A 54695-nucleotide genomic window follows, 5' to 3' on the forward strand; every position below is an offset into this window, starting at 1 on the left:
GCGATCACCGCGGACGGGGCCGAGATCCTGACGCGGCCGAGATCCTGACCCTGCCGAGATCCTGAAACTGCCGAAGGATCGCGCCGCATGACGCGCCGGGCTAGCTCAGTACGAGCCCGATCTCGAACGATCGCCGCCACGGCAGGGTCAGTTCCTGGATGCGCACGTCCTCCGCGGGGAGCGTCGACTCCAGCAGCGCCGTCAACTCCTCGCGGATGACCCGCTCCGCCGTCGCGACCCGGCCGTCGTCGGCCATCGGGTAGACGTCGGGGAACAGCGCGGGCCCGGAGTCGGTGCGCACGACCGCCTGGTACGCGAAGTCGTCGAGCAGTCGCGTGAGCAGGGCGATGCGGGCGGCGCGGGCATCGAACGTGTCCGTCGCCCGGCCGACCACTCCGGCTGCCGCGACCGCGACCACGCTGCCGAGCGTGTTGCCGGCCGTGTTCCACCCGCCGAACGCCTCGAGGCGCCCGAGCAGCCCCGCCTCGGCGAGCGCCCGCACGAGCGCCTCGTCGGCGCCGTTCGGGTAGCGGACGTCCGCGAGGGCCACGTGCTCGCCCGCGTCCAGCCGCTCCCGGATCAACGCGACCGTGCCGGCCACGGCATCCTCGTCCACCTGATCCGGCCGGCCGCGGAACATGTCGTGCCGGTCAGGATCGGGCGCGTGCAGCACCAGGGTCACGTCGCCGCCTTCGGAGACCTCCACGGCCCCGGCCGCGCGGATCTGCCGACTCGCGGATGCCGCGAGCGACATGTTCTCGTACGGCGGGATGCGGGTCATGCCCTCGGCATCGGCGCACGCGACCGAGAACGAGGCGGTCACGCCGGCGTTCGCGGCCAGCGCCCTGGCGACCAGCGCCGCGCCCACCTCGTCGGCACCCGGGTACATCAGCACATCGCGGCCCGACGGCAGCATCCGCATCCAGTGCCGCAGCCACACCTGTTCGGCGCTGCCCGCGGCGAACGGCGCGGTGTCATCGGCGGTGATCGCCAGGAAGTCGAGCGTCGCATCCTCGACGAGCGCGAGCGTCGACAGGTTCATGATGTGATTGCGCAGCCGCCGCGCCGAGTAGTCGGACACGATCTCGGCCGGCACCGGGGTCAGCTCCGACAGGGGAAGCACGTCGGCCTCGTCGAGCAGCCGGTGCGCGTCGCCGCCGAGCGCATGGATCTCCTTGCCGTGTTCCCGCCAGTACTCCGGCTCCTCGGCGGCCGAGTACGAGTTGCTCGCCCGCGTCACGAGCGAGACGGCCGAGATCGGCAGCTCCGGCCGACGGCGGCGCACCTCGCGCAGCACGTCGAGCCGCTCCAGCACCTCGCGCGTCGTGTCGGCGCTCGTGCGGCTGGCGATCAGCCCGCCGTAGAGCAGCATGTCGACCGACACCACCACATGAACCGTGGCCGGGTCGGCGACGCGGTCGAGCAGCCAGGCGCCGAGCGCGGTCGCGTCTCCGGCGACACGGTATGAGGGCAGGATCTCGGCCGGTGGCACGTCGAGGATCACTCCGGCCACCGCGGCGACGTCGCCGGGAAGCCGCACGTTCACCGGCCGGTCGTCGAGCGGGAGCAGAGCGATGCGCGGGCGCAGAGTCGTGTCGGACACGGGGGAGTGCCTTTCGTCAGGGGACTTCGGGGAGTTCGGGTGGCGATTCGGAAACGGGGGTCAGGGGCGCGAGATCGAGACCAGGTACGAGTAGCGGTCGCCCCGGTACACCGATTCGGCGTACTCGATCGGGCGGCTGCGCGCGTCGTAGGTGGTGCGCTTGACCAGGAAGGCGGGCGAGAACGGCGGCGTCTGCAGCGCGTCGGCCTGCTCCTCGTCGAGCACGACCGCATGGATCTCCTGGTCGGCGCGGACCGCGGAGATGCCGAACCGCGAGCGCAGATCCTCGTACAGCGAGTCTCCGACGATGCCGTCTTCGAGGCCCGGCACTGCGTCGGCGGCGATCGAGCAGACCTCGAGGCAGATCGGGATGTCGTCGGCGGTGCGCACCCGGCGGATGCGGACGACGGGTGACTGCGGGCTGAGGTTCAGCGCGTACCCGGCGGTCTGCCCCGCGGATGCGGTGCCGACGTCGACCGACAGCGAACCGGGACGCATGTTGCGCGTGTGCATGTCTTCCGAGAACGAGGTGAGCTCGAAGGTCTTGCTGATGCGGGAGGCGCTCACGAACGTGCCGGCCCCCTGCAGGCGGTAGACCAGGCCGTCGCGCTCCAGCTCGTCGAGGGCACGCCGCACGGTCTGCCGGTTCACCTCGAGCGACTCGGCGAGGTCGCGCTCGGTCGGCAGCTTCTCGTGCGGGGCGAGCCCCTGCTGGATGACCTCTTCCAGATGCCGTCGCACCCGCTCGTGCTTCGTCACGCCTTCGATCGACGACATGCCACCCCTCCGGTCTGCCCATTTGGACTAACCCAATCTTGACGATCACCCCTGGATGTGTCAATGTCTGTTCTCAGCGGTTCCGAATTGGTCTATTCCAATCCTTTTGTAAGGTCAATGATGAGCGGAGAACTCCCATGCACACGAAGCAGCACATGCGCCGGCGCGCCCTGATCGCCGGTGCCCTGACCACAGCCACGGTCGTCGCCCTCACCGGATGCGGTGCGGGAGGCGGCGACGCCGACGGCCCGACCGAGATCACGTTCTCGTACCTCTGGGGCGGTGAAGAGGCGAAGGCGCTCGAAGAGATCATCGCCGACTTCAACGGCAGCCAGGACGAGATCGTGGTCAAGGGCGTCTCCAGCCCCGACACCCAGAAGCAGTTGACCTCGATGTCGTCATCGAACGGATCGTTCGACATCTCCGACAACTTCGGCAACACGGTCGGCGCCTGGGCCTCGAAGGGCATCCTCGCCCCTCTGGACGACGCGATCGCGGCCGAGGGCATCGAGATCGACGACTTCATCCCCAGCGCCATGGAGCAGATGACCTACGACGGCAAGATCTACTCGCTGCCGATCGCCACCCACAGCTTCCAGCTGCTCTACAACACGCAGCTGCTGGAGGAAGCCGGCGTCACCCCGCCGACCACCATGGACGAGCTCGCGGCCGCGATCGAGAAGCTCACCGTGGTCGACGGATCCGGGAAGATCACGCAGCTCGGCCTCGGTTCGGCCAACGACAGCACGACCCTGACCACCCTCGGCTACGCGTTCGGCGGCAGCTGGGACGGCGAAGACGGCCCCACCCCCGCCGAAGACGGCAACCTCGAAGCCCTGCAGTGGTACCAGGACAACGTGATCGAGCCGGTCGGCGCCCAGGCCATGGCGACCTTCGTCTCGGGCCAGGGAGAGTACCTCTCGGCGCAGGACCCGTTCTTCAGCGGCAAGGTCGCGATGATCATCGACGGTGAATGGCGCTCGGCCTCCGCGGCCAAGATCGCCCCGGACTTCGAGTGGGGTGTCACGGCGATCCCGGCCGCCTCGCCCGAGCTCGAGAACAGCACGCAGGTGACCGCCAGCACGCTCTTCATCCCCGCGAACTCGAAGCACAAGGAGGAAGCGGCCACGTTCCTCGCCTACCTCGTCAGCGAGGAGCCGATGGAGAAGTTCGCCGTCGCACTCGGCAACCTGCCCGGACGTACGTCGCTCGCCGGCAGCTCCGCCTTCGACAGCCTGCAGGACTTCGGCGTGTGGGCCGATGCTGCATCCTCTCCGAACGCGAAGGCGCTCGCGAGCCTTCCGTACAGCGCCGAGTACGCCACCGACCTCGCCACCGCCTTCGATGAGGTCGTCCGTCTCACGGCGACCCCCGAAGAGGCGATCGCGACGGTCGAGGAGCGCATGGCCAACTACTCCACGAAGTGATCGAGGCTCCGTGACCACTGCAACAGCACGCCGGGTCCGGCAGGAGATTGCTCCTGCCGGGCCCGGCGGGCGTGCCCCGCGGCGGCGTCGCACCCGCCGGTCGACCCTGATCGGCCTCGCGTTCGCGTCGCCGTTCATCGTCGGGTTCCTGTTCCTCTTCGCCTACCCGATCGCCGCGTCCGCGTACTACAGCTTCACCGACTTCAACCTGTTCCAGTCCCCGGAGTGGGTGGGGTTGGCGAACTACGTGCAGATGTTCAACGACGGCGTCTTCTGGAAGTCGCTCGCGAACACCGCCGTCCTCACCGTCTTCGGCGTTCCGCTCGCGATCGGCATCGCCCTCGCGGGTGCGCACCTGCTGAACACCCCGGTGCGGGGCCAACCGCTCTACCGCGCACTCGTCTACCTGCCCTCGATCGTCCCCGTCGTCGTCGGCGGCTACCTGTGGCGCTGGCTGCTCAACGCCCAGTACGGCTTCGTGAACTACTTCCTGTCCTGGTTCGGCATCGAGGGACCGGCCTGGTTGCAGGAGCCCGAATGGACCAAGCCCGCCATCATCCTGATGTCGCTGTGGACCGTCGGCGGCACCATGATCATCTACCTCGCCGCCCTCCAGGAGGTCCCGAAGGAGCTGTACGAGGCGGCCGAACTGGATGGCGCGGGCATGTGGCGCCGCTTCACCAGTGTGACCTGGCCCACCGTCTCGCCGGTGACCCTGTTCCAGGTGATCGTGAGCATCATCGGATTCCTGCAGATCTTCACGCAGCCGTACATCCTCTCCCAGGAACGGCTGAACCAGGCCGGCTCCGGGCCGGGACAGTCGATGCTGTCGTACGCGATGTACCTGTATCAGAACGCGTTCGTGTTCCTGAAGATGGGCTACGCGTCGGCCATGGCCTGGACTTTGTTCATCATCACGCTGGTCGTGAGCCTGATCGTGCTCGCGACCTCGAGGAAGTGGGTGCACGATGGCACACGCTGACGTCGCCGTCATCCGCAAGCGTCCCCGGCGGGTACGCCGGACGATGCGCCGTGTCCGGCAGCAGGTCTCGGTCGCGCTGCTCGCGCTGCTGTTCCTTTTTCCGCTGCTCGTGATGCTGTCGACCGCGTTCAAGACGCCGGGCGACGTGTTCTCCTCGCCGCCGTCGCTGCTGCCGACCGACTGGACGATGGACAACTTCGCCGAGGCGTTCGAGCAGATCCCGGTGTGGCGCTATCTCGGGAACACCCTGTTCGTGTCGGGGATGAGCATCCTCGGCACGGTCATCTCGTGCCCGCTCGTGGCCTATGCGCTGGCCAAGGTGCGCTGGCGCGGCTCCCGCCCACTGCTCATCCTGGTGCTGGCCACCATGATGCTCCCGCCGCAGGTGACCCTCATCCCCCTGTTCCTGGTGTGGAACGGGCTCGAGGCGACCAACACGTATCTGCCGCTGATCGTCCCCGCGTTCCTCGGCACGCCGTTCTTCATCTTCATGATCCGGCAGTTCCTGCTCGCGGTGCCGGACGAGCTGATCGAGGCCGCCCGCCTGGACGGCGCCTCCGAGTTCCGCACCTACGCGACGATCGTGCTGCCGTTGGCGCGGCCCGCCATCGTGACGGCGGCGATCTTCCAGTTCGTGTGGGCGTGGACCGACTTCCTCAACCCGCTCATCTATCTGAACGACGAGTCCACCTATACGCTTTCGATCGGTCTGTACGCCTTCTTCGGTGAGAACGACGTGGCCTGGGGGCCGCTGATGGCCGCCTGCGTCATGTTCACCCTTCCGGCCGTGGTGATCTTCCTGATCGGTCAGAAGTTCTTCATCGGTGGCGCCAGCGCAGGAGCTCTCAAATGATCCACGACCCCCTCGAACTCCTCACCGGACGCCTGATCGCCTCGGTGCAGGCGCAGTCGGGAAGCCCGGTGCGCGACACGGAGGTGATCGCCGCGCTCGCCGAATCCGCGCTGCTCGGAGGCGCCAGCGGCCTGCGCCTGAACGGCCCCGACGACATCCGCCGGATGCGGGCGGCGACGGATGCTCCGATCATCGGCCTGCACAAGGTGCACAACGGGGTCCGGAACGTGATCACCCCCGACGTCGCGCTGGCGCTCGGCCTCGCGGAGGCGGGAGCCGACATCATCGCGGTGGATGCCACCGTGGAGCAGCTGGGCGACAGGTTCGACCTGCTGCGCGAGATCGCGGAGGCGACCGGGCGTCCGGTGATGGCCGACGTCTCCACCCTCGACGAGGGGATGCGCGCCCGGGAGGCCGGAGCGGCCGTGGTCGGTACGACCCTCTCGGGATACACGCCGCACTCGGCGCGGGGCGAGGGGCCGGATCTGCAGCTGGTCGCGGATCTCGTCGCCGCCGGCATCCCCACCATCGCCGAGGGGCGGTACCAGACGACCGAGCAGGTGCGCCAGGCGTTCGATGCCGGCGCACTCGCCGTGGTGGTCGGCGGGGCGATCACCGACCCGATCGCGATCACCCGGCGCTTCGTCGCGGTGACGCCGGCGGTGCGGAGCCCGGCATGATCATCGGCGTCGACATCGGCGGCACGAAGATCGCGGTCGCCGGGTTCGCGCGCGACGGCGATCGGCTCGAGAGGGCCACCGAGGTGCGCACCCTCGCGACACCGTCTCGCGCGGGTGGTCCGGCCATCGTGCAGGCGGTGGCGGATGCCGTGCGCGCGGTGCGCGGTGGCGATCCGGTGGAGGCGGTCGGAGTCGGCACCGCGGGTGTGGTCGGGCCGGACGGCACGATCACCTCGGCCACGGATGCGATCAGCGGCTGGGTCGGATTCCCGCTGCGGAGTGCCCTCGCAGATGCGGTCGGCGCCCCGGTCGCGGTGGTCAACGACGTGCATGCCGCCGCGGTGGCCGAGGCCGAACGGGGCGCCGGAGCGGGCGCGGACGCGATGCTGATGGTCGCGGTCGGCACCGGGATCGGGGGCGCCGTCGTTCTCGCGGACGGACTGCGTCGCGGCATCACCGGCACCGCGGGGTCGATCGGACACATGGAGATCTCGCTGGCCCCGAACCTCGCCGAGCGCCGCTGCCCCTGCGGTGGCTTCGGCCACGTGGAGGCCGTGGCCTCCGGCCCCGCTCTGGAGCAGACGTTCTTCGAGGAGACCGGGGCGCACCTCCCGCTGCGCGAGGTGCATGCGGCGGCTCTGCGCGGAGACGCCCGGGCGGAACGGGTGATCCGCGACGGTGCGCACCATCTCGGGCGCGCCCTCGCGAGCGCCAATGCGGCCCTCGACGTCGAGGTGATCGTCGTCGGCGGCGGGGTCGCCGAGATCGGTGAGACCTATCTGGCCGAGGTGCGGCGGGCCTATCGCGCGGCCGCGATGCCCGGACCCTCGGCGGCTCGCGTGGTCCCGGCGCAGCTCGGGATCGATGCGGCTCTCACCGGTGCCGCGCTCCTCGGCGCGCGCCTGGTCGAGCGCTCGGACTGAGATCGGGAGCGCCGCCCTCCCTCCTGAAACTCCCACCCCATCCTCAGGGTGAACGACATATCGTTGAGTATCGTTCACCCCATCAGGAGGTCATCATGAACAACGCATTCCCCTCCAACCCGTTCGGCGGCACCAGCGGCTCCGGGAACAACGGCGGCCCCGGCGGCCTCTTCGGCGGCGCCGGCTTCGGCACGGGCCCCGGCGGTCCGGCATCCGCGATCTTCGAGGCGATGGACCAGCTCCGCAAGTCGTTCGAGCCCCGCCCGTCCGGCGGCTCGCGCATGGCCCGCGGCGATGTCCGCACGGCCGTGCTCTCCCTGCTTGCCGAGAAGCCGATGCACGGCTACCAGATCATCAACGAGATCGCCGAGCGCAGCGGTGGCACCTGGAAGCCGAGTGCCGGCTCCGTGTACCCCACGCTGCAGCTGCTCGCCGATGAAGGACTCATCGAGGCCGAGGAGCAGAACGGCCGCAAGACCTACTCGCTCACCGAGGCCGGCCGCGCCGTCGCCGACGAGAGCTCCGAGACCCCGGCCCCGTGGGAGTCGTCCGGCAAGGACGGCCACCGTGACAGCGCCCGCTTCAGTGCGCTGCCCAAGGCGGGCGTCGACCTCGCCGCCGCCGCAGCGCAGGTCGGTCGCAGCGGTTCTCCCGAGCAGGTGCAGCAGACCATCGAGATCCTCGACGAAGCCCGCCGTAGGCTGTACTCGATCCTCGCGCAGGACTGACCGCGCAGTGCGGCATCGGGTGAGGGCCTGCGAGAGGACCACGCGATGACGGATGCCGCGGCACAGGGCGCCCACCGCGCCAGGTACCGCCGCATCGTGTCGTTCGCGGGCCGGGAGTTCCTGAAGATCTGGTGGTTCGAGCTGGTGCTCCCGCGGCTCGGCATGAGCCGGGTCGCCGAGCGCACGCGGGGCCAGCGGATGCAGACGTTCGCGCGTCGCTTCCATGTGCTCGCGGTCGAACTCGGCGGTCTCATGATCAAGGTCGGACAGTTCATGTCGTCGCGCCTCGACGTGCTGCCGCCCGAGATCACGAAAGAGCTCGAGGGGCTGCAGGACGAGGTTCCGGCGGTGCCCACCGCGGCCATTCGCGCGCTCGCCGAGGCCGAACTCGGCATCCCGCTCGAGCGGGCCTACGCGTGGTTCGACGACACTCCGGTCGCGGCGGCCTCCCTCGGTCAGGTGCACCGGGCCCGGCTCTCGGCACTCGACGCGGCCGACACCGGACTCGGCCACGTCGTCGTCAAGGTGCAGCGGCCGGGCATCGACGGAATCGTCGCGGTCGACCTCGCCGCGCTCCGCCGGGTCGCCCGCTGGCTGACCCGCGTGCGCCTCGTCGCCGACCGGGTCGATGCGCCCGCACTCGTCGAGGAGTTCGCCGCGACCAGCCTCGAGGAGATCGACTACCTGCACGAAGCCGCGAGCGCCGAGCGGTTCCGCGAGAACTTCGCCGACGACCCGCGCGTGGCCGCGCCCGAGATCGTGTGGGAGCGGTCGACCCGTCGGGTGCTCACCCTCTCCGATGTCACCGCGATCAAGATCAATGACACGGATGCGCTGCGCGCCGCCGGCATCGACCCCTCCGAGGTCGCCGCGGTGTTCGCCGAGGTCATGTTCGACCAGGTGTTCACGCACAGCTTCGTGCACGCCGACCCGCACCCCGGCAACATCTTCGTGACGCCGGTCCCCGCGGGCGCAGGCGAGTCGGGGCGGAACTTCCAGCTCACGTTCATCGACTTCGGGATGATGGCCGAGGTTCCCGACAGTCTCCGCGACGGGCTGCGCACGCTCCTGATCGCGGTCGCCGGGCGTGACAGCCGCGGCCTCGTCGCCGCCGCCCAGGAGATCGGCGTCCTGCTGCCGTCGGCCGACACCAACGAGCTCGAACGTGCTCTGAGCGCGCTGTTCGCCCGCTTCGGCGGCATGGGTTTCGCCGAACTCAGCAAGGTCGATCCCCGGGAGTTCCGCGACTTCGCGGAGGAGTTCGGCGACATGGTGCGCTCGCTCCCGCTGCAGCTGCCCGAGAACATGCTGCTGCTCATCCGCGCGGTCTCGCTGACCTCGGGCATGTGCAGCGGACTCGACCCGGCGTTCAACGTGTGGGATGCCGCCGAGCCCTACGCCGCACGCCTGCTGCGCGACGAGAGCGGCAACATCGTGCAGGCTTTCGCGGGCCAGGCGATGGACACGATGGCGACGACCTGGCAGCTGCCCGGCCGCATCGACCGGATCATCACCCGCATCGACGACGGCAACGTGTCGTTCGACACCTCGCGGCTCGAGCGTCGCCTCGATCGGCTCGAGGGCATCGCGCGTCGCATCGCCTCGGGAGTGCTGTTCGCGGCGCTGCTCGTGGGCGGTGCCCTGCTCGTCCCCTCGCTGCCTCCGCTGGGCATCACCCTGATCTGCGTCTCGGCCCTGCCGCTGCTGCACTCGGTGTTCGCCGGCGTCGGTCGCCGCGGCCCGCGGTAGCCGGAGCCCGCGGTAGCCGCGGCACGCCCGGGAAGCCCGGACCATCCGGTATCCGCGCGGCGCGTCGAGCCCCGACGCGCCGCGGATCGCACGGCTGGCCTGGGTTTTCGCATCCACGCATCGGCATATCGCGTGACAGGATGGTGTGCCATGGAGACCCCTGACGAGAAGCCGCCCGCACGCTCCGCAGGAAGCACCCCGCAGCGCCCCCGCACGGATGCCGTCAGCACGGGCGTGAACCGCCTCCCGGCCAAGGCCACCGAGGCCGCGAAGAAGATCGTCCGCGACATCGCGGCCGTCCCGCCGCGCAGCGTGCATCCGGCCCTCGTGCCCGGCGTCTCGGTCGAGGAGACCGGCCGCACCTACCGCACCGACGCACTCGTGTTCGGCGTCGCGGTGGCGCTCACGGTCGCCTTCATCGCGTGGGGCGTGTTCGCCGGTGACAACCTCTCCGGCACGACCTCGGCCGTGCTCGCCTGGGTGGTGGAGTACTTCGGGTTCTTCTTCACGACCATCGCCACGATCATCCTGGTGTTCATGCTGTTCGTCGGCTTCAGCCGCTACGGACGCATCCCGCTCGGCCGCGACGATGAAGAGCCCGAGTACTCGATGTTCTCGTGGATCTCGATGCTGTTCGCCGCCGGCATGGGCATCGGCCTGGTGTTCTGGGGCGCGGCCGAGCCGCTCACCTTCTTCGAGAGCCCGCCGCCCGGCACGGTCGAGGCGAGCACCCTCGACGCCATGCACACGGCACAGACGCAGGTGCTGTACCACTGGGGCCCGCAGGCGTGGGCGTTCTACGCGCTCGTCGGTGGTGCGATCGCCTACGGCGCCTACCGCCGCGGCCGCACCCCGCTGATCTCGTCGATCTTCGCCCCGCTGCTGGGCGAGGGCCGCACGGCCGGACCCCTCGGCCGCACGATCGACATCTTCTCGATCATCGTCACGCTCTTCGGAACCGCAGCATCCCTCGGCCTCGGCGCCCTGCAGATCGGGCACGGCGTCGAGATCGTCAGCGGCGCCGGCCCGCTCGGCAACGGCATCCTCATCGCGGTCATCGCCGTGCTCACCGCGTGCTTCATCGCCTCGGCAGTCTCGGGCGTCTCCAAGGGCATCCGGGCGCTGTCGAACATCAACGCCGTCGTCGCGCTGCTGCTGGCGTTCTTCGTGTTCTTCGTCGGACCGACGCTGCTCATCCTCAACGTGATCCCCTCGGTCGCCGTGCAGTTCATCGGCGACCTGCCGCAGATGATCGGCCGGTCGGCATCGCAGGGCGAGGCCGCGCAGACGTTCCTGTCGAGCTGGACCATCTTCTACTGGGCATGGTGGATCTCGTGGTCGCCGTTCGTCGGCATGTTCATCGCGAAGATCTCGCGCGGCCGGAGCCTGCGCCAGTTCGTGTCGGTCGTCATCGTGGTGCCCTCGGTCATCTCGCTCATCTGGTTCGCGATCTTCGGCACCACGGCCATCCAGCAGCAGATGGACGGCGCGAACCTCGCCGTCGATCCGCCGGAGGAAGTGCTGTTCGGCGTGCTCGAGAACCTGCCGTTCCCGCTGATCACGAGCATCGTGCTCATCCTGCTGATCGCGATCTTCTTCGTCACCGGCGCGGATTCCGCGTCGCTCGTCATGGGCACCCTCTCGCAGCAAGGCCGCCCCGAGCCGGCGCGCTGGGTCGCGGTCGTCTGGGGTGTCCTGGTCGGCGTGATCGCGGCCGTCCTGCTCGTCACCGGCGAGGAGGGGAGCGGGCTGAAGTCGCTGCAGAACGTGACGATCATCGCCGCCCTGCCGTTCGCGATCATCATGGCGTTCATGATGATCGCGTTCATGAAGGATCTGCGGCGCGATCCGCTGATCCTGCGCGAGCGCTACGCCCGTGCTGCCGTGCGGCACAGCGTCATGGCCGGGCTGGAGGAGTACGGCGACGACTTCGCGCTCGTCCCCGTCGAGTACGACCACTCGGAGGACGACCTCGCCTGGATCGACGAGTCGACCGTCGACGAGACGCTGGCCGAGGTCTACGAGGCAGCGACCGAGGCCATCGACATCATCCCGCCCGCCGAGGTGGATGCCGTGGTCGACGCCGCGCTCGACGATGCAGCGCCGGATGCGGCGGCGGATGCAGCGCCGGACGGGGAGCGACCGCGGGAGTCGTGATTCCCCGGCATCCCCGGCGTCAGGCGCTCTCGGCCGCAGCGGTGATCCGCGAGGCCATGCTGGCGAAGATCAGCCCGTGGAAGGGCAGCACCGCGAGCCAGTACAGGCGCCCACTGAGCCCGCGCGGGAAGAAGATCGCCCGCTGCTCGTAGCGGGCGCCGGCGGCGTCGGGGAGCGCACGCAGCTCGAGCCAGGCCTCGCCGGGCACCTTCATCTCGGCACGGAGCCGCAGCAGCCCACCGCTCGCCGCCGATGATTCGGTCGCCGCGCCTGGTTCCTCGACGGCTTCGACGCGCCAGAAGTCGATCGCGTCGCCCACGCGGGCGACCGTCTGACTACGGCGACCGCGGCGCAGGCCCACCCCGCCGACCACGCGGTCCATCAGCCCGCGCACCGCCCAGAGGAACCGCGAGGAGTACCAGCCGTTCGTTCCACCGATGCCCAGCACCACGGACCACAGCCGGTCGACGGATGCCGAGGTGACGAGCGTGCGCGCGTCGGTGAAGACCGTGCGGCCCGCCCAGTCCGGGTCGCTCGGCAGCGGGTCGCTGGGGGCGCCCGAGACCTCGGAATCCTGCCAGCTCGTCTCGATCGCGTCGGCGTCGACCCGCCCGAGCGCCAGGTCGACGGCTCGTCGATACGGTGTCAGGCCGCCCTCCGGCTGCGGGATCAGCTCGTCGACCGCGTGGTCCTTCATGATGCACTCGTTCTGCAGCGACGCCACGAGCGGGCGGGCGATCGAGCGGGGAACCGGCGTCACGAGGTTGACCCAGTGCGAGGCGAGACCGGGAGTCAGCACGGGCAGCGCGGCGATCGCACGCTGGGGCAGACCGGCCTCGACCGCGTAGCCGTTCATCATCTGTCCGTAGCGCAGCACGTCGGGTCCGCCGATGTCGACCGCGCGGTTCACGTCGGCGTCGACTCGGGCGGCGCCGAGCAGGTAGTGCAGCACGTCGCGCACGGCGATCGGCTGGATGCGGTTGCGCACCCACTTCGGCGCCGGCATGTACGGCAGCACGTCGGTGAGGTGACGGATCATCTCGAACGACGCCGACCCCGACCCGATCACGACCCCCGCCTGCAGCACGAGCGTCGGCACGCCGGACTGCAGGAAGATCTCGCCGACACGCACGCGGGAGCGCAGATGGGGTGACAGCTTCACGTCGTCCGGATGCAGTCCGCCGAGGTAGACGATGCGCCGCACACCCGCGTGGGCCGCGGCCTCGGCCACCGTCGTCGCCGCGCGCTCGTCGCTCTCCTCGAACCCCTTGCCGGCGGTCATCGAGTGGATCAGGTAGTACACGACGTCGACGTCGTCCATGGCTGCGGCGACAGCATCCGCGTCGTCGGCCGATCCTTCGACGATCTCGCAGTCGGGACCCCAGGGGAAGGATGCCGCGCGCGCGGCATCGCGTGCCAGCACCCGCACGCGATATCCGGCGTTGAGCAGCCGCGGGGTGAGTCGCCCACCGACGTATCCGGTCGCGCCGAGCACGAGCGCGCGCGGCGCCGATCCGTCGTCGCGGGGGAGGGCGCGCAGCGCCTCTTCGTCGCCGGTGGGCTGGGTGAGTGGGGCCATGGGTCGAGCGTACGACGGCCAGGGGGTGGCGGGTACGGGGTTGTGGCGACGAGTCTGTGCGGATAGGGAGTACGCGCCGGGCCGTTACGATCGTAGACATGGCTTCAATCGAATCGATTCGACGAACGGCTCCGGACCGAGCGTCCCGGCGCGCCCGCATCGCCGTCTCCGCCCTGTTCCTGACCAACGGGGCGCTGTTCGCGAACATCCTGCCGCGCTACCCGGAGATCAAGGCCGGACTCGGACTCGACAACCTCGGCTACGGCTTCGCGATCGCCGCGTTCCCTGCGGGTGCCATCGCCGCGGGGCTCCTGGCCGCGGTGCTGATCCGCCGGTTCGGCTCGGCGCGCATCGCCGTGATCGGCACCGTGCTCACCAGCATCGGCCTGCTCTCCGCCGCCCTCGCCCCTTCGGGGGTGCTGTTCGCCGTCGCGCTGTTCCTCGGCGGAGCATCCGACGCCATCACGGATGTCGCGCAGAACGCCCACGGCCTCCGCGTGCAGCGGCGCTACGGACGCTCGATCATCAACGGATTCCACGCGATCTGGTCGATCGGCGCCGTGATCGGTGGGGCGATGGCCGCCGTCGCGATCGCCCTGCAGCTGCCCCTGGGTGTGCACCTCGGCATCTCGACCGCCGTGTTCGCGACCGTCGCCCTCGTGGCCCTGCGGTTCTGCCTCCCCGGCCGTGACGACGAGACCGAGACGGATGCCGTCGCCGCCCCCGCCGAGGTGACGGGGGCACTGCGTCGCCACGTGACCCCGCGCACCGTGATCGCGATCATCGCGCTCACCCTCATCGCGATGGCCGGCGCCGTCGCCGAGGATGCCGGAAACTCCTGGGCGACCCTGTACCTCGCCGACTCGCTCGGGGCCGCGGCGGCGATCGCCCCGCTCGGCTTCATCGCCCTGGTCGGGGCGCAGTTCATCGGCCGGATGCTCGGCGACCCGCTCACCGACCGGTTCGGGCAGCGCTGGGTCGCGCGAGTGGGCGGCATCATCGCGGCGGTGGGCATGACGCTCGCGCTCGCCTTCCCGACCGTGCCGGGCACGATCCTCGGGTTCGCGGCCGTCGGCTTCGGCATCGCGACCCTCATCCCCGCGGCGATGCATGCCGCCGACGAGCTGCCGGGGCTGCGGGCGGGCGTCGGGCTCACGGTCGTGTCGTGGCTGCTGCGCCTCGGGTTCCTGCTGTCGCCCCCGTTCGTGGGGTACATCGCCGAGACCGAGAGCCTGCGCGCCGGGCTGCTCGTCGCCCCGGTCGCCGCCCTCGTCGCCGTGCTGCTCGCCGGGTTCCTGGAGAAGCGCCGCCCGCGGGGGTAGTGGGCATCCGTCCCCGGCATCCGGCATCCGCCCCGGCATCCGTCCCGTCCGTCCCCGACTCGCGTGCAGATGTCGGACGAATGCACGGATGCAGGACGGATCCGCGGTGTTTCGTCCTGCATCCGTGAATCGGTCCTGCAAGTGGCGCGGGACGGAGGTGGGTCGGAGCCCGGGTGCGGATGCCGTGACCCTGGAAACTGCAACTCGGGGGTTGCGCAACCGGAACCAGTGTGCAACTCTGAGGTTGCAGTTGGTCGACCGGCCAGCGCGAGACCCCGAAAGGATCCATCATGGTGAACATGACCCACAACGAGGCATCCGTCGTCGATGAGGAGACCTTCTCCGTCCGGCGCAGCATCCAGATCGCGGCCCCCGTCGAGAAGGTGTGGCGAGCCGTCGCCGAACCCGAGCACATCTCCCGCTGGTTCGGGCGCACCGTGCTCGACGGCACCGGCGTCGGCGCGACCGGCACGATGACGTTCCCCGACTACGACGTGATCCCGCTGCGGGTCGACGAGTACGACGAGCCGCGGCGCATCACGTACCGCTGGAACAACGACGACGCCCTCGGGAAGCTCCCCGACAGCATCGACGAGTCGACCTCGACCGTCTTCACCTTCACGCTCGAAGAGGCCGACGGCGGCACGCGCCTGACGGTCGTCGAGAGCGGCTTCGAGCGCACGTCCGACCCGCGCGGCAACCTCGAGTCGCACCGTACCGGCTGGGACCTGGAGCTCGACAAGATGGTCGCCCTGGTGGAAGGCGAAGCGTGACCACAGGAACCCTGCTGCCCATGTTCGCGGCGCTCGCGGACGAGACGCGCTGGAGCATCCTGACGGCTCTCGGCGAGGGGGATGCTTCGGCATCCGCCCTCGCCGGGCGCCTTCCGGTGTCTCGACAGGCGATCGCGAAGCACCTCGCCGTCCTGCAGGAGGTCGGCCTGGTCGAACCCGTGCGCGTCGGACGGGAAGTGCGCTTCCGCGTCGTCGGCGCCGAGCTCTCCGCCACCGCGGCGAAGCTCGACGTGATCGGCCGTGAGTGGGACCGTCGCCTCGCCGCGATCAAGGAGATCGCGGAAGGCCTGTAGCCGTCACTCCGCTTCGGGCCCCGCCTGGTCGCGGATCACGTCGCGCAGCTCCTCGTCGAGGTCGGATGCCTCTTCGATCGCAGCCGTCATCCCGGCGAGGAACCGGGTGACGACGGCCCGCTCCTGGTCGGAGAGCTCGTCGACGAGCGTGAGCATGCGGTGGTGCATCGCCCCCAGCGTGGCGCGCACCTCTTCATCGCTGCTGACGGTCGGGACGACGACCCCTGCCCGGCGGTCGGTGGGGTGCGCCTCACGGCGGACATGACCGCCCTTCTCGAGGCGGTCGATGAGCGTCGTGGTCGATGCGGTCGAGATGTTGAGCATCCGGGCGATGTCGATCGCGCGCACGATCCTGCCGGCCCGCTGCTCCCGCAGGAGGAATCGCAGGGCCATGAGGTCGGTCTCGTTCATGCCCATGGAGATGCGGGTGCGCTCACGCATCGCGGTCTCCGCTGCGCGGTAGCGGCGCAGCATGTTCAGCACGTCGATGGTGCTCGTGCTCTCGCCGTCGGGGTACCAGTATCCGGAGCGGGCGTGGTCCTGAGGTTCGGCCATCACGCCACCCCCTCTCCGTCGTCGAGGGTGCGTGCCGTGCTGAGTTCGAGCATCTCGATCGCGCCGGTCGCCACCTCGGCGGGGACGACGAGGAGGAAGCCGCCGGTGATGGCGTCGTTCTCGGCCTCGATGATGCGCGCGATGCGATCCCGGGCGACGGTGGGGAACTGCGCGTGGAGGTGATCGAGCAGGTCGGCGAAGCCGATGTACCGCTCGTCCGTGAGGTCTATGGGCTCGACCATGACGTCCCTTCTCGTCGTGATTCCATCCTCTCATCGTCGGAAGCCCCTGATGATCGACCGATTTCGCTAGACGAACCGGTAATCAGGCGATCGAGGTAACATGGGCCGCCAGGGGAAGGCGAGGGTGTGATGGGGGCGAAGCTGGAGATCGCGACGCGGGAACTCGCGCGCGAAGTCGAGGCTCTGCGCCGCGTCGACGCCAGGCTCGGACGCCGTCTCGCAGCCGAGCGTCAGCCCAATGAGACCGACCGTGCTGCCATGGGCTTCATCGCGGATGCGCCCCTTGACCGGCCGGTCACGCCCGGCGATCTCGCCCAGCATCTGGGGGTGAGCACCGCAGCGGTCACCGCCTTGATCCGCCGGCTCACCGCACGCGGGCACATCGTCGTCTCCGTGCACCCGGATGACGCACGGTCGAAGATCCTCCGCCCGTCGTTGCGCGACCTGCACTCGCCCGCAGACGAGATCTCCCGGCGGGTCGCCGACATCGAGAGCGAATTCACGCCGGAGCAGCTCTCCGTGATCTCCCGGTTCCTCCGTCGCCTCACGGAGGAGATCTCCGAGCTCGCAGAGTCGTCCCGGAGCTAGCTTCGGCTCCTCGCCCCGCGCCGCCTCCGTCGGTGACGGTCTGTGGCGATCGATGACGGTCGGAGAGGCCCCCGATACGTCGGTTACCATTTAGCTAGTTAAACTAGTAATCTAATTGATGAAGATATTTCTCGAGGGGGTGCCATGGGTCAGCTCAGCTACGCCGGTGATTCGCAGATCGTGGAGGTGGACGATCGGGTGCTCGCGCACCTGAGGCTCGTCACCGTCACCAAGCTGCGCCGCGGCGAGTCGTTTCCGCTCACGCTGCGCACGGCGGGTGCGGCCACCGAGACGCTGTGGATGCACGCGTCGATCCCGGTGCGCTTCACGCTCGATGAGGACGTCGAGCTCGAGCGGCCGATGCTGGTCAAGATGATGGCCGCGGCGAGCACGGCCGGGGGGCTGGACCTCACAGACATCGACTTCGCGCCGCTGTGGTCCGCGCTCCCGACCATGCACGCGGTCGCCTGACTGCAGACTCGCCTCCCTCGCCGGCGCATCCTGGGCAAAGCGGTGCGGCCCGCGGGCGGGAGGTGCACAGCGACGTTTCGGGGGGTACGTCGCTGTGGATGGCATCCGGTCACCGGGAATCGGGTCCCGGGACCGGATGCCATTCGATCAGAGGGCGGTGTATCCGCCGTCGACCAGGTGGTAGCTGCCGGTGACGAAGCTCGCGGCGTCGCTGGCGAGGAACACGATGAGGTTCGCGACCTCGTCGGCCTGGCCCAGGCGTCCGATCGGGTGCTTCGACACGAGGAAGTCCTTCGCCTCGTCACCCATGTTCGCCAGCAGCGGGGTGTCGATGAAGCCGGGGCCCACCGAGTTCACGCGCACGCCCTGCGCCGAGTACTCGAGCGCGGCCGACTTGGTCATGCCGACCACGCCGTGCTTGGCCGTGACGTAGGCGGGGGATCCGGCGAAGCCGACGCTGCCGAGGATCGAGGCGATGTTCACGACCGATCCGCCGCCGTTCGCGAGGATCGACGGGATCTGCGCCTTCATGTTGCGGAACACCGCGTTGAGGTTGATGGCGATGACCTTGTCCCAGGCCTCGTCCTCGTACTCCGCGGTGGGGGCGGATGCGCCGCCGATGCCGGCGTTGTTGACGCCGATGCGCAGCGGGGCGAGGGTGTTCGCGAGTTCGACCGAAGAGGCGATCCACGCCGCATCCGTCGCGTCACCGATCGAGGCCTCGGCGATGCCGCCGGCCGCGCGGATCTCTTCGACGACCGCGTTCGCGTGCTCGGCGTTCAGGTCGTTGACCACGACCGATGCGCCGTTCTTCGCCAGCAGGAGAGCGGTCGAGCGGCCGATTCCGCTGCCTGCTCCCGTCACGATCGCCGAGCGGTTCGAGACGTCGTACTGAGCCACGAGTGACTCCACTTCCGGGCGGGCACGGGGCCGGGAGATCTTCTCGGACGGTCCGTCCTTCTCTCCAGCCTACGCCTGAATATCGGTGATGGATTCACGTGAATGAATGTGGGACGGGGCCGCGAGGGCGCGGGTCAGAGTGCGGACGAGGTCACGGCGATCCGCGAGCGGGTCTGACCTTTCCCCGGCATCCGATTCGCGCGGCTCCCGATCGCCCGGCATGCTGGGGGCGTGAGCGTAATCGTCGCCTGGGGGGAGCGACACCAGATCGTCCTCTATCTCGCGGCGATCGTGATCGGTGTCGTCGTGGGCCTCCGGGCGCCCGCCGTCGCGCATCCGCTGGAGCTCGCCATCACCCCCGTCCTCGGGCTGCTGCTGTACGCGACGTTCCTCGGCGTCCCGTTCTCGTCGATCGGACGCGCATTCCGCGACGTCCGATTCCTCGCCGTGCTGCTGGTCGTGAACTTCGTGATCGTGCCCGTGATCGTGTTCGGCCTGTCCCGTTTCGTCGCCCACGATCAGGCGCTGCTGATCGGCGTGCTGCTCGTCCTGCTGACGCCGTGCGTCGACTACGTCATCGTGTTCACCGGGCTCGCCGGAGGGGCGAAGGAGCGGCTGCTCGCGGCTGCGCCGATCCTGATGCTGGGTCAGATGCTGCTGTTGCCCCTGTATCTGTGGCTCTTCGTCGGCCCCGAGTTGATCGACGTCGTCGACCTCGCCCCGTTCCTCGACGCGTTCCTCCTGCTGATCGTGCTGCCCCTCGCGGCTGCAGGCCTCACCCAGTACGCGGCGTCGCGCACGCGCGCGGGGCGAGCTCTGAGCGACGCGGCCCAGAGCGCGATGGTGCCGCTGATGATGCTCACGCTCACGGTCGTCGTCGCCTCGCAGATCTCCGGCGTCGGCCGGCAGCTCCCCGCACTGCTCGCGACGATTCCGCTCTATGTCGCCTTCGCCGTGATCATGATCCCCGTCGGCGTCGTCGCCGGCAGAACAGCGCGCCTCGACGTCGCCCGCACGCGCGCTGTTGTGTTCTCGGGCGCCACCCGCAACTCGCTGGTCGTGCTTCCGCTCGCCCTCGCGCTGCCGGCGACCTTTGCGCTTGCGCCGCTCGCCGTCGTGACGCAGACGCTCGTCGAGCTGATCGCCATGGTGGTCTTCGTGCGGCTCGTCCCGCGAGTCGTGCCGGTGCGGCAACGGCCGTGAAGCAGGGGGCCCGCGGTCCGACCCTCAGACCAGTTCGCTCACCAGCTGCTCGATGCGCGCGCGGATCTCGTCGCGGATCGGCCGGACCGCGTCGATGCCCTGGCCGGCCGGGTCGTCGAGCTTCCAGTCCTCGTAGCGCTTGCCGGGGAAGAACGGGCACGCGTCGCCGCAGCCCATGGTGATGACGACGTCGGAGGCCTGCACGGCCTCGGTGGTCAGCACCTTGGGCTGTTCGGCGGTGATGTCGATGCCGAGCTCGCCCATCGCCGCGACGGCGGTCGGGTTGATCTGATCGGCGGGCATCGAGCCGGCGGAGCGGACTTCGATGCGGTCGCCGGCGATGTCGCGGAGGAAACCTGCGGCCATCTGCGAGCGTCCGGCGTTGTGCACGCAGACGAAGAGGACGGAGGGCTTGGTGGTCGTGTCGGTCATGACTGCTCCTTCGGAGAGGTGTGGTCGGGGAGAAGGTCGTCGACGAGCGCGCGTACGCGCCCGGCGATGTCGTCGCGGATGGCCTCGACGCCTTCGCGCGAGGCGAGGGCGGGGTCGCCGACCGCCCAGTCGTCGTAGCGGACGCCGGGGATGACGGGACAGACGTCGCCGCAGCCCATCGTGATGACGACGTCGGCGGCGCGGACGGCGTCGTCGGTGAGCGGCTTCGGGAAGCGCTCGGCGGCCGCGTCGCCCTCGATCTCGGCGAGCAGCGAGCGGACGTGCGGGTGGATGACGTCGCCGGGTGCGGACCCCGCCGAGCGTGCGACGACCCTGCCTGCGGCGAGCTTGTTGACGAGCGCGGCGGCGAGCTGCGAACGCCCGGCGTTGGCGACGCAGACGAACAGCACCTGCGGCACGGACGCATCGCGGTCGCGGGTCAGGTCGGCGAGGCGCTGGCGGGCGAAGCGCTCGGTGAGCGGCACGAGCGACGACGTCACCCGGGCACTCCGCGCGAGTGCGGTGTACGACTCGCGGACGGTCGTGAGCACGACGTCGGGATCCAACTCGGGAACCTCTGCGGCGAGCTCCTCGGCGAGACGGGTCACCCGGGCGTCGAAGTCAGGCCGGCGCTGATCGTCTTCGGCGGAGGCGCTCCACGGTGCGACCGAGGCGGGTGCGAACGAATCGAGCAGCGCGGTGACGGCGCTGCGCCGCGTCGGGTTGATCCGATACCAGACCCAGGTTCCCCGGCGCTCCGAGGTGAGGACGTCGACGTCCTTCAGCACCTTGAGGTGGTGGGAGACCGTGGGCTGGGAGACGTCGGCGAGCTCGGCCAGGTCGCAGACGCACGACTCGCCGCGCGGGTCGGAGGCGATGGCGGACAGCATCCGCAGTCGCAGCGGATCCGACAGCGCCTTCAGCGTTGCTGCCACCGTCGAGGCTGCCTCCAACCCGATGGCGTGGGTGGCGACGGGGCTGCAGGTGTCAGCTGCGGTCGTCAGCGTGACGTTCATGACGGCATCCTCTCGGCGGTGAATGGATCGGTGTGGAACCAGCGGCGGGCTGCCCAGAGCGAGACGTAGACGAGTCCGACGAGAACAGGTACTTCGATGAGAGGACCGACGACCCCCGCGAGAGCCTGGCCGGATGTCGCGCCGAACGTGCCGATGGCGACGGCGATGGCGAGTTCGAAGTTGTTGCCGGCGGCGGTGAAGGCCAGCGTCGTCGAGCGGGCGTATCCGAGCCCCAGCGCCTTGCCGGTGAAGAGTCCGATGAACCACATGATCGCGAAGTACGCCAGCAGTGGCAGTGCGATCCGCGCGACGTCCCAGGGGCGGCTCGTGACCTGTTCGCCCTGCAGCGCGAACAGCAGCACGATGGTGAAGAGGAGGCCGTAGAGCGCCCAGGGGCCGATCTCCGGGAGGAAGCGGTCTTCGTACCAGTCGCGTCCCTTCGCGCGCTCGCCGAGGAATCGGGAGGCGAATCCGGCGACGAGGGGTATGCCGAGGAAGATCAGCACGTTCAGCGCGATCTGGCCGATCGAGATGTCCAAGCCCTGCGAGTCCAGTCCGAGCCAGCCGGGGAGCACGGTCAGGTAGAACCAGCCGAGGAGTGAGAACGCGACGACCTGGAACACCGAGTTGATGGCGACGAGCACGGCCGCCGCCTCACGATCGCCGCAGGCGAGGTCGTTCCAGATGACGACCATGGCGATGCAGCGGGCGAGTCCGACGATGATGAGACCGGTGCGGTACTCGGGCAGGTCGGGGAGGAGCGCCCAGGCGAGGACGAACATCAGCGCCGGGCCGACGAGCCAGTTGAGCATCAGAGAGGAGACGAGCAGCTTCTTGTCGCCGGTGACGGCGGCGACCCTGTCGTAGCGGACCTTCGCGAGCACCGGGTACATCATCACCAGCAGACCGAGGGCGATGGGGATCGAGATGCCACCGACCTCGAGGCGGGCGAGCAGGTCGGAGACGCCGGGGATGAAGCGGCCGATGAGAATGCCGCCGACCATGGCGAGGCCGATCCACAGCGGTAGCCACCGGTCGAGGGTGGACAGGCGGCGCGTGGCCGGCGTGGTGGTGACGGGTGCGGTCGCGGTGCTCACGAGGGGCCTTGATTCGACATGTGTCTATATTGACACCCGTCTATATCAGATTCAATTCTACGCAGCAGTATTCACCCGTTCGTCACCTTCGGAGCGAACGGTGTCGGCGACCACTCCCAGGGGAGGCGGAGAGCGGTCCGGCTAAACTGGGAAGCGGAGTGTCGGGAAGCCTGGTCGACGAATGCCCGCTCGTCGACCCGAAAGCTCCCTCATGGACAAGCCTTCCTCGCGTCTCGCCAGAGTCCGCTCCGTCTTCCCCTCCGCCTCGCGCGCTGAGTCGCGCCGCATCGGCGCGATCCTCCGCAAGGAGGCCGTCGGGGGAATCCTCCTCGTCGCGCTCGCGGCGATCGCCCTGTTGTGGGCGAACTCGCCCTGGGCGGAGTCGTACTTCGCGCTGCGGGACTTCGAGATCGGATACGAGCCCTGGCACCTGCGGCTGAGTCTCGGCGCCTGGGCCGCAGACGGGCTGCTCGCCATCTTCTTCTTCCTCGTCGGCCTCGAACTCAAGCGGGAGTTCGTCGCCGGGGACCTGCGCAAGTTCAGCACGGCCGTCGTCCCGATCGTGGCGGCCGTGGGTGGCGTGATCGTCCCCGCCGTGATCTACCTGGCTGTGGTGGCCGGGTCCGCCGAGGAATCCCACGGGTGGGCGATCCCGACCGCGACCGACATCGCTTTCGCCGTGGCCGTGCTCGCCCTCATCGGATCGCACCTCCCGAGCGCACTGCGGATCTTCCTGCTCACCCTGGCCGTCGTCGACGACCTCATCGCCATCGGCATCATCGCGTTGTTCTACACGGAGACGATCGAGATCCTGCCGCTGGTGCTCGCGTTCATCGCGATCGCGGTGTACGGCGTGATCGCGCAGCGGTACCGCGACTTCTTCCATCTGCGCCCGACCGCCGCGTGGCTGATCCTGCTGCCCATCGGCGTGGTCGCCTGGGCTCTCGTCCATGCCTCGGGCATCCACGCCACGATCGCCGGTGTGCTGCTCGGCTTCATGATCCCCGTGCTCCACAAGAAGGCCGACCGCGGACCGGATGCCGGTCCCGGGCTCGCCGAGGTCTTCGAGCATCGGTTCCGCCCGCTGTCGGCCGGTTTCGCGGTGCCTGTCTTCGCGTTCTTCTCGGCGGGTGTGGCGATCGGCGGCGGGGAGGGATTCGTGTCGGCTTTCGCAGACCCCGTGGTGGTCGGCATCGTCCTCGCCCTGGTGATCGGGAAGCCGCTCGGCATCACCGCGGCGACCTGGATCATCACCAGGATCCGTCGCATCAACCTCGACCCGTCCCTGAGATGGATCGACATCATCGGCGTCGGCCTCCTCGCCGGCATCGGATTCACGGTGTCGCTTCTGGTCGCTGAGCTGAGCTTCGCCGTCACGAGCGAGCACCACGACCATGCCAAGGTCGCCATCCTGACCGCTTCCGTCATCGCGGCCGTCGGAGCATCCGTGCTCCTCGGGGCCCGCAATCGCCGCTACCGACGGCTCGCGGGTTCTGACGACGAGGTGAAGGGCAGCTGAGGTGTACGAGAAGGAGCGGGCGAGCGGCTCCTCAGGAAGCGCCGATCAGCCCACGGCGACCGGGCGCGCGCCGATCTGCAGCGTCGCCGGAGCAGCGCAGCAGCTGCCGGCCGAGTCGTCGAATCCGCCGGCTCCGCCGCACACGCCGGTGTCGGGCAGGCTCAGCTCGTTGCGGCCCGCGGCCTCGTGATCGCCCACGAGGTGCGCGGCGACGCTGCGGACCTGCTCGTATCCGGTCAGGGCGAGGAAGGTCGGGGCGCGCCCGTACGACTTCGCGCCGACGATGAAGAAACCGAGCTCGGGCTGGGCGAGCTCCCTCGCCCCTGTCGCGCCCACGGAGCCGCAGGAGTGGATGTTCGGGTCGATCTCGGAGGCGATGCCCGCGACCGCTTCGAGTGCGGTGTCGAGGTCGATCCGCAGCTCTCGCAGCATGCCGGTGTCCGGGCGGAAGCCGGTGAGGGCGAACACGTGTCCGACGTCGGTGACCTCCCGGCCGTCTTCCGCGACGATCGTCAGCCCGTCGCCGCCTTGCCGGAACTCGGCGACGCGGAACCCTGTCACCAACTCCACGACCCCCTCGTCGATGACCTTCCGGGCGCGGGAGCCGAGTGCGGCGCGCTCGGGAAGCTCGTCCCCGATCCCGCCACCGAAGACGTTGGCGGCGCTTCCTCGGCGCAGCAGCCAGGTCACGCGCGTTCCCGGAGCGCGTCGTGCGAGCTCACTCAGGCGCAGCACGGCGTGCGTGGCGGAGTGCCCGGCTCCGACGACGACCACATGTCGATCCGAGAGCTCTGACACGTCGGCCGGGATGCGGTACGAGATCCGGTCCGACGCTGCGGCCTCGCCGACTGCCGGGAATCCGTCCGCCCCCGCAGGGTTCGGAAGATCCCAGGTGCCGCTCGCGTCGACGACGGCGCGGGCGAGGAGGCGGGCTTCGCGCCCCTCCCCATCGACGGTGTGCACCACGAAGGGCTGGCTCTTGCGTCCCCCGTCGACGACCTTGTCCCGCCCCTGCCGGGCGACGCCGGTCACGGTCGTCGCGTAGCGGACCCGCTCGCCCAGAGCATCCGCGAGCGGTGCCAGGTAGTCGCGAATCCACTCCGCGCCGGTCGGATAGCCCTTCGCCGGTGCCGTCCACCCCGTGGGCGCGAGCAGGCGGCGAGCAGCAGCGTCGGTGAGTTCCGGCCATGCCGAGAACAGGCGCACGTGCCCCCACTCGGAGACGGCGGACGCGGGGCCGTTCCCGCCCTCGACGACGATCACGTTCTCGTCGCGTTCGACGAGGTGCGCGGCTGCGGCGAGACCCTGCGGGCCTGCTCCGATGACGACGACGGGAAGCTCGGACATCACATCTCCTCAGATCGAGAATCTTCAATATGACGACTGTCGTCGATCTATCGAAGTTTGTCAATACGTGGGATGATGGACTCATGAGCCTGCCGACGACCATCGAAGCGACCGCCTGCTGTGTGCCGCGTGTCACGGCCGCGCCGACGGTCGAGGATGCGGAGCGCGTCGCGCGGGTCTTCAAGGCGCTCGGCGATCCGACGCGCGTCCGGCTGCTGTCCCTCATCGCTGCCGGTGCCGGCGGCGAGGCCTGCATCTGCGACCTGACCGAGCCCGTCGGCCTCTCGCAGGGCACGGTCTCCCACCACATGAAGCTCCTGGCGGACGCCGGCCTCGTCACCCGCGAGCAGCGCGGCAAGTGGGCGTACTTCTCGCTCAACGCCGACACGATGGATGCCGCCGCCGACGCGCTGCGGGTGGCGGCGCCCCGGTCGTAGAACCTGAGCTCTCCGGGGTCTCCGCCTGCCGGCCGGGCTATCGAGCTCTCGCCGTGATCAGCGAGCTGGGGATGTGCCCGGCGGCGAGCACCGCCGCGGCAATCGCCACCCAGGGGTTCTCCAGCCACGCCGCGCCGGCGAGGAACGCGGCGACGGGGAGCAGCGCCATCGGCACCGGCACGCCCCAGGCGGGGCCGAAGAGCGCCTCAAGGCGACGCCCGGTGACGAGGAATCGCACCCACAACGCCCAGTACGCGAGCACGAGCACGGCGACGAGCGGGAACCACCACCACCCCACGGAGGCGCCCACCGTGATGGCGGGAACCGTCACGCAGAGCGCCTGCCCCGCACGTTCCAGCACCGTCAGCGGACGAGGCACCGCGCCGGTCGGCAACGCAGGACGGGGCGGAAACCAGATGAGTGACAGGCTCGGAGCGAAGATGGCGAGGCTGAGCGCGAGACCCAGCACCGAGAAGCCCATACCCGCGAGCGTATCGCTCGAGGAATCCGACCCCGCCCGCGCCGAACGGCGTACTCTCCTAGCGGGTGCCGTTCGCGACGCCCGCGCGGTCGATGCGGTGGATGTCGAGATCGGTTCGTCCGGGGAGGATGTCGGCGCGCAACGCTCGCGTGCCCCGATACTCACCGTCGCGCAGGGCGCGGTATGGCCGAGAGGGCACTTCGTCGTGGATGCCCGCGAGCCGGGTGGTCAGCCGGTCGCGTTCCGAAGCGACAGCCGCGGCATCGAGCGCGTCGGCGTCGTGGACGACGTGGAGATCGAGTGATTCGATCCCCGTGTACCAGAGCGTGCCGTGCGTGATCGGGAACAGCAGGGCATCGATGTCACCGCTGACGCCCCGGGATCCGATGCTCCGCGCATCCTCGCCCGCCGTCACGATGATGAGCGCGCGCTTGCCCTTCAGGCCGCCCTCGCCGTAGCGGAGCGGCAGCCCCGTCTCCGTGTCGACGCCGCCGTAGGCGAAGCCGTTGGTGAACACCCGATCGAACCAGCCTTTGAGGATCGCCGGTGCGCCGTACCACCAGAGCGGGAACTGGAACACGAGCAGTTCGGCGGCCTCCATCTTCCGCTGTTCGAGGCGCACGTCGTCGGGCACGAGCCCGCTCTCCTGGACCTCCCCCATCAGATCGACGATGTTCCCCTCGCGCCCGCCGACGTCGCGCTGCGCCAGCAACGGGTCGAACCCCTGGGCGTACAGATCCGAGGTCTGCACGTCGTAGCGCGGCGTGAGTGCCTCGACTCCTGCCTCGAACAGTTGCCGGTTCAGGGATCCCGACTGCGGGTGCGCGTAGACCCAGTGGGTGGTGGGCCGGAGGTCGGCGGTCATGTCTCTCCTCGGATCGTGGATGGTGCCGATGGCACGGGGTAGGATTGGTACCTACCAACCGTAACTTACTCATCGTAAGTATGGGTCGCGAGGGGCGAGATGACGAAGGCGAAAGCGGGCGCGCGACCGCGACTGTCGAAGGCCGACCGTCGCGCGCAGCTGCTGAGTGTCGCACGGGAGATGATCCGTGCCGAGGGCGCAGACGCGCTGACCCTCGGCACGCTCGCAGACCGAGCGGGCATCACGAAGCCCGTCGTCTACGAGCACTTCGGTGACCGATCGGGGCTTTTCGCCGCGTTGTACCGACAGTTCGACGAGCGCCAGGACGCCTCGCTCGAGACCGCGCTGGCGAGCGCCCGCCCCGACGTCGAAGGAGTCGTGGAGGTCATCGCCACGAGCTACGTCGCCTGCGCCCGTGCCGAGGGCGTGGAGGTGGCGGGAGTCGTCGCCGCCCTCCACGGCACGCCCGTGCTCGCGCGGATACGGCAGGAGTCGGTGGGGGCGTACGTCGAGCGCTGCCGCGCCGCCCTCGCCCGCGTGGTCGGTGCCGAGAGCATCGATCCGATCGCCCTGGAGGCCGCGTTCGCCTCGGCGGATGTGCTCGCGAGCGCGGTGCTCGCCTCGCGCATCGACGAGGCTGACGCGCACGAGACGCTCGTGCGGATCCTCCTCGCCTCGATCAGGGAGTGAGCCGAGGGGCGTTCCGATCGCAACGCGACTCCGAGATCCGATGTCGGATTCCGGCCGGAACGCACGACGGACGTATCACTCGCCGAATGCCTTTCGGGAGAGGTATCGGGATTCGGGTTCGTTCGTCGTCATGTCGGCCGCAGCGAGGAAGTCCTCTCTCGCCGCAGTCGGGTCCCCCTCCGCTTCGCGGAGATGTGCGCGGATCGCGTGGGCACGGTGTCGGGTCAAGGGATGTTGGAGCAGTCCGTGCTCGCGATCCAGTTCCTCGAGCAGGGCGGTGGCGCGCGCGGGCCCGAAAGCGTGCGCCACGGCGACGACTCGTGCGAGCCGGACGGGTCCGCTGGGTTCGACCTGCTCGAGCGCCAGGTACAGAGCCGCGATCTGTGCCCAGTCGGTCTGCTCGGCGACGGGAGCGGAGGCATGGACGGCGGCGATCGCGGCCTGCAGCCGGTAGGTTCCCACGTTCCCCTGGGACCACGCGGCACGGATGAGGTCGGATCCCTCTCGGATGGACTCCAGATCCCATCGAGCGCGGTCCTGGTCACGCAAGGGGATGAGGTCGCCATTCGAGGTGGAGCGCGTCGCGCGTCGCGAATCGATCAGCAGCATGAGCGCGAGAAGTCCGGTCGATTCCGGGTCATCAGGAACGAGGGCGTGGAGGAGTCGCGCGAGTCTGATCGCCTCGCCGGTCAGGTCGGTCCGGGTGAGCTCGGTTCCGGTGGTCACCGTGTATCCCTCGTTGAATATCAGGTACAGAACCCGCATCACCGCGGACAGGCGGCCGGAGAGATCGTCATCGGCCGCGAACTCGAAGCGGGCGCCGCTCTTGCGGATCTGCTGCTTCGCGCGGCTGATCCGCACGGCCATCGTCTGCTCGGTCACTCCATAGGCATGCGCGATCTCCGCGGTGGTCAACCCGCCCACAGCGCGCAGCGTCAAGGCGATGCGGGAGGCGGACGACAGGGCGGGGTGACAGCACAGCAACAGCAGGTTCAGGCTGTCGTCGTGGTCGGCCGGGGCGGCGTGCGAGAAGGACGCGTGCGGTTCGGAGGCCACGTACTGCTCTTCGCGGCGGCGGTCGGCCGATTCGGCGCGCAGCGCGTCGACCATGCGGCGGTAGGCGACGCGGATCAGCCATGACCGGGGCTGATCGGGGAGGGCGTCTCGGCGCCACTGCTGGCTTGCGGCGAGCAGTGCGTCCTGCGTGGCTTCCTCGGCGATGTCGAAGTGACCGAAGCGGCGAACCAGCGCCCCGAGGACCTGCGGCGCTTCCATGCGCAGCAGGTCCTCGATCGCATCAGGTCGAGCCGTCACGCGAAGTCGTCACCCATGATGGGACGGATCTCCATCGGTTCGCCGAGCATCTCGACCATCCGTGCGACGATGTCCTTCGCGCGCTCCACGCTGGACACATCGATGACAGCGAACGACGCAAGGACCTCCTTCAGCTCGACGAACGGACCGTCGGTCATCACGATCGTTCCGTCGACCTTGCGCACGGTCGTCGACACGGCGGGGTGTCCGAGCCCTTCGGTGCTGACGAACTCCCCGGTCGCGCGCAGTTCCGCTTCGAACTCCTGATACGCAGCGAATGCAGCGAGCGCATCCTCGGTGGGGGCATCCGCGGTGGCGGCGTCCCAACTGCTGCTCGGCGTGTAGCCGAGAATGAGGAACTTCACGGTCTCATCTCCTTGAGTCGGCGAGTGTCCAGGCTAGCGAGACACACGCGGTGACTTCAGCAGGGAGATGGCCGTCGCGGTGCACCATCCGAAGGCGAAGAGCCCCGTGATCGCCACCTGGATGCTGGCGATGTCGGGAGCGACGGGAGCGAGGAGCGCGATCGCGACGATGCCGCTCCCGATCGCTGCGACCGCACGCCGCTCGCGGACGGCGCGGATGAGCGCGATGACGGCCGCCACGGCCAGGGCAGTGAAAGCGACGATCGCCGCCGCCATGTGGATGACAGCGTGCCAGGTGGGTTCGGCCGCGGGGCCGTCGGCCACGCCGAGCGGAAAACCGTTCGCGGGGTCCTGCGGGAAGAGGCCGGCGGCGATGAAGCCTGCCCCGCTGATGGTGATGAGGACCGGAATGGCGGCGCGGCCGAGCCCGTCGGTCACGACCCGCCGGTGACCGACCGCCAGGCAGATCAGGCCCAGTCCGACCAGGACGAAGGTGAGGATCTGGATCCAGCCGAGGTCTCCCGTGGAGAGTTGGCTGAGGGGGTGGATGCGGATGTCGAATCCGGGGCGCGTGAGCATCTGCACGAGTGCGGACAGATAGAACAGCGGTCCCGCGAATGCGCCCGCGAGCAGCAAGGGGCGGGTCGAACGAGGGAGTGCGCTGATCTCCCTGTGCGCGAGGCGTGGTGCTGAGTTCGTGGTCACTGTGAGCTCCTCTTCTGGGTCGAGTGTTTCTGCACTGATACCTCGGAGCCGCGCGACGAATCTTGACATCGTGCGGTCGCGACGTGTGAGGGGGCGCCCGGCGGATCGCTTCCGACGGATTCGCGCGCAGATGTCAATCCGCAGCGTTCGGCTCCGAGGTATCTGCAAGAGCGGCCCGCCGGGCTGCACGAGAAAGGACACCTCATGAACGAGAACACGCTGGAGAACGTCACCGCCGAGCAGATCGACGGTTACGGCCTCGGTGAGCAGCCCACGCCCAGCAGCGCCGTCACGGCGCTCGACAGGCTCGTCGGGGAATGGACGGTGACGGGTGGCGCCGAGGGAGTCGTGCGGTACGAGTGGATGGGCGGACGGTTCTTCCTGCTCCAGCACGTCGAGCTGGAGCAGTTCGGTCAGGCCATCACCGGCATCGAGGTCATCGGTCAGCTCCGCCCGTTCGGCGAGCCCGCCGGCACGGATGTCGCTTCCCGGTTCTACGACTCGATGGGCAACACTCTCGACTACGTCTACGAGCTGGAGGGAGACACGCTCACAATCTGGGCCGGAGCCAAGGGAAGCCCGGCCTCCTTCACCGGCACCTTCAGTGACGACGATCGTGTACTCGACGGCGCCTGGGTCTACCCGGGTGACGGCGGATACGCGTCCACGATGACTCGCCGCTGACACCACCCACTTCTCGAAGAGAGCGGAATCATCATGCCGAAGAAGAACTCTTCTCCCGATCCCTCCCTGCACCAGGTCGTGTCCGCGGATGGCACGGAGATCTCGTATGAGCGCCACGGAGACGGGCCGGTCGTCATCCTCGTCGCGCAGGCGCTGTCCGACCTCCGCGACAACCGTCGCCTCGCGGCCCTGCTCGCCGCGAGCCACACGGTCGTGAACTATGACCGTCGAGGGCGCGGCGACAGCGGGGACGTCGGCTCCTGGCGCATCGCTCGCGAGATCGCGGATATCGAGGCGCTCATCGATGCGCACGGAGGCAGGGCTGCTCTCTTCGGAGCGTCATCCGGCGCGATCCTCGCGGTGGACACCGCGGCGGCTCTTCCCGAGAAGGTCGCGGGCGTCATCGCCTTCGAGCCCCCGGTGATCGTGGACGATCGACGCGCACCCGTCCCCCGTGACCTCGCCGACCACCTTCAGCAGCTGGTCGACGAGGGGCGGGGGGCGGACGCGGTTCGCGAGTTCCACCGTGTCGCCCTCGGTGCACCCTCCTTCATGATCCACGCCATGCGACTCATGATCGGCCCGTGGCGGACCATGGTCGCGATGGCCCAGACGGCCGTCTATGACACGCGCCTCTGCGCAGGGTTGCAGGACGGAACGCCTCTCACCGGCGACCGGTGGAGCGGGCTCCGGGCGCCCTCTCTCGTGCTCCTCGGAAGCAAGAGTGCGCCGTTCATGGACAGCGGGACGCGAGAGCTGTCGACGCTGATTGGAGCCCGACACGCGACGATCGAGGGCGCACATCACGCGACGCCGATGATGAAACCGGTCGCGCTGATGCCTTCGATCGTGCCCTTTCTCGGCGAGGTCCTCCCGTGATCTCGACGGCCGCGGAATCCCGCCATTCGTGATTCCCGACGAACTCGGTCGCAGCGAGGCGGACCGGGTCTTCCGAGCCCTGGGAGACGCCACTCGGCGCGACATCCTCGCCCGCACGCTCGTCGAGGGGCAGTCCGTGACCGAGCTCGCGCGTCACTATGACATGGGTTTCGCGGCCGTGCAGAAGCACGTCGCGGTGCTCGAGCGTGCGGGACTCATCGTCAAGTGCGCGCGCGGGCGGGAGCGGCTCGTGCGCGCAGATCCGGAGATGATCCGGCGGGCGTCTCGGCTGCTTCGCGCTTTCGACGGCAAGTAAGAGTGCGCCAAGCCGCACCTCTGATGCGCCGCAGAGTCATTCCCGGGCTGACGGCGAACGCGGCGATGTTCGCAACCATGATCAGGCGGACGTTCGTCCGGATCTGTGCAATAGATCGCGTCGAAACGGGAGGCTGAGAGGGGCGCGCGGGCGGCTAAGTGACCGGGTCGCTCGGTGCTTCGTCGTTCGCCATCACGTAGGCACCGGACTCGAGTCGGGCGATGAGGCCCTCCGTCCAGGCGATGGCGCTGTCCGCCGAGTGCGCCCAGAACTGGATCGCCTCGACGTGGTGGCCCCAGTCTTCGTCCGGGTGGTTCTCGTATTCGCGGACCACCCGCGCGCGCCGCGCCCGGAATGTCTCGATGCGGAGCCGGAGCAGTTCGACGGCTCGGTCGCGAGTGAGGGTGGTGATGAATCCGATTCCTGCCATCGTCTCGGCGATGTCGCGGCCGTCCGAGGAGAGTGCGCGTTCGAGCAGGGTGACGAACTCCGTGCGCCCCGCGCTCGTCACCGTGTACTCCACGCGCGCGGGGCCAACGGTGCCGTGGCCGGAGTCGGTTCTGTCGATCAGCCCATCGTCCGCCAGGCGACGTAGCGCGTGATACACGGATCCCTGGCCGATGTTGCCCCAGAGGTCGACCTGCCAGGATTCCAGGTCTTTGCGTACCTGGTAGCCGTGCGCGCTTCCGCGTTCGATGATCGCGCCAAGGATCAGCAGTCGCGTCGCTGACACAGCATCCTTCCTTCCGTCGTTCCTGTCGTTGACGTCACTCTACCGTGCTAGTACAGTTGTACTAGCTGAGGTCATGCTCAGTGTTCAAGTCGTTCGAGGCGAGGGATGTGTACATGCACGTCGTGGTTGCAGGCGCGTCCGGCAGAACCGGACGATTCGTCGTCGAGCAGGCCCTTGCCGCCGGTCATCGAGTGACCGCGATCGTGCGCGACTCCGGCCCCTACGACCGGCCGCCGGGCGTCGTCGTGCAGCGGGCTGAGGTGGTGACCGATGCGGAGCTGACGTTGCCGGCCGACGCCGACGCCGTGATCTCGACGCTGGGCAAGCGTTCGAATCAGGATCCCGCGCCCGTGTGCGCGGCAGGCACGGCGAACCTGGTCGACGCCATGCGGCGCCACGGCGTGCGACGCCTGGTCGTCACCTCGGCGGTGCCGGTGCTCACTTCGGGTGCGGGCGAGCCATGGTGGTTCCGCCACGTGGTGCGCCCGCTCGTCCGCCGCAGTGCACCTCGCATCTACGACGACCTCGAGGCGATGGAGCAGATCGTCCGCGGCGGCGGACCTTCCGTCGACTGGACGATCGTGCGGCCCGGTTATCTGATCGACACGGAGGCGACCGACTATCAGCTCGTCCCTGAGGCGAACGGGTCCACGAGCGTGTGCCGCGCCGATCTGGCCAGTGCTCTGGTGGCTGCCGCCACCGATCCATCAGCGATCGGCCGGTCGTACGGACTCAGGCGAGGTCGGAGCCCGCAGCGCATGACAGCGCGGGTAGCGACGTGAGCCGCAACACCCGACCGCGCCGCGTCAGCTGGCTCCGGGTCGGTTTCCTCGCGGACGGCGTCTTCAAGCTGCTCGTCGCGTCGATATACGTCGTGTTGCTCCAGGTGATGACCGATTTCCTGGATGCGCCGCCCTGGCTGCTCGTCGCTACGGCGGCGCTCGTGGCCACCAGCGGTATCGCCGAGATCACCTTCGCGCTCCGGAGCGGCGCCGGTTCGCACACCCGCTACCTCGTCGCCTACGACAGTGGATGGGTCATCGTCACCTTCATCGCGGCGCTTCTGGCGTTCAACGATGTCCTCGGTGCGGGCACGTTCTGGCTCGCCTACCAGTTGCTCGCCTCGCCGCTCGTCGCTGCGGTGTTCGCCTTCGGTGCCCGGCGCGCCCAGACTGACTGACCTTCGCCTGCGCCACTCGCGGCGGACATGTGTCCTCGCACACCATCTCGACAAGAAGAGGACAAGAAGAACCGACCCCTTGACATCCCCTCCGCGCAGGCATAACGTACAACCAAATGGTTGCACAAAGAGAACTGAGCGAAGCGGAGGTCGACCGTGTCTTCCACGCACTGGCGACGTCGACCCGGCGCGACATCCTGCGCCGGACGATCGAGCGGGAGCAGTCGGTCTCGACCCTCGCCTCCGAATACGAGATGTCGTTCGCCGCGGTGCAGAAGCACGTCGCCGTGCTCGAGGCCGCGAACCTCATCGTCAAGCGCGCCGAGGGACGCGAGCGGCTCGTCCGCGCGAACCCCGAGATGATCGCCCGCGCCAGGGCGCTCCTCGCCCGATACGAAGAGCTGTGGCGGTCGCGCATCGCCCGACTCGACGACCTGCTGGCCGAGACGCCTCGGTCCGGCTCATCCGACAACACCGACACCCGCAAGAACGAGCAAGGAGACTGAAATGCCTGTCACCGACGTCACCACCGATGCCGACAACCTCACGATGACCGTGGTCGCCGACTTCGCCGCCCCCATCGAGCGCGTCTGGAGCGCCTACAGCGATCCGCGCCAGCTCGAGCGCTTCTGGGGCCCTCCCGGATGGCCGGCCACCTTCACCGCCTGGGACCACACCGTCGGCGGACGCGCGGTCTACTCGATGAACGGCCCGCGCGGCGAGAAGTCGTCCGGGTCGTGGGAGTTCCTCTCGATCGAGGCACCGAACTCCTTCGAAGTCATCGACTCCTTCGTCGACGAGTCCGGCAAGCCGCTCGAGGGCTTCCCCGCGCAGCGGATGTCGTTCTCGTTCGAGCCCACCGCCGAGGGCACCCGCATGGTCACGACCAGCCACTTCGACTCGGTCGATGCACTCGAGCAGGTCGTCGAGATGGGCCAGGTCGAGGGCATCAAGATGGCGATGGCACAGCTGGACGCCGTGCTGCAGGACCTCCGCGACTACGCGCAGGGCAAGGGAACGCGGGTCGAGCTGCTCGACGACACCCACGTGCGCATCACCCGTCTGGTCGAAGGGCCGCGTGAGCTGGTCTGGCGTGCGCACTTCGAGCCCGAGCTCATCCGCAAGTGGATGCTCGGCCCCGACGGCTGGGAGATGACGGAGTGCGTCGCCGCCACCGAGGTCGGCCAGTCGTACCGGAACTCGTGGGCGCCGGTCGGCGACACCGAGGGGGAGCCGTTCGGCTTCGAGGGGGAGGCGCTCCTGATCGACGCCCCGCGCCGCGCGGTCACCACCGAGCGGATGCAGGGCCTGCCGACCGAGACCCTCAACGACCTCAACCTGTATGAGGAGGACGGCGCGACCCTCGTCACGGTGCTCATCGAATACCCCGACAAGGAGACGCGCGACATGATCCTCGCCACCGGCATGGCCGACGGCATGGAGTCGTCGTTCGCTCGCCTGGAGCGGGAGCTGCTCGCCGTCTGACCGCGGCGTCACGTTCACAACTCCTCAAGAACCGGCCGGATCCCCGCGGATCCGGCCGGTTCTCGGCATTCGGCGCCTGTTTCTGAGGAGTTATGCCCGGGCTAACGGCCGCACCACCCCTCGCGCCGAGGCAGAACCGCCCGGCTCGGGATAAAGTGGCGACACGATGAGGATCACGCGCCGCACTCTGCTCCTCGGCGCCGGAGCCGGCGTCGCTTCGGTGCTTCTCGCCTCCTGCACCCCCGAACCCGCGCCCACGCCGACGCCCACGCGCACCCGTGAGCCCGAGCCTCCGCCCGGAGTTCCCGCGCCGGCCGGCAGCGTCCGCAGCACCTGGACCACCGACCCGTTCGCCCTCGGCGCCGTCAGCTTCACCCCGGTCGGGGTCGTCGCCGGCACCCGCACCGCGCTGGGTCTGCCCATCGACGACCGCGTGTTCTTCGCGGGCGAGGCGACCGATGAGGATGCTCCCGGCACGGTGCGCGGTGCCATCGCCTCTGGTGCGCGCGCCGCGGAGGAACTCATGATCCCGGGCAGCTCCGGCGAGCGGGTCGCCGTCGTCGGCGCCGGGCTCGCGGGCGCCACCGCTGCGGCACTGCTCGCCGAACGCGGCGTGCAGGTGACCGTGTTCGAGGCGCGCGACCGCGTGGGCGGACGCGTCCACTCGCAGGTCGACGACTCCTGGCCGGTTCCGGTGCAGCTCGGCGCCTGGCTCTTCGGCGATGACGACTCCGAGGTCCTCGACCAGCTGACGAGCGGCGATGTCGGCATCGAGGAGCTGACCGGCGAGCTCTGGCGCACACCGGATGGCGATACAGACCCGGTCGACCCGCAACCGTTCACCGCGGCTATGACCACGGCGCAGGCGGCTCCCGAAGACTCCTCGGTCGCCGACGCCCTCACCGCGGCAGGCGTGGATCCCGCCGACCCCGCGACCGCCGCACTGCTCGCGATTCTCGCCACCCGCACCGGAGCCGATGCCGACGAGCTCTCCAGCTGGCTCGCCCCGCCTCTGCCGACCGGCGAGCCGAAGGCAGCCCGCGACGATCTCACTCCGTTCGTGGAGCACGCACTCGACGGCGTGCAGGTCGGACTGAGTTCCCCGGTCGCGCGCATCGCGTACGACGACTCCGGCGTCAGCGTGCGCCTCGGCACCGGTGAGGCCCTGTCGTTCGACCGGGTCGTCGTGACGGTGCCGCTCGGTGTGCTCCAGAAGCGCAGCATCGAGTTCGAGCCTGCGCTCCCGTTCTCGCAGCGGGGTGCGATCGCCGCTCTCGGCACGGGTGCGATCGAGACCGTCTGGCTGCGGTGGGACGAGCCGTTCTGGCAGAACGAGGAGTCGATCTGGCACGCCGTGGGAGCCGATGTGCTGATCCCGACCTGGATCAACCTGCAGCCGACGACCGGAGAGAATGTGCTCGTGGGCCTCGTCGGCGGCACCGCTGCCGCGGACTTCGCCGCGCTCGACGAGAAGGCGGCCCTCGAAGCGGCCCTCGCCTCGCTCACGCTCTGGGTCTGACCGCGCTCCCCGTCGGAGCCGCTTCCACCGACGCCGTTCCGTCCGGCACCACGAAGTCCGACGCGTCTAGCTCCGCGCGGTCGCCGTCTCCCGCGCGGATTCCTCCGGCACCTGCTCGCCCTCGACCGCGGGCGGCCGGTCCGGAGCATCGGCCTCGTCGTCGGCATCCGTCCGCAGTCGTCTCGGCAGCGGCATGCGGCTGATGAGCACGAGCACGGTCGAGACCACGGCGAAACTGCCGAGCGCGATCGCCGCCGACGCGAGGAACTCGATCGGCCCGCTCACCTGCCGCGGGTCGAGGAAGTAGTAGGGGTACCAGCCGATCATCGGCCCACGGATCATCGTCGCGACCCCCCAGAGCACCGGGTAGGCGAGGGACACCGGGACCACCCGCCACGGCACCGATCGGTGGCCGGGCGCCAGGGCCCATGCCGCCACCGTCAGCGCCGGCAGCCAGAAGTGCAACACCTGATCCGACCACGGCACATCGATGCGGATACCGCGGATGCCGGCCTGCCAGACGAGGATCGCGAACACCAGTCCGGCGGTGATCGTCCAGGTCAGCACGAGTGCCAGTGCCACCGTGAGCCACCGCGGATCCCGCGCCGCGCGCAGAGCGATCACCCCCGCGATCGTGAGCAGCACGACGAACGCGATGTTGGACTGGTTGGTCAAGTAAGCGAAGAAGTTCTGGCTCGCGATCGTGTGCGACGCGAGCCCCCAGCTCAGCCGGTGGATGAGCGCCACGAGGCAGACGGCGGCAGCGCCGAGGCGGAGCAGGCCGAAGGCGGTACGCGCCTTCACCGCTGCGTCACCCGCCTTTTCCTCATCCGCCGAGTCTACGGATCGGACCTCCGAGGTTCCGTCGCGCCGCAGAGGGCGCCCGTCCCGACGGGTGTGGATCCGTGCTGATGATCCTGTGTCGGCGTGTCAGCGTCGGGGTTCGCGGGTCGACCACAGCGCCAGTGCGACGAGCACGGGCTGGAAGAACAGCCGGACGAAACGCTTCATGTCCGTGTCGAGGCCGAAGCCGTCACGGTGGTGCATCCACTGCGCCACGTTGCCGGGGAACACGGCGACGAAGAACAGTGCGGCGATCGTGCCGACCGTGCGCCGACGGCGTCGCGCCAGCAGCAGGGCAGAGCCGAGCGCGACCTCGGCCACGCCCGAGGCGAGCACGGTCGTATCGGGGTCGAGCGGTAGCGACTCGGGAACCTGGGCCTGGAACTCCTCACGAGCCACCGTGAGGTGGGAGACGCCCGCGAAGACGAGGGAGGCGCCGAGGAAGATGCGGCCGATGGTGCGGGCAGGAGTCGACATGGGGCGAGTTTACGCCTCGGCAGCCACGCTCAGATCAGGCGGCGGAGGGCTTCTTCGAGCGAGACGCCCTGTGCTTCGGCGCGGTCGCGCAGGCGGGCGTGCTCGTCGGAGGAGAGGGGGATCCGCAGCTCGATCGGGTCGTCGTCGGGGGAGTCCAGGCCGTCGAGCAGATCGGATGCTTCGGCCCAGAGCGGCTCCGCGAGCGAGGCGGCCGCGGCGGGAGAGGGGGCGGATGCTGCCGCTGCCGCGGTCGAGCGGGCGCGGTCCTCGGTCGTGACCGCACTCGCGCCCGCGGAACTCGTCCCGGCAGCCGCGGAACCGGCCGATGCGGCCGATGCGGACGGTGCGGATGCGGCGACGGACGCGGATCCGGATACGGCAGCGCCGGCATCCGTTCCCCTCGTAAAGCCCGGTCCTCGTCGCGGTTCCTGCTTCGCCTGGTACGCCTTGGCGGCGGCGTTCGCGCGTTCGTCGGCCGCTTCGTTGAGCGGGTGTCCGGCGTGCCCCTTGACCCACGAGAACTCGACGTCACGGCCACGGATCGCCTCGTCGATGCCCTCGAGCAGGTCGCGGTTGAGCACGGGTCCGCCGTCGGACTTGCGCCAGCCCTTGCGCTTCCAGCCCGGCATCCACTTGGTCACGGAGTCGATCACGTAGCGGCTGTCGCACTCGATCAGCAGCTTCTCGTCGGTGCCGGCGGTCGCGAGCAGCAGTTCGAGGACCGCGCGCAGCTCGCCCTGGTTGTTGGTGCCGTGCGGGGAACCGCCGGCAGCCCAGTTCGCGTCGTCGATGTACCAGGCCCAGCCGTTGGGGCCGGGGTTGCCCAGGGCGGAGCCGTCTGCGGCGGCGGTGATCGTCATCCCTCAACCGTAGCCGCGCGGCCCGTCGTCGATTCGCACCGGGGTCGCAGTGAATCGATGGTTGCCCTGCGTCGCGGTGGCGCAACTGCGACGTGGTGCAGGTCAGTCCTCTTCAGCCTCGGGCTCGCCGTTCTCGGCCGCGACGGCCTCGGGGGCGGGAGGTGCGACCGGGAACAGGACCGAGCTCAGGTCGCCGCTGGTCTCCGCGCCGAGTCCGATCGAGAGCGGGTCGACGACGGGCGCCGTGTCGAGCACGTCCGCCTCCGTGCGCTCGAGCGGCTCAGAGGGCAGCACCCACTGGTTCTCTTGTTCTTCCGGCTTCTGCTGGAACAGTCCCATGGTCTCCATTGTGAACCTGCCCGGCGGCGACGGGGCCGGATTCACACCGGATTGATCGGGAGCCGGAGCGGATGCGGGTTCAGCGCCTGGCGGCCGTGCGCACCGCTTCGACGAGGGTGCGCCAGGGGCCGTCGAGAGCGGAGTCGGGCACGTCGCGTTCCCGGCGCTCGGAGGGTGTGCGGGCCCGGATGCTCCAGACGTACCGGTCGGCGCCGGTGCCGGCATCCACCTCCTCGTCCCACGGGCAGCCGTCGATGAGGTCGATCCACTCCCCGGCGTCGTCGGGCTCGGCTTCCACCCGCCACTGACGACGGATGCCCGCGATACCGCCGGTGCGCACCACCGCGATCACGACGTGCGTGTCAGTCGGTGGAGGGGACTCGCTCATCTTCATAGACTCCCACGGCACTCCAGGCGCGTCGAGCCGCTTCGGCCGTGGCATCGTCGAGCGCGGTGGCGGCGGCGACCGTGGCGTCGGCGAACTCCGTGAAGGTCGCCGTGCTCGACAGGCCCCCGGTGAGAGCCCGATACCAGACGGTGCCCGCCCGCTCCCAGGCGTTGCCGCCGAGGTCGGTCGCGAACAGGGCGAAGGCGCGGTTGGGGATGCCGGAGTTGATGTGCACCCCGCCGTTGTCTTCGGTCGTGCGCACGAAGCCGCTCATGTGGTCGGGCTGCGGGTCTTTGCCGAGCTCGTCGTCGTCGTAGGCGGTGCCGGGCGCGATCATCGAGCGCAGCGCCGCACCCTCGACGGCGTCGGTGAAGATCTCGGCGCCGATGAGCCAGGTCGCCTGGTCGGCGGTCTGGCCGAGGGCGTACTGCTCGGTCAGCGCGCCGAACACGTCGGCGATGGACTCGTTCAGCGCCCCGGGCTGCCCCTGGTATTCGAGGTTCGCGGTGTGCTGCACGACGCCGTGCGCGAGCTCGTGGCCGATGACGGTGAGCGATCCCGTGAACCCCTGGAACACCTCGCCGTCGCCGTCGCCGAACACCATGCGCTCGCCGTCCCAGAACGCGTTGTCGTAGTCGACGCCGTAGTGCACGGTCGCGTCCAGCGGGGCTCCGGCGTCGTCGAGGGAGTTGCGCTGGAACGCGGCCAGCAGCATCTCGAACGTGGCGCCGAGCCCGTCGAACGCCTCGTTGACCGCGGTGTCTTCCACCGGGCCGTCGTCTTCGCCGCGCACCACGGCTCCGGGTAGCTGCTGCGTGTTGCCGGCATCGCTGATCGTGCGGTTGGGAGCATCCGAAAGCTGGGCGACGAGGTCGCCGTTCTCGTCGATCGACAGGTCGATGCGCGCGCGGAAGGGCGGACGACCCGACGTGAGCGTCTGCCGCGCGGCGGCTGCGGCCTTGGGGAAACGCCCCGACTCGGCCAGGCGCGCGAGCAGATAGGAGGGGACCACTCCATGACTTTCTCCGGATGCTGTGCTGCTCATGTTGCGACCCTACGCCGGGGCGCTGACGTTCGGGCTGACTGTCCGTGGGCATGACGCGAAATGAAGGAGATCGCGCGCTTCGAAGGCGCCATCCGCCTCACAGCTCCTTCGTTCCGTGTTTTCTCCTCCATTCCGTGCGCCTCGGCCTCGCGGCGGCGGGCTGAGATGCCACCCGGCTTGATAACGAGAATCGTTCTCAATAGGGTGAGAGCGTCATGAACCCACCTCCCCGCCGAACCGCATCCGTCGCCGCCACGCTCACGCTGTCGCTCGCGTTCACCGCCTGTGCCCCGGCCGCCGCGCCCACGCCCGCCGCACCGGCCGCGACCGCTTCCGACGCGCACGGCATCGACGCGGGTGGCGCGGCCGAGGTCGCCTCCCCGGCCCGCGCGCTCGTGATCGCCGACGGGCGGGGCAAGCTCACGCTCCTCGACCTCGCCACCGAAGAGCGCTCGACCCTCGCGCCAGGCCGCAGCGGCATCGCCGGTCTCTTCGGGGACGGCCGTCTCGTCTACCGCGCGCACGACGCGGAGGGTGGTACCGCGGTCGAGGTGTTCGACTCCGCGCGCTGGACCGTGCCGCACGGCGATCACACGCACTCCTTCCGTGGCGCCCCGCAGACACTCGGAACCCTCGAGGGCGAGGGAGACGTCACGGTGGTCGCCGGTGAACAGCGGGCGACCGTCGCCTTCGCGGGCGGGGAACTGGTCCTGCTCGCCCACGACGCACTCGGCGAGGGGCTCGATGCCGCCCCGCGTGTGACCGTCGATGCCACCGGCCCCGTCGCCCCACTCGCCGGACACCTGCTCGTACCGACCGCGGGGGCCACGATCGAGCTGCTCGACCCCGCCGGCGACCGCGTCCCGGGTGTGGCAGTCCCGTGCACCGACCCCTCTGACGCCGACCTCACCCGCGTCGGCGCCGTCTTCTCCTGCGCCGAGGGGGCCGTGCTCTTCACCCGCGAGGTCGGCGGCACCATCGCCGCCGAGACCATCCCGTACCCCGTGAACGCCACCCCGACGAGCAGCCTCTCCGGCCGCGCCGACCGCCCCGACCTCGCCGGAGTCGCGGGCGAGCAGGGGGCGTGGCTGCTGGACGTGCGACAGCGGCAGTGGATGCTGCTGCCCTCCGATGTGCCGCTGTTGCAGGCCGCCGCGCTCGGTGACGACGACAGTCGCACGGTCGTGATCGATGCCGACGGTCGCGTGCGGGTGCTCGCCGCGGACGGCGCGGTGTTGGCCCGCACGGAACCGCTGCTGGCGGCATCCGTCGCCGACCCCGCCCTGCGCGACCGCGTGCAGCTGCTCGTCGACGCCCGGCACGCCTACGTGATCGATCCGGCGACCGGCGTCGTGCACGAGATCGACCACGGCGACGGCACCGTCACTCGGACCTTCACCGACCTCGACCCCTGGTTCGTGCAGCAGGTCGGCTGAGCCCTCGACGACTCCGGTCGTCGCCGCGCATTCCGCGCACCCACCCAGAAGAAAGAGAGACGATCCATGTCCCGACCCCGCAGCCGCCTCGCGATCGGCGCCCTCGGCGTGATCGCCGCCGTGGCGCTCGCCGGATGTGCGACCCCCGGGCCCGCCGCCGAGAACACCGCAGGCGCCGCACCGGAAGCCCACCACGAAGGCGACACCCGCATCGCCGTGACCTACGACGGCGGTGTGCTCGTGCTCGACGGCGAGACCCTCGACACCATCGGGCAGGTCGAGCTCGGCGGCTTCCTGCGCGTCAACGGCGCCGGCGACCACGACGGGCACGTCTTCGTCACCGCCGAAGACGGCTTCCACGTGCTCGACTCCGGCCTGGCATCCGGCACCGTCGAGCTCACCGGCGAGGTGTTCGACGCCGAAGCCGCGGGCCACGCAGTCCCGCACGCCGGACGCACGGCCCTGTTCGACGACGGCACCGGCGAGGTGCGGATCTTCGACACGGATGCCGTCGGCACCGGCACCCTTCCCGAGGTGGACACGATCACCTCGGAGGCCGCCCACCACGGTGTGGCGCTCGAGCTCGCCGACGGCAGCATCCTCTCGACGATCGGCACGGCCGAGGCGCGCAGCGGAGTCCGTCACCTCGCGGCCGACGGCACCGAGCTCACCCGCAACGAGCAGTGCCCGAGCGTGCACGGCGAGGGCGCGCTCAAGGGCGAGGTCGTGATGTTCGGCTGCGACGACGGCGTGCTGCTCTTCGACGGCGGCGTCTTCACCAAGATCGACGCCCCCGACGAGTTCGGTCGCACCGGCAACGCGTACGTGAGCGACACCAGCGCGATCGCCTTCGGCGACTACAAGACCGACCCCGATCAGGAGGGCTACCTGCTGTCGCAGCTCGCGCGCATCGACACCGCGACGCAGACGATGTCGATCGTCGACCTCCCGGAAGGTGTGGAGTACACCTGGCGCGGGGTGGGACGCGACGGACACGACAACGTCGTGGTGCTCGGGGCCGACGGCAGCCTGTCGCTGCTCGACGAGTCAGGCGAGCTCGTCGACGCCTGGGATGTGATCGATCCGTGGGAGAGCCCGACCGAGTGGCAGCAGCCGCACCCGGGCCTGCACGTGGTCGGCGACATCGCCTACGTGACCGAGCCGGCGAAGGACCGCATCCTCGCGGTCGACCTGCACACCGGTGAGGTGTCGGCCGAGGCGACCCTCGACGTCGTGCCGAACGAGTTCGTGGTGGTCGGCGCCGCCGGACACTGAGGGAGATCAGGAGGGCGGGTCCGTACGCACGGGCCCGCCCTCCTTTCGTGCCGGATTCAGTCCGACTCGATACTCAGCACCGTCGTCCGCATGCCGTCGGACTCGTACTGCACCGGCATCCCGGGGTGATCGATCGAGAACCAGAAGACGCCGTCGTCGGTGTCGTACCGGCGGCAGGTGAGCTGCCCGAGGGGCGTCGACAGTGTGACGGTCGACACGCTCGTCGTCCCCGCGTCGAAGGCGGCATGTCCCTGCAGCTCGGCCCAGGTCACGCGGTTCGAGACGACGGCCTTCGGGTCTGCGGCGGCCCAGCGGTCGAGGGTCGCGCCCTCGTCGTCGGTGTCGCGGAAGCGGTTGACGTGTTCGCCCAGCGGGCCGTCGGGCCCCTCCAGGAGCAGCCGGATCAGCTTCCCCGATCCGGTGGCATCGCGGATCTCGGCGGCGGTGAAGGGCGTCGGCAGGAGTCCGGGGCCGAGCAGGTACGGGTCGGGTTCGGTCATGCGTCCAGTCTGCGCCCTGTGCCGTCTGCACCGCCCGCACCCCTTCGCCGAGTCGAGTGCACGGCGTGCTGCCGAGTGCACGGCTTGGTGCCGAGTGCACGGCGCGTTCGCGTGAAGATCCCGTGCACGGGGCCGCATCCCATGCACTCGGCGGAGGGCGGGAGTCGAACCGGGAGTCGAACCGGGAGTCGGAGCGTGACGCGCAGGGGGTGACACTCCTCCAGTCCTGGGGCTATCTTTGTTTGACTACCGAAACAAGATGATTCGAGGACACCGTGGCGCCGGCTACCCAGACCGTACATTCCGAGGGTGAGATCTTCCGGCTGGTGCGCACCGGGGCGGCCCAGTCCCGCGCCGACCTCGCCCGCCTGACCGGACTCTCCCCCTCGACCGTCGCGCTGCGCGTCGAAGAGTTGATCGCCCACGGCTACATCGAGGAGAACGGCGAGGGCGAGTCGCGCGGCGGCCGTCGCCCCCGCGTGCTCACGGTGAAAGCAGGCGGGAGTGTGGTCGCCGGAGTCGAGCTCGGCGAGCAGCACGCCACGGTGGCGCTGTTCGACCGGCGTGCCGAGGTCGTCGCCTCGACCGTCGCGCAGGTGTCGCTCCTCGACGGCGTCGAGAGCGTCGTGAACCAGGTGTGGGAGTGCGCGCGCACGCTCGCGAAGGACAACGGCGGCCTCACGGTCGAGGGCATCGCCATGAGCCTGCCCGGCCCCGTCGACTCGCGCACCTCGCGCCTGCTGGCGCCCATGCGCATGCCCGGTTGGAACGGCGTCGACGTGGGCGAGGTGCTCGGCTCGGTCACCGGGCTCCCGTTCCTCATCGACAACGACGCGAACGCCATGGCCGTCGGCGAGTTCATCGAGCGCGGTGGCGAGCAGGAGCAGCTGGTCTTCGTGAAGGCGGGCAGCGGCATCGGCTGCGGCATCATCCTCGACGGTGCCGTCTACCGCGGGTACCGTGGGGTCGCCGGCGACATCAGCCACGTCGCGCTGCACAACGCCCCGCCCATCATCTGCTCGTGCGGTCGGGTCGGCTGCCTCGACGTGGTCGCCAGCGGTGCGGCGATCGTGGATGCGCTGCGCGAGTCCGGCGTCGCGGTGGAGACCCTCGACGACGTGCTCGCGCTCGCGCAGGACGCTCACCCCAAAGCCACCTCCGCGCTGCGCGAGGCCGGCGCGCGCACGGGCGAGGTGCTCGCCACGATCATCAACTTCTTCAACCCGCAGGCTCTCGCGCTCGGGGGGCGACTGGCCACGGCCGACGCGTTCGTCGCCGGCGTGCGACAGGCGCTCTTCACCCTCTGCCTGCCCATGTCGACGGATGCTCTCGAGATCGGCGTGAGCCGAGCCGGCGCGCTCGCCGGTGCGCGCGGTGTGGCCTGGGAGCTGCTGGAGCGGATGCTCGACCCGGCCAGGATCGACGAGGAACTGCGCAAGACCGCCGCGTAGTAGCTTCGATTATCGGCTCAAGTTCGCGACCATGCGGAACAAGATGCTGATTTTGGTTCGAGGTCCGATCTAGACTCGGAGTATGACCGAGACGTCCCCGCTCCCGCGCATCGCCATCGCCGGCATGGCCATCGAGTCCAGCACCTTCTCGCCGCACCGCGCCGGTGAGCGCGACTTCCTGCGCGTGGAGGGTGAAGAGCTCATCACCCGCTACGACTCCCTGCGCGACGGCGACATGCGTGACCGCGCCGCGTGGCTGCCGGTCTACTACGCCCGATCGATCCCCGGCGGCGCCGTGCTGCGCGAGGTCTACGACAGCATCAAGGCGCGCATCTGCGACGGGCTGCGGGCCCTCGTGGCCGACGGCGAGAAGCTCGACGGCCTCTTCTTCGACATCCACGGGGCGATGAGCGTCGAAGGCATGGACGACGCCGAGGGCGACCTGATCACCGCGATCCGCGAGGTGATCGGCGCCGACGTCGTGGTGTCGGCGTCGATGGACCTGCACGGCAACGTGTCGCGCACCCTGATCGAGAACGTCGACATCATCACCTGCTACCGCCTGGCTCCGCACGAAGACACGTGGGAGACCCGCGACCGCGCGATCCGCAACCTCGTCGAGGCGCTCGAGAGCGGCGTCACCCCGCGCCGCGCCTGGGTGCGCGTGCCCATCCTGCTCCCCGGTGAGAAGACCAGCACCCGCGTGGAGCCGGCGAAGAGCCTGTACGCCCGCATCCCCGAGATCGAGGCGCGCCCCGGCATCACCGACGCCGCGATCTGGATCGGCTACGCCTGGGCCGACGAGCCCCGCTGCCACGCGACCGTGGTCGTGACCGGCACCGACGATGCGGCGACCGCGCGTGCGGCGGAGGAGCTCGGTCGTGCGTTCTGGGATGTGCGCGACGACTTCGAGTTCGTGGGCCCTCCCGGAACCCTCGACGAGGGTGTCGCGGCCGGCCTCGCCGCCACCGACACCCCGTACTTCATCAGCGACTCGGGCGACAACCCCGGCGCCGGCGGCACGGGCGACGTCACCTGGACCCTCGCGCAGCTGCTGCAGAAGCCCGAGCTCACCTCCGACGACGCCCCGGTCACGCTGTGCGGCTCGGTTTTCGACAAGGGGGCGCTCGACGTCCTCCGCGGTCACGCCGTGGGTGAGCGGGTGTCGGTCGAGGTCGGCGCGCGCGTCGACAGCGGCCCGCACGGACCGGTCCTCGTCGATGGAGTGCTGCACAGCCTGCACGAGGGCGATGTGGATGCCGGCGGAATCGCGGTCATCCGCGTCGGCGGCCTGCACGTGATCGTCACGGAGTTCCGCAAGGCGTACCACGACGTCTCCGACTTCACCTCGATCGGACTCGACCCGGTCGCCGCGCAGATCGTCGTCACCAAGATCGGCTACCTCGAGCCCGAGCTGTACGCGATCATGCGCGGCTGGACGCTCGCTCTCACTCCGGGCGGGGTGGATCAGGACCTCGAGCGGCTCGGTCACCACCGCATCCAGCGCCCGATGCATCCGTTCGACGCGTTCGATGAGGTGCCGGATCTCGCGGCCGAGATGGTCGGCTGACACGCTTCCGCAGCTTTTCGCCGCAATCAAAGAAAGTTAGTTACTTAAACGTAACAAGACCGTCTTCTGCCCTGAACTTAGTTCGGGCATGATTCAAAGTACGTCATAAATCGGACGAACGCCTTGGTTGCGAGGCGTTGAACAAGGAGGTTTACATGCGATCTCAGTCGCTGCGCCGCCGGCTGCTCGCCCCCCTGGGTGCGCTCGCCGTCGCGACGCTCGCCCTCACCGCCTGCCAGGCCGGCGCCACGGGCGACACCGGCTCGGGCGAGAAGGACACCGTCAGCTTCGCGCTGCAGGTCGGCACCGGACCCAACTGGATCCTGCCGATCTCGTCGCCCGACAAGATGGCCACGCACAACAGCGCCATCAAGGCGACCATGTGGCCGCGCCTGTTCGAGTACAACGGCGTCGACGGCGAGATGGGCTGGGACGAGCTGGCCTCCGCCGCCAAGTCCTACGAATTCTCCGAGGACCGCAAGACCATCACCATCACGCTGAACGACCTCGACTGGTCGGACGGCGAGCCCGTCACCTCGCGCGACGTGGAGTTCTGGTACAACCTGGTGCGCTTCAACGGCGAGAAGACCGGTGGTTACTCCGCCGGCCTGATGCCCGACAACATCACCGAGTTCACCACCATCGACGACAAGACGTTCTCGCTGACGATGGACAAGGTCTACAACGAGGAGTTCCTCCTCGGCAACCAGCTCAGCCTCATCTACCCGATGCCGCAGCACGTCTGGGACAAGACCAGCGCTGACGGCGAGATCGGCGACCATGACCGCGACCAGGCCGGTGCGACCGCGGTGCTCGACTACCTCTTCTCCGAGGCCGAGGACATGAAGACCTACGCCACCAACGACCTGTGGAAGACCGTCGCCGGTCCCTACACGGTCAAGAGCTGGTCGGACTCGGGCCTGGTGGAACTCACCGCCAACAAGGAGTACACCGGCGAGGACAAGCCGAGCATCGAGAACGTCGAGTTCCTGCCGTTCACGTCGGCCGACGCCGAGATGAACGTCGTGCGCTCGGGTGACGTCGACTACGGCTACGTCACGAGCTCGCAGCTCACGAACGAGAAGCAGTTCACCGACCTCGGCTACAGCATCGAGCCGTGGGCCGGCTGGTCGATCACGTACATGCCGTACAACTTCGCCAACCCGGAGAAGGGCTCCTTCTACAAGCAGCTCTACGTGCGCCAGGCACTGCAGCACGCCATCGACCAGGAGACCATCTCCGAGGTCGTCTGGCACGGTGCCGCGACTCCCGACTACGGTCCCATCCCGCAGACCGCGGACTCCAGCGGACTGTCCGACGTGCAGAAGGACAACCCGTACCCGTTCGACCTGAAGAAGGCCGAGAAGCTGTTCACCGACAACGGCTGGGTCAAGGGATCCGACGGCACGCTCGAGTGCGCCGAGGCCGGCGCGGCCGAGGGCCAGTGCGGCGAGGGCATCGCCGCGGGTGACAAGGCGGAGATCGTCGTCACCACGCAGAACGGCTCGCAGGAGACCGACAACATGATGGCGGAGATCCAGTCGTCGCTCGGCAAGATCGGAGTCAAGATGACGATCGACTCCAAGCCGCTCGACACCGTCCTCACGCAGGCGCAGGAGTGCAAGACCGGCAGCTCGTGCACGTGGGAGCTCGTCTTCTTCGGCACCGCGGGCAGCTGGTACTTCCCGCCGTACGCCACCGGTGAGCGCGTCTTCGCGAAGGACACCAAGTGGAACGCCGGACAGTACGACAACCCCGAGGCCGAGGAGCTCGTCCAGGCGATGGCCTTCTCGACCGACCCCGAGATCGCGAAGAAGTACTCCGAGTACCTCGCCACCGACCTCCCGGTCATGTGGATGCCGAACCCGGTGTACCAGGTCTCCGTCGTCCGCGACGGACTCGACATCGCCCACCAGGACCCGGGCGCGTCGTTCCTTCCCCAGCGTTGGTCCTGGACCAAGTAACGAGCAGGTGACATGAGCGTGGTGGAAGCAGCGCAGAACGCGCAGCAGAAGAAGGAGAGGGCCGGCGGCCCGCGGTTCTGGTGGTACCTGTTGCGACGGGTCGGCCAGGGCGGGATCGTCATCCTCATCGTGACGCTGATCGTGTTCGCGCTGCTCCACCTCGCGATGCCGCAGGGGCCGGCCGCCGGCATCCTCGGCATGCAGGCATCGCAGGAGCAGATCGACGCCTTCAACAAGGAGAACGGCTTCGATCTGCCCCTGTGGCAGCAGTACTTCAACTTCCTGCTGCAGCTCGTGCAGGGAGACCTGGGCGACTCGTTCAAACTGAACCGACCGGTGGCGGATGCCATCGGCCAGCGTCTTCCGAAGACGCTGATCCTGGCCCTCATCTCGATGCTCTTCGCACTGATCATCGCGATCCCGATGGGCATCTTCCAGGCCGTGCGCCGCGGCAAGGCCGCGGACTACGCGCTGACCACCTGGAACTTCATCGTCTACTCGACGCCGTCGTTCTTCCTCGGCCTGATCCTCGTGATCGTGTTCGCCCAGTGGCTGCGGCTCGTGCCCGCCCAGGCGCCGCAGGGTGAGACCGTCGGCGACGTGCTGGCGAACCCGGCCGGCCTCGTGCTGCCGGTGCTCACCGCGGCGCTCGGCATCATCGCGACGTTCTCGCGGTACATGCGCTCCGCCACGATCGACAACCTCTCCGAGGACTACGTCCGCACCGCCAGGGCGAAGGGCACCTCGGTGCCCGTGGTGATCACCCGCCACGTGGTGCGCAACTCCCTGACCCCCGTGATCGCCATGCTCGGCTACTACCTGCCGGTCATGTTCGGCGGCATGATCGTCGTCGAATCGCTCTTCAACTACCCCGGCATGGGCCTGCTGTTCTGGACCTCGGCACAGACCTCCGACTACCCCGTGCTGATCGGCTGCATCCTGGTGATCGCGCTCGCGACGGTCATCGGATCGCTCCTCGCCGACATCATCCAGGCGCTGCTCGATCCGCGCACCCGAGAGGAGCTCTCGTGAGCACCACGACCATCGTGATGCGAACGCTGACCCCGCGTCAGCGGGGCACGCGCCGCTTCCTGCAGAACAAGCTCGCCGTCTTCGGCATCGTGACCATCGTGCTGTTCCTGCTCTTCTGCTTCCTGGGTCCGCTGATCCACCCGACGGACCAGATCCACACCGACCTGCGCAGCACCATGCTGCCGCCGGGGAGCCCCGGCCACCCGCTCGGCACCGACGACGTCGGCTACGACGTGCTCGGCCGGCTCATGGTCGGCGGGCAGATCTCGATCCTGATCGGCCTCGCCGCCGGCATCCTCGCCACCGTCATCGGCACCCTCTGGGGAGCGATCGCCGGCTACGTCGGCGGTGCCGTCGACACCGTGATGATGCGCGTCGTCGACGCCGGCATCGCGATCCCCGCGACCTTCCTGCTGCTGATCCTCTCGGCGATCCTGCGCCCGAGCGTTCCGCTGATGATCTGCGTGATCGGCCTGGTCTCCTGGCTCGTCCCGGCTCGTCTCGTGCGCGCCGAATCGATCTCGCTGAAGTCGCGCGAATATGTGCTGGCCCTGCGGGCGATGGGTGGCACGCACTCCCGCGCCGTGCTCAAGCACATCGTCCCCAACACCGTCGGCACGATCGTCGTGAACGCCACGTTCCAGGTCGCCGACGCCATCCTGCTCGTCGCCTACATCTCGTTCCTCGGCATGGGGCTGCAGAAGCCGGCGACCGACTGGGGCGCCATGCTCACCAGCGGCATCACCTACACGTACGCGGGTGCCTGGTGGTTGATCTTCCCCGCCGGATTCTGCATCGTGCTGACCGTCTGCGCCTTCAACAGCATCGGCGACGGCCTGCGCGACTTCTTCGACGTGAAGGGGCGTGCCGCATGAGCGACGCACTGCTGGAGATCTCCGACCTCACGGTCACGTTCCGCACGGAAGACGGGTCGGTCGAGGCCGTGAAGGGCATCGACCTCGAGGTGCGCCCCGGCGAGGTGCTGGCGCTGGTCGGCGAGTCCGGTTCGGGCAAGTCCGTCACCGCCATGGCCATCCTGAAGCTGCTGCCGCGCTCGGCCACGGTCACCGGGTCGATCAAGCTCGCCGGGCGCGAGCTCCTGCCGCTCGCGGAAGCCGAGATGAACGCCGTGCGCGGTGCCGAGATCTCGATGGTGTTCCAGGAGCCGATGACCGCGCTCAACCCGAGCATGCGGATCGGCGACCAGATCACCGAGGCGATCCTCAACCACCGCACCATCTCCAAGGCGGAGGCCTGGGGGCGTGCGGTCGAGATGCTCCGGCGCGTGGGCATCCCCGAGCCCGCCCGTCGGGCGAAGAGCTACCCGCACGAGATGTCCGGTGGTCAGCGTCAGCGTGTGGTCATCGCGATCGCCCTCGCGTGCGAGCCGCAGCTGATCATCGCCGACGAGCCGACGACCGCGCTCGACGTGACCGTGCAGGCCGAGATCCTCGACCTGATCCGCGGCCTCGCGGCCGAGTCGGGGACCGCGTTCCTGCTCGTCACGCACAACATGGGCGTCGTCGCCGACATCGCCGACCGGGTCGCGGTGATGTTCCGCGGCACCATGGTCGAGGTGGGCGACACCCGCACGGTGCTCACCGCGCCGCGAGAGGACTACACGAAGAAGCTGCTCAGCGCCGTGCCCTCGCTGCCCGACCTCGCGAGCGTGATCGAACGGGAGCCCGAGACCGAGGTGCCCGCCGCGGTGCTCGAGCTCGATGCCGCCAGCGTCACCTATCGCCGCGGCGGACGACCGTTCCTCGCGCTCGACGGCGTGAGCCTGCGCATCGCCCCGGGCGAGATCCTGGGCCTCGTCGGCGAGTCCGGATCGGGCAAGTCGACCCTCGGACGCGCGGCACTGGGGCTTCTGCCCCTGTCGAGCGGGAGCATCACCCTGTTCGGCGAGAAGGTCGGACGCGGTGGCGTCTCCGGGCGTCGGGAGCGCGCACTGCGCGGTCGCGTCGGCGCGATCTTCCAGGACCCGGGCTCCAGCCTCGACCCGCGCATGACCGTCGGCGAGGCCATCGCCGAACCCCTGCTCGTGCAGCGGCGGCGCTTCCCGACCTCGGCGAGCACGCGTCGCACCCGCGTGGCCGAGTTGCTCGACGCCGTCGAGCTGCCCACGAACTACGCCTCCCGCTACCCGCACGAGCTCTCCGGAGGGCAGCGTCAGCGCATCGGTCTCGCCCGCGCCATCGCCCTGGAGCCGGAACTGATCATCGCCGACGAGCCCACCTCGGCGCTCGACGTCTCGGTGCAGGCCGCGGTGCTCGAGGTGCTGCGCACCCTGCAGGAGAAGATGCACTTCGCGTGCCTCTTCATCAGCCACGACCTCGCCGTGGTTCACGAGATCTCCGACCGGGTCGCCGTGATGCTCAAGGGCGAGATCGTCGAGACGGGCTCCGCCGACGACGTGCTCCTGGCTCCGCAGCATCCGTACAGCCGACGGCTGCTGGCCTCGGTACCGGTTCCCGATCCCGACAAGCAGGCGCTGCGGCGGGAGGCCCGTGCGGCCGCCCGGGTGATGGCCCCGTGACCGGGGGAGAGCCGACCCGATCGACCCTTGTGCACGGTGCGGGCCCTGTCGTGCTCGGGCTCGACGTCGGCGGATCGAGCGTCAAGCACCTGCTCGCGCCGGCGCGCATCTCGCTGGACGCACCGCCGACGCCCCTCGCCCGCGGCCGCCACGCGACGCCCAAGGACGCACCCGTGGACGGGCTCGCCGCCATCGCGAACTCGCTCCGGGGGGATGCCGACCTCGAACGCGTGGTGCTGTCGATCCCCGGATTGGTCGACGAGGCGGAGGGAGTGGTCGTGCGCTCGACCAACATCCCGGCGCTCGACGGCCGCCCGCTCGGCGCACAGCTCAGCGCGGAACTCGGCATCCCGGTCGACGTCATCAACGACGGTCACGCCGCCGCGGTCGCCGAGGCCTCGTGGGGCGCGGGCGCCGGTGTCGACGACGTCTTCGTGCTCGCGCTGGGCACCGGGATCGCGGGCGCACACGTGGCGCACGGACAGGTCGTCCCCGGAGCGCACGGCTCGGCCGGCGAACTCGGACACATCACGATCGAACCCGACGGCAGCATCTGCTCGTGCGGACGCCGCGGCTGCCTGGAGACCATCATCGGCGCACCCGCACTGCGGCGGGCGTGGGCCGCGGTCGGCGGAAAGGGCGGTCCGGAGGGGCTGCTGGCGGCGAGCAGCGAGGGGGATGCGGTGGCGACCGCGATCGTGGAGCGGGCGTCGTCGGCGCTCGCGGAGGCGATCCTCACCCTGTGTGCCCTCGTCGATCCGGGGTGCATCGTGATCGGCGGCGGCCTCGCGCAGGCGCCGCACCAGCTCGTGACGCTCGCTGCGCGCTACGTCGGCGAGCGCGCCTCGTTCCACCGTGTTCCGCCCATCGTGCCGGCCACGCTCGGCGAGTGGGCCGGGGCGAACGGCGCCGTGCTCACCGCGCTCCGTCGCCAGCGCGCCCTCGTCTGACGGGCCGCGACGCAGCGCCGCGCCGCGCCGCGCTGCGTCGCGCCGCGTCGCGAGGCGCCGCCGCACATCACGCCGAGTGCACGGGTTCCTGCCGAGTGCACGGCTTGCCTGCGTCGACAGGCCGCGCGCTCGGCGACAAGCCGTGCACTCGGCAGCGGGACAGCGGGACAGCGGGACAGCGGGACAGCGGGGCAGCGGGACAGCAGGCGCGGCGGGACAGGGCGGTGCTCAGCGGGGCGGATGCCCAGGACACTCGCGTAAAATCAGCACAATGACCGACGCCCCCTCCGACGCTGCACCCGACCTCGGACCGGGCGTCGACCCCGACGATCTCGCCACGACTCTTCGCGTGCTGGCCGAGCTGCACCAGATCGACAACGAGCACCCGGACTTCGTCGCCGTGCGCCACGCGACCGCGGCCATGTTCAAGGCCGTCAAGCGCGTGCGCCGCAAGGAGATCCGCGACGCGATCGCCGAGGCCGACAGGGCCGTCGTCGCCCGCACCGCCACCGGAGCGCCCGACCGCATCGACGACGAGACCCGCGGCCACGACCTCGCCACCAGCGTGGTGGACGCCCCCATCGCCGGCGAGCTGCTGAAGCCCCGCAACTGCTACATCTGCAAGCAGCCGTACACGCAGGTCGACGCCTTCTATCACCAGCTCTGCCCGGACTGCGCCCGCTTCAGCCATGGCAAGCGCAACGCCCGCACCGACCTCACGGGCAAGCGCGCCCTGCTCACGGGCGGCCGTGCCAAGATCGGCATGCACATCGCGCTGCGGCTGCTGCGCGACGGCGCGCACACCACGATCACGACGCGGTTCCCGCGCGACGCCGTTCGCCGCTTCTCGGCCCTGCCCGACTCGGGCGACTGGCTGCACCGCCTGCGCGTCGTCGGCATCGACCTGCGCGACCCCGCCCAGGTGATCGGCCTCGCCGACTCGGTCGCGGCTCAGGGTCCGCTCGACATCCTCATCAACAACGCCGCGCAGACCGTGCGCCGCTCACCGGGTGCGTACTCGCTGCTGGCGGATGCCGAGCTGCAGCCGCTGCCCGACGGACCGCTTCCCGAGATGGAGACCTTCGGGCACACCGCCGACCCGCACCCGCAGGCGCTGCAGGCCTCGGTCGACGCGC

At 69.5% G+C, this 54695-nt stretch carries 59 protein-coding genes (2 of these 59 running past the window's edge); 36 read left to right on the plus strand and 23 right to left on the minus strand.

Going from position 1 to position 54695, the window contains the following annotated elements:
* On the plus strand, nt 1–48 hold the 3' end of the coding sequence (gene map, locus ACCO44_RS01615; RefSeq protein ID WP_372468010.1) for a type I methionyl aminopeptidase. It extends 726 nt beyond the left edge of the window; only the last 48 of its 774 coding nucleotides appear in the window; its start codon lies beyond the left edge, outside the window; it ends in the stop codon at nt 46–48.
* A gap of 52 nt (nt 49–100) precedes the next feature.
* Here map and ACCO44_RS01620 read toward each other — a convergent pair whose 3' ends face one another.
* Nucleotides 101–1603, minus strand: coding sequence for a DUF4127 family protein (locus ACCO44_RS01620; protein WP_372468012.1), 1503 nt, complete (start codon nt 1601–1603; stop codon nt 101–103).
* Nucleotides 1604–1663: 60 nt separating this feature from the next.
* Nucleotides 1664–2380: a GntR family transcriptional regulator gene (locus ACCO44_RS01625; protein WP_029273885.1), complete on the minus strand. Its 717-nt coding sequence runs from the start codon at nt 2378–2380 to the stop codon at nt 1664–1666.
* 137 nt (nt 2381–2517) lie between these two features.
* On the opposite strand from ACCO44_RS01625, the gene ACCO44_RS01630 reads away from it, so the two are divergent.
* The 8 genes from ACCO44_RS01630 (at nt 2518) to ACCO44_RS01665 (ending at nt 11879) form a co-directional block, all read left to right on the plus strand.
* Complete coding sequence (locus ACCO44_RS01630; RefSeq protein ID WP_372468015.1) at nt 2518–3807, plus strand: ABC transporter substrate-binding protein; 1290 nt, start codon at nt 2518–2520, stop codon at nt 3805–3807.
* A gap of 10 nt (nt 3808–3817) precedes the next feature.
* Nucleotides 3818–4789: a carbohydrate ABC transporter permease gene (locus tag ACCO44_RS01635; RefSeq protein ID WP_372468017.1), complete on the plus strand. Its 972-nt coding sequence runs from the start codon at nt 3818–3820 to the stop codon at nt 4787–4789.
* Nucleotides 4776–5642 carry a carbohydrate ABC transporter permease gene (locus tag ACCO44_RS01640; RefSeq protein ID WP_051662473.1) on the plus strand — a complete coding sequence of 289 codons (867 nt, stop codon included), beginning with the start codon at nt 4776–4778 and terminating at the stop codon, nt 5640–5642. The genes ACCO44_RS01635 and ACCO44_RS01640 overlap by 14 nt, the downstream gene beginning before the upstream one ends.
* Nucleotides 5639–6322 carry an N-acetylmannosamine-6-phosphate 2-epimerase gene (locus ACCO44_RS01645; RefSeq protein ID WP_029264016.1) on the plus strand — a complete coding sequence of 228 codons (684 nt, stop codon included), beginning with the start codon at nt 5639–5641 and terminating at the stop codon, nt 6320–6322. Before ACCO44_RS01640 ends, ACCO44_RS01645 begins: the two co-directional genes overlap by 4 nt.
* Complete coding sequence (locus ACCO44_RS01650) at nt 6319–7245, plus strand: ROK family protein (RefSeq protein WP_372468019.1); 927 nt, start codon at nt 6319–6321, stop codon at nt 7243–7245. The genes ACCO44_RS01645 and ACCO44_RS01650 overlap by 4 nt, the downstream gene beginning before the upstream one ends.
* 95 nt (nt 7246–7340) lie before the next feature.
* On the plus strand, nt 7341–7973 hold the full coding sequence (locus ACCO44_RS01655) for a PadR family transcriptional regulator (RefSeq protein ID WP_029264018.1): 633 nt from the start codon (nt 7341–7343) through the stop codon (nt 7971–7973).
* 45 nt (nt 7974–8018) lie between these two features.
* Entirely contained in the window at nt 8019–9722 is a 1704-nt protein-coding gene (locus ACCO44_RS01660; protein ID WP_262003115.1) for an AarF/ABC1/UbiB kinase family protein, read from the plus strand.
* Between the two features lie 150 nt (nt 9723–9872).
* The gene (locus ACCO44_RS01665; RefSeq protein ID WP_372468021.1) at nt 9873–11879 is read left to right on the plus strand and encodes a BCCT family transporter; all 2007 of its coding nucleotides are present in this window, start codon (nt 9873–9875) and stop codon (nt 11877–11879) included.
* Between the two features lie 19 nt (nt 11880–11898).
* On the opposite strand, the gene ACCO44_RS01670 is transcribed toward ACCO44_RS01665, so the two are convergent.
* Complete coding sequence (locus ACCO44_RS01670) at nt 11899–13458, minus strand: SDR family oxidoreductase (RefSeq protein WP_372468023.1); 1560 nt, start codon at nt 13456–13458, stop codon at nt 11899–11901.
* A 98-nt stretch (nt 13459–13556) separates the two neighbouring features.
* Between ACCO44_RS01670 and ACCO44_RS01675 the strand changes: the two genes are divergently transcribed.
* The 3 genes from ACCO44_RS01675 (at nt 13557) to ACCO44_RS01685 (ending at nt 15867) form a co-directional block, all read left to right on the plus strand.
* A complete protein-coding gene (locus ACCO44_RS01675; RefSeq protein WP_372468024.1) occupies nt 13557–14780 on the plus strand; it encodes an MFS transporter in 1224 nt (407 codons plus the stop codon).
* A gap of 290 nt (nt 14781–15070) precedes the next feature.
* Complete coding sequence (locus tag ACCO44_RS01680) at nt 15071–15553, plus strand: SRPBCC domain-containing protein (RefSeq protein WP_372468026.1); 483 nt, start codon at nt 15071–15073, stop codon at nt 15551–15553.
* On the plus strand, nt 15550–15867 hold the full coding sequence (locus ACCO44_RS01685; protein WP_308737015.1) for a metalloregulator ArsR/SmtB family transcription factor: 318 nt from the start codon (nt 15550–15552) through the stop codon (nt 15865–15867). Before ACCO44_RS01680 ends, ACCO44_RS01685 begins: the two co-directional genes overlap by 4 nt.
* Nucleotides 15868–15870: 3 nt before the next feature.
* On the opposite strand, the gene ACCO44_RS01690 is transcribed toward ACCO44_RS01685, so the two are convergent.
* Both ACCO44_RS01690 and ACCO44_RS01695 read right to left on the minus strand, forming a co-directional pair.
* Nucleotides 15871–16422: a MarR family winged helix-turn-helix transcriptional regulator gene (locus ACCO44_RS01690; protein ID WP_029264025.1), complete on the minus strand. Its 552-nt coding sequence runs from the start codon at nt 16420–16422 to the stop codon at nt 15871–15873.
* Nucleotides 16422–16664: a hypothetical protein gene (locus ACCO44_RS01695; protein WP_091033026.1), complete on the minus strand. Its 243-nt coding sequence runs from the start codon at nt 16662–16664 to the stop codon at nt 16422–16424. The genes ACCO44_RS01690 and ACCO44_RS01695 overlap by 1 nt, the downstream gene beginning before the upstream one ends.
* Nucleotides 16665–16793: 129 nt before the next feature.
* Here ACCO44_RS01695 and ACCO44_RS01700 point away from each other — a divergent pair, with 129 nt between their 5' ends.
* Both ACCO44_RS01700 and ACCO44_RS01705 read left to right on the plus strand, forming a co-directional pair.
* Nucleotides 16794–17252, plus strand: a complete 459-nt coding sequence (locus ACCO44_RS01700; RefSeq protein WP_029264027.1) for a MarR family winged helix-turn-helix transcriptional regulator — start codon at nt 16794–16796, stop codon at nt 17250–17252.
* A gap of 144 nt (nt 17253–17396) precedes the next feature.
* Nucleotides 17397–17723 (plus strand): hypothetical protein, encoded by a 327-nt coding sequence (locus ACCO44_RS01705; protein WP_029264028.1) that lies wholly within the window; start codon nt 17397–17399, stop codon nt 17721–17723.
* A gap of 147 nt (nt 17724–17870) precedes the next feature.
* Here ACCO44_RS01705 and ACCO44_RS01710 read toward each other — a convergent pair whose 3' ends face one another.
* Nucleotides 17871–18623, minus strand: a complete 753-nt coding sequence (locus ACCO44_RS01710; RefSeq protein WP_372468028.1) for an SDR family NAD(P)-dependent oxidoreductase — start codon at nt 18621–18623, stop codon at nt 17871–17873.
* A gap of 231 nt (nt 18624–18854) precedes the next feature.
* On the opposite strand from ACCO44_RS01710, the gene ACCO44_RS01715 reads away from it, so the two are divergent.
* A complete protein-coding gene (locus tag ACCO44_RS01715; RefSeq protein ID WP_372468030.1) occupies nt 18855–19826 on the plus strand; it encodes an arsenic resistance protein in 972 nt (323 codons plus the stop codon).
* A 24-nt stretch (nt 19827–19850) separates the two neighbouring features.
* On the opposite strand, the gene ACCO44_RS01720 is transcribed toward ACCO44_RS01715, so the two are convergent.
* The 3 genes from ACCO44_RS01720 to arsB are packed head-to-tail and all read right to left on the minus strand — an operon-like array spanning nt 19851 to nt 22278.
* On the minus strand, nt 19851–20258 hold the full coding sequence (locus ACCO44_RS01720; RefSeq protein ID WP_372468031.1) for an arsenate reductase ArsC: 408 nt from the start codon (nt 20256–20258) through the stop codon (nt 19851–19853).
* On the minus strand, nt 20255–21274 hold the full coding sequence (locus ACCO44_RS01725) for a metalloregulator ArsR/SmtB family transcription factor (RefSeq protein ID WP_372468033.1): 1020 nt from the start codon (nt 21272–21274) through the stop codon (nt 20255–20257). Before ACCO44_RS01725 ends, ACCO44_RS01720 begins: the two co-directional genes overlap by 4 nt.
* Nucleotides 21271–22278 carry an ACR3 family arsenite efflux transporter gene (gene arsB, locus ACCO44_RS01730; RefSeq protein ID WP_372469436.1) on the minus strand — a complete coding sequence of 336 codons (1008 nt, stop codon included), beginning with the start codon at nt 22276–22278 and terminating at the stop codon, nt 21271–21273. The genes ACCO44_RS01725 and arsB overlap by 4 nt, the downstream gene beginning before the upstream one ends.
* Nucleotides 22279–22582: 304 nt before the next feature.
* On the opposite strand from arsB, the gene nhaA reads away from it, so the two are divergent.
* On the plus strand, nt 22583–23890 hold the full coding sequence (gene nhaA, locus ACCO44_RS01735; protein WP_372468034.1) for a Na+/H+ antiporter NhaA: 1308 nt from the start codon (nt 22583–22585) through the stop codon (nt 23888–23890).
* Nucleotides 23891–23935: 45 nt separating this feature from the next.
* Here nhaA and ACCO44_RS01740 read toward each other — a convergent pair whose 3' ends face one another.
* Nucleotides 23936–25237 carry an NAD(P)-binding domain-containing protein gene (locus tag ACCO44_RS01740; RefSeq protein WP_372468035.1) on the minus strand — a complete coding sequence of 434 codons (1302 nt, stop codon included), beginning with the start codon at nt 25235–25237 and terminating at the stop codon, nt 23936–23938.
* Nucleotides 25238–25320: 83 nt separating this feature from the next.
* On the opposite strand from ACCO44_RS01740, the gene ACCO44_RS01745 reads away from it, so the two are divergent.
* Nucleotides 25321–25674 carry a helix-turn-helix transcriptional regulator gene (locus ACCO44_RS01745; RefSeq protein ID WP_167633803.1) on the plus strand — a complete coding sequence of 118 codons (354 nt, stop codon included), beginning with the start codon at nt 25321–25323 and terminating at the stop codon, nt 25672–25674.
* A gap of 37 nt (nt 25675–25711) precedes the next feature.
* Here ACCO44_RS01745 and ACCO44_RS01750 read toward each other — a convergent pair whose 3' ends face one another.
* Nucleotides 25712–26155: a hypothetical protein gene (locus ACCO44_RS01750; RefSeq protein WP_372468036.1), complete on the minus strand. Its 444-nt coding sequence runs from the start codon at nt 26153–26155 to the stop codon at nt 25712–25714.
* Between the two features lie 58 nt (nt 26156–26213).
* Nucleotides 26214–27020 (minus strand): NAD(P)H-dependent oxidoreductase, encoded by an 807-nt coding sequence (locus ACCO44_RS01755; protein WP_372468038.1) that lies wholly within the window; start codon nt 27018–27020, stop codon nt 26214–26216.
* Between the two features lie 99 nt (nt 27021–27119).
* Between ACCO44_RS01755 and ACCO44_RS01760 the strand changes: the two genes are divergently transcribed.
* A complete protein-coding gene (locus ACCO44_RS01760) occupies nt 27120–27710 on the plus strand; it encodes a TetR/AcrR family transcriptional regulator (RefSeq protein ID WP_372468040.1) in 591 nt (196 codons plus the stop codon).
* A 75-nt stretch (nt 27711–27785) separates the two neighbouring features.
* Here ACCO44_RS01760 and ACCO44_RS01765 read toward each other — a convergent pair whose 3' ends face one another.
* From ACCO44_RS01765 to ACCO44_RS01775, 3 genes are read right to left on the minus strand one after another with little or no spacing between them, the layout of a single operon-like run.
* A complete protein-coding gene (locus tag ACCO44_RS01765) occupies nt 27786–29024 on the minus strand; it encodes an RNA polymerase sigma factor (RefSeq protein ID WP_372468042.1) in 1239 nt (412 codons plus the stop codon).
* A complete protein-coding gene (locus ACCO44_RS01770) occupies nt 29021–29389 on the minus strand; it encodes a YciI family protein (RefSeq protein ID WP_372468044.1) in 369 nt (122 codons plus the stop codon). The genes ACCO44_RS01765 and ACCO44_RS01770 overlap by 4 nt, the downstream gene beginning before the upstream one ends.
* A gap of 33 nt (nt 29390–29422) precedes the next feature.
* Nucleotides 29423–30094, minus strand: coding sequence for a DUF998 domain-containing protein (locus tag ACCO44_RS01775; RefSeq protein ID WP_051662425.1), 672 nt, complete (start codon nt 30092–30094; stop codon nt 29423–29425).
* Nucleotides 30095–30298: 204 nt separating this feature from the next.
* Between ACCO44_RS01775 and ACCO44_RS01780 the strand changes: the two genes are divergently transcribed.
* The 3 genes from ACCO44_RS01780 to ACCO44_RS01790 are packed head-to-tail and all read left to right on the plus strand — an operon-like array spanning nt 30299 to nt 31973.
* Nucleotides 30299–30778 carry a hypothetical protein gene (locus tag ACCO44_RS01780; RefSeq protein WP_029264055.1) on the plus strand — a complete coding sequence of 160 codons (480 nt, stop codon included), beginning with the start codon at nt 30299–30301 and terminating at the stop codon, nt 30776–30778.
* Nucleotides 30779–30811: 33 nt separating this feature from the next.
* Nucleotides 30812–31657, plus strand: a complete 846-nt coding sequence (locus tag ACCO44_RS01785; RefSeq protein ID WP_372468047.1) for an alpha/beta fold hydrolase — start codon at nt 30812–30814, stop codon at nt 31655–31657.
* A gap of 28 nt (nt 31658–31685) precedes the next feature.
* Complete coding sequence (locus tag ACCO44_RS01790) at nt 31686–31973, plus strand: ArsR/SmtB family transcription factor (RefSeq protein WP_372468049.1); 288 nt, start codon at nt 31686–31688, stop codon at nt 31971–31973.
* Nucleotides 31974–32127: 154 nt separating this feature from the next.
* Here ACCO44_RS01790 and ACCO44_RS01795 read toward each other — a convergent pair whose 3' ends face one another.
* Nucleotides 32128–32706, minus strand: a complete 579-nt coding sequence (locus ACCO44_RS01795) for a PadR family transcriptional regulator (RefSeq protein ID WP_372468051.1) — start codon at nt 32704–32706, stop codon at nt 32128–32130.
* Between the two features lie 113 nt (nt 32707–32819).
* Here ACCO44_RS01795 and ACCO44_RS01800 point away from each other — a divergent pair, with 113 nt between their 5' ends.
* From ACCO44_RS01800 to ACCO44_RS01820, 5 genes are all read left to right on the plus strand, one after another.
* Nucleotides 32820–33488, plus strand: coding sequence for an NAD(P)-dependent oxidoreductase (locus ACCO44_RS01800; RefSeq protein ID WP_136025665.1), 669 nt, complete (start codon nt 32820–32822; stop codon nt 33486–33488).
* Nucleotides 33485–33886 carry a hypothetical protein gene (locus tag ACCO44_RS01805; RefSeq protein ID WP_372468054.1) on the plus strand — a complete coding sequence of 134 codons (402 nt, stop codon included), beginning with the start codon at nt 33485–33487 and terminating at the stop codon, nt 33884–33886. Before ACCO44_RS01800 ends, ACCO44_RS01805 begins: the two co-directional genes overlap by 4 nt.
* Before the next feature lie 116 nt (nt 33887–34002).
* Nucleotides 34003–34392 (plus strand): ArsR/SmtB family transcription factor, encoded by a 390-nt coding sequence (locus ACCO44_RS01810; protein WP_372468056.1) that lies wholly within the window; start codon nt 34003–34005, stop codon nt 34390–34392.
* A 1-nt stretch (nt 34393) separates the two neighbouring features.
* Nucleotides 34394–35371, plus strand: coding sequence for an SRPBCC domain-containing protein (locus ACCO44_RS01815; RefSeq protein WP_372468058.1), 978 nt, complete (start codon nt 34394–34396; stop codon nt 35369–35371).
* A gap of 166 nt (nt 35372–35537) precedes the next feature.
* Nucleotides 35538–36890 (plus strand): FAD-dependent oxidoreductase, encoded by a 1353-nt coding sequence (locus ACCO44_RS01820; RefSeq protein WP_372468060.1) that lies wholly within the window; start codon nt 35538–35540, stop codon nt 36888–36890.
* Between the two features lie 66 nt (nt 36891–36956).
* On the opposite strand, the gene ACCO44_RS01825 is transcribed toward ACCO44_RS01820, so the two are convergent.
* The 6 genes from ACCO44_RS01825 to ACCO44_RS01850 all read right to left on the minus strand — a co-directional run bounded on the left by ACCO44_RS01825 (nt 36957) and on the right by ACCO44_RS01850 (nt 40842).
* Entirely contained in the window at nt 36957–37694 is a 738-nt protein-coding gene (locus ACCO44_RS01825; RefSeq protein WP_372468062.1) for a Pr6Pr family membrane protein, read from the minus strand.
* 126 nt (nt 37695–37820) lie between these two features.
* A complete protein-coding gene (locus ACCO44_RS01830) occupies nt 37821–38210 on the minus strand; it encodes a DoxX family membrane protein (RefSeq protein WP_046746984.1) in 390 nt (129 codons plus the stop codon).
* 29 nt (nt 38211–38239) lie between these two features.
* Nucleotides 38240–39070 (minus strand): ribonuclease H, encoded by an 831-nt coding sequence (locus ACCO44_RS01835; RefSeq protein ID WP_372468064.1) that lies wholly within the window; start codon nt 39068–39070, stop codon nt 38240–38242.
* 102 nt (nt 39071–39172) lie between these two features.
* Nucleotides 39173–39409, minus strand: coding sequence for a hypothetical protein (locus tag ACCO44_RS01840; RefSeq protein ID WP_029264106.1), 237 nt, complete (start codon nt 39407–39409; stop codon nt 39173–39175).
* Nucleotides 39410–39488: 79 nt separating this feature from the next.
* On the minus strand, nt 39489–39797 hold the full coding sequence (locus ACCO44_RS01845) for a protealysin inhibitor emfourin (protein ID WP_372468066.1): 309 nt from the start codon (nt 39795–39797) through the stop codon (nt 39489–39491).
* Nucleotides 39772–40842, minus strand: coding sequence for a M4 family metallopeptidase (locus ACCO44_RS01850; protein ID WP_167633831.1), 1071 nt, complete (start codon nt 40840–40842; stop codon nt 39772–39774). Before ACCO44_RS01850 ends, ACCO44_RS01845 begins: the two co-directional genes overlap by 26 nt.
* Nucleotides 40843–41057: 215 nt before the next feature.
* On the opposite strand from ACCO44_RS01850, the gene ACCO44_RS01855 reads away from it, so the two are divergent.
* Nucleotides 41058–42278 (plus strand): ABC transporter, encoded by a 1221-nt coding sequence (locus ACCO44_RS01855; protein WP_372468067.1) that lies wholly within the window; start codon nt 41058–41060, stop codon nt 42276–42278.
* A 66-nt stretch (nt 42279–42344) separates the two neighbouring features.
* Nucleotides 42345–43553, plus strand: a complete 1209-nt coding sequence (locus tag ACCO44_RS01860) for a hypothetical protein (RefSeq protein ID WP_372468068.1) — start codon at nt 42345–42347, stop codon at nt 43551–43553.
* Between the two features lie 56 nt (nt 43554–43609).
* Here the strand turns inward: ACCO44_RS01860 and ACCO44_RS01865 are convergent, their stop codons facing one another.
* The gene (locus tag ACCO44_RS01865; RefSeq protein ID WP_105710655.1) at nt 43610–44053 is read right to left on the minus strand and encodes a hypothetical protein; all 444 of its coding nucleotides are present in this window, start codon (nt 44051–44053) and stop codon (nt 43610–43612) included.
* A gap of 275 nt (nt 44054–44328) precedes the next feature.
* Here ACCO44_RS01865 and ACCO44_RS01870 point away from each other — a divergent pair, with 275 nt between their 5' ends.
* From ACCO44_RS01870 to ACCO44_RS01905, 8 genes are all read left to right on the plus strand, one after another.
* Nucleotides 44329–45504 (plus strand): ROK family transcriptional regulator, encoded by a 1176-nt coding sequence (locus ACCO44_RS01870; RefSeq protein ID WP_372468070.1) that lies wholly within the window; start codon nt 44329–44331, stop codon nt 45502–45504.
* An 82-nt stretch (nt 45505–45586) separates the two neighbouring features.
* Complete coding sequence (locus ACCO44_RS01875) at nt 45587–47074, plus strand: M81 family metallopeptidase (protein WP_372468071.1); 1488 nt, start codon at nt 45587–45589, stop codon at nt 47072–47074.
* A 155-nt stretch (nt 47075–47229) separates the two neighbouring features.
* Nucleotides 47230–49038, plus strand: coding sequence for a peptide ABC transporter substrate-binding protein (locus ACCO44_RS01880; protein ID WP_029261397.1), 1809 nt, complete (start codon nt 47230–47232; stop codon nt 49036–49038).
* A gap of 12 nt (nt 49039–49050) precedes the next feature.
* Nucleotides 49051–50070: an ABC transporter permease gene (locus tag ACCO44_RS01885; protein WP_081859906.1), complete on the plus strand. Its 1020-nt coding sequence runs from the start codon at nt 49051–49053 to the stop codon at nt 50068–50070.
* A complete protein-coding gene (locus ACCO44_RS01890) occupies nt 50067–50945 on the plus strand; it encodes an ABC transporter permease (protein WP_231481714.1) in 879 nt (292 codons plus the stop codon). Before ACCO44_RS01885 ends, ACCO44_RS01890 begins: the two co-directional genes overlap by 4 nt.
* A complete protein-coding gene (locus ACCO44_RS01895; RefSeq protein ID WP_372468072.1) occupies nt 50942–52609 on the plus strand; it encodes an ABC transporter ATP-binding protein in 1668 nt (555 codons plus the stop codon). Before ACCO44_RS01890 ends, ACCO44_RS01895 begins: the two co-directional genes overlap by 4 nt.
* Complete coding sequence (locus ACCO44_RS01900; RefSeq protein ID WP_372468073.1) at nt 52606–53559, plus strand: ROK family protein; 954 nt, start codon at nt 52606–52608, stop codon at nt 53557–53559. The genes ACCO44_RS01895 and ACCO44_RS01900 overlap by 4 nt, the downstream gene beginning before the upstream one ends.
* A gap of 271 nt (nt 53560–53830) precedes the next feature.
* Nucleotides 53831–54695 carry the 5' portion of an SDR family NAD(P)-dependent oxidoreductase gene (locus tag ACCO44_RS01905; RefSeq protein WP_372468075.1) on the plus strand. Its footprint extends 656 nt past the window's final position, so 865 of the gene's 1521 nt are visible here — the first part of the coding sequence; the start codon lies at nt 53831–53833; the stop codon falls past the right edge of the window.

It is taken from the genome of Microbacterium maritypicum (assembly GCF_041529975.1).
Classification (GTDB): domain Bacteria; phylum Actinomycetota; class Actinomycetes; order Actinomycetales; family Microbacteriaceae; genus Microbacterium.

What these genes read in the sequence shown, in the direction of transcription:
- ACCO44_RS01665 (WP_372468021.1), top strand. Translation starts at nt 9,873, where the DNA reads ATGGAGACCCCTGACGAGAAGCCGCCCGCACGCTCCGCAGGAAGCACC.
- ACCO44_RS01750 (WP_372468036.1), bottom strand. Translation starts at nt 26,155, where the DNA reads ATGGGCTTCTCGGTGCTGGGTCTCGCGCTCAGCCTCGCCATCTTCGCT.
- ACCO44_RS01840 (WP_029264106.1), bottom strand. Translation starts at nt 39,409, where the DNA reads ATGGGACTGTTCCAGCAGAAGCCGGAAGAACAAGAGAACCAGTGGGTG.
- ACCO44_RS01670 (WP_372468023.1), bottom strand. Translation starts at nt 13,458, where the DNA reads ATGGCCCCACTCACCCAGCCCACCGGCGACGAAGAGGCGCTGCGCGCC.
- ACCO44_RS01835 (WP_372468064.1), bottom strand. Translation starts at nt 39,070, where the DNA reads ATGACGATCACCGCCGCCGCAGACGGCTCCGCCCTGGGCAACCCCGGC.
- ACCO44_RS01640 (WP_051662473.1), top strand. Translation starts at nt 4,776, where the DNA reads ATGGCACACGCTGACGTCGCCGTCATCCGCAAGCGTCCCCGGCGGGTA.
- ACCO44_RS01740 (WP_372468035.1), bottom strand. Translation starts at nt 25,237, where the DNA reads ATGTCCGAGCTTCCCGTCGTCGTCATCGGAGCAGGCCCGCAGGGTCTC.
- nhaA (WP_372468034.1), top strand. Translation starts at nt 22,583, where the DNA reads ATGGACAAGCCTTCCTCGCGTCTCGCCAGAGTCCGCTCCGTCTTCCCC.
- ACCO44_RS01785 (WP_372468047.1), top strand. Translation starts at nt 30,812, where the DNA reads ATGCCGAAGAAGAACTCTTCTCCCGATCCCTCCCTGCACCAGGTCGTG.
- ACCO44_RS01645 (WP_029264016.1), top strand. Translation starts at nt 5,639, where the DNA reads ATGATCCACGACCCCCTCGAACTCCTCACCGGACGCCTGATCGCCTCG.
- ACCO44_RS01700 (WP_029264027.1), top strand. Translation starts at nt 16,794, where the DNA reads ATGGGGGCGAAGCTGGAGATCGCGACGCGGGAACTCGCGCGCGAAGTC.
- ACCO44_RS01745 (WP_167633803.1), top strand. Translation starts at nt 25,321, where the DNA reads ATGAGCCTGCCGACGACCATCGAAGCGACCGCCTGCTGTGTGCCGCGT.
- ACCO44_RS01675 (WP_372468024.1), top strand. Translation starts at nt 13,557, where the DNA reads ATGGCTTCAATCGAATCGATTCGACGAACGGCTCCGGACCGAGCGTCC.
- ACCO44_RS01680 (WP_372468026.1), top strand. Translation starts at nt 15,071, where the DNA reads ATGGTGAACATGACCCACAACGAGGCATCCGTCGTCGATGAGGAGACC.
- ACCO44_RS01895 (WP_372468072.1), top strand. Translation starts at nt 50,942, where the DNA reads ATGAGCGACGCACTGCTGGAGATCTCCGACCTCACGGTCACGTTCCGC.
- ACCO44_RS01690 (WP_029264025.1), bottom strand. Translation starts at nt 16,422, where the DNA reads ATGGCCGAACCTCAGGACCACGCCCGCTCCGGATACTGGTACCCCGAC.
- ACCO44_RS01855 (WP_372468067.1), top strand. Translation starts at nt 41,058, where the DNA reads ATGAACCCACCTCCCCGCCGAACCGCATCCGTCGCCGCCACGCTCACG.
- ACCO44_RS01800 (WP_136025665.1), top strand. Translation starts at nt 32,820, where the DNA reads ATGCACGTCGTGGTTGCAGGCGCGTCCGGCAGAACCGGACGATTCGTC.
- ACCO44_RS01625 (WP_029273885.1), bottom strand. Translation starts at nt 2,380, where the DNA reads ATGTCGTCGATCGAAGGCGTGACGAAGCACGAGCGGGTGCGACGGCAT.
- ACCO44_RS01850 (WP_167633831.1), bottom strand. Translation starts at nt 40,842, where the DNA reads ATGAGCAGCACAGCATCCGGAGAAAGTCATGGAGTGGTCCCCTCCTAT.
- arsB (WP_372469436.1), bottom strand. Translation starts at nt 22,278, where the DNA reads ATGGTCGGCGGCATTCTCATCGGCCGCTTCATCCCCGGCGTCTCCGAC.
- ACCO44_RS01695 (WP_091033026.1), bottom strand. Translation starts at nt 16,664, where the DNA reads ATGGTCGAGCCCATAGACCTCACGGACGAGCGGTACATCGGCTTCGCC.
- ACCO44_RS01630 (WP_372468015.1), top strand. Translation starts at nt 2,518, where the DNA reads ATGCACACGAAGCAGCACATGCGCCGGCGCGCCCTGATCGCCGGTGCC.
- ACCO44_RS01875 (WP_372468071.1), top strand. Translation starts at nt 45,587, where the DNA reads ATGACCGAGACGTCCCCGCTCCCGCGCATCGCCATCGCCGGCATGGCC.
- ACCO44_RS01830 (WP_046746984.1), bottom strand. Translation starts at nt 38,210, where the DNA reads ATGTCGACTCCTGCCCGCACCATCGGCCGCATCTTCCTCGGCGCCTCC.
- ACCO44_RS01755 (WP_372468038.1), bottom strand. Translation starts at nt 27,020, where the DNA reads ATGACCGCCGACCTCCGGCCCACCACCCACTGGGTCTACGCGCACCCG.
- ACCO44_RS01760 (WP_372468040.1), top strand. Translation starts at nt 27,120, where the DNA reads ATGACGAAGGCGAAAGCGGGCGCGCGACCGCGACTGTCGAAGGCCGAC.
- ACCO44_RS01655 (WP_029264018.1), top strand. Translation starts at nt 7,341, where the DNA reads ATGAACAACGCATTCCCCTCCAACCCGTTCGGCGGCACCAGCGGCTCC.
- ACCO44_RS01810 (WP_372468056.1), top strand. Translation starts at nt 34,003, where the DNA reads ATGGTTGCACAAAGAGAACTGAGCGAAGCGGAGGTCGACCGTGTCTTC.
- ACCO44_RS01860 (WP_372468068.1), top strand. Translation starts at nt 42,345, where the DNA reads ATGTCCCGACCCCGCAGCCGCCTCGCGATCGGCGCCCTCGGCGTGATC.
- ACCO44_RS01780 (WP_029264055.1), top strand. Translation starts at nt 30,299, where the DNA reads ATGAACGAGAACACGCTGGAGAACGTCACCGCCGAGCAGATCGACGGT.
- ACCO44_RS01725 (WP_372468033.1), bottom strand. Translation starts at nt 21,274, where the DNA reads ATGAACGTCACGCTGACGACCGCAGCTGACACCTGCAGCCCCGTCGCC.
- ACCO44_RS01880 (WP_029261397.1), top strand. Translation starts at nt 47,230, where the DNA reads ATGCGATCTCAGTCGCTGCGCCGCCGGCTGCTCGCCCCCCTGGGTGCG.
- ACCO44_RS01650 (WP_372468019.1), top strand. Translation starts at nt 6,319, where the DNA reads ATGATCATCGGCGTCGACATCGGCGGCACGAAGATCGCGGTCGCCGGG.
- ACCO44_RS01820 (WP_372468060.1), top strand. Translation starts at nt 35,538, where the DNA reads ATGAGGATCACGCGCCGCACTCTGCTCCTCGGCGCCGGAGCCGGCGTC.
- ACCO44_RS01845 (WP_372468066.1), bottom strand. Translation starts at nt 39,797, where the DNA reads ATGAGCGAGTCCCCTCCACCGACTGACACGCACGTCGTGATCGCGGTG.
- ACCO44_RS01815 (WP_372468058.1), top strand. Translation starts at nt 34,394, where the DNA reads ATGCCTGTCACCGACGTCACCACCGATGCCGACAACCTCACGATGACC.
- ACCO44_RS01885 (WP_081859906.1), top strand. Translation starts at nt 49,051, where the DNA reads ATGAGCGTGGTGGAAGCAGCGCAGAACGCGCAGCAGAAGAAGGAGAGG.
- ACCO44_RS01705 (WP_029264028.1), top strand. Translation starts at nt 17,397, where the DNA reads ATGGGTCAGCTCAGCTACGCCGGTGATTCGCAGATCGTGGAGGTGGAC.
- ACCO44_RS01660 (WP_262003115.1), top strand. Translation starts at nt 8,019, where the DNA reads ATGACGGATGCCGCGGCACAGGGCGCCCACCGCGCCAGGTACCGCCGC.
- ACCO44_RS01865 (WP_105710655.1), bottom strand. Translation starts at nt 44,053, where the DNA reads ATGACCGAACCCGACCCGTACCTGCTCGGCCCCGGACTCCTGCCGACG.
- ACCO44_RS01720 (WP_372468031.1), bottom strand. Translation starts at nt 20,258, where the DNA reads ATGACCGACACGACCACCAAGCCCTCCGTCCTCTTCGTCTGCGTGCAC.